Raw genomic sequence first — 57,671 nt, 5'->3', positions numbered from 1 at the left:
TGCCAGGGCCGATGGTGTTGGGTGAAAAATCAGCGCTTAAGGTCGACTGCGCCGTGCTGGTCTGAGCGCAAACAGCGACGAGCAGGCCAATAAAATATTTGGCGATTTTCATAAGATGACTCGCTAGCAAAAGGTGGAAAGACGATTAAGTGTTTACTGCACGGCTTCAAGTTGTGCTTTTAAGGCGTCTAACTGCGATTGCTGCTGAATCGTATACAGCGTTAGCTCTTCAACTTTTTTTAAGAGCTGTACCTGCATTTCGGTCATGTTTAAGCCGGTATTGCCGACCTCTGCGGCGGATGGAATGCCTGGCAAGTGGCTGTTGCTGTCCACATATTGATGTAATTCACTTAAAGGCATTAGCGGGTAGTCTTGAGCGAAGACATAGTCCGGGAAGGGGCCTGCGCCTTGGCTGGAGCTAACAGTGCCCGATACATATAAGTTGCCGCTGGTATCAATGGCTGCTCGCTCTACACCACCCACAGCAAAGTGCAGACCATCCTCATTGACAGTGATATCCCACTCAGTGGTAGCGAATCCTTGAGTGCCATCTTGCTCAAGGCGGATGCCCGGAGTATTGCCCGAAATCATATGGAGTTTTTGTTGGGGGCTATCATGTCCTAAGCCAATATTACCTGAGTTGTCGATCACTAGGCTTGATTCGGGGGCGCCGGCCATGAGCGTGAAGTTCTCCCGGCCAGCGGTGGCGTCTTCAATTGAGAAGTGCGAGCGACCACCGTTGACTGTGTCATTGGCAATAAGGCGCCAGTCGTTATTAGGGAAGCTGCTAGTAAGGCTTGTGTCATTAAATAAAATGCGCAAGTTATTCTCTTTTAGCACTACTGAATCAAATGAGAAATTCTCCCCGTCAACGCAATCGTTTCCCACGCACTGGCTGCCATCAATAATCGAGTCGTCGAGGATAACGTTATCGGCAGAGGTGATGGGGGACAAAAGCAGGATGGAGGTGGCAATAAAAAGTGGGTGACGCATGGAGTTTCCCCAATAAAAAGATGTGTTGTAGTTTTAGTTAATTAAATAGTAACCGAAAACTGTGACAGGTTGTGCAAAATATCGCCGTTGTCGTCATTTATTTGGCAGAGGTTGGTTCGTTGCGCCGTGAAAAGAGGGGGGTGACAGTATTCGGTAAGCGGGCGACCAGAGAGGGGATTGGTTTGAGTGTGTTTTAAGTGCTCTGGCCTTTACCTTGTGGGTGTGGAAGTATAAAATGAATGAATGTTCATTATGCGGCGGTTAGGGGTATGACAGACGATAAACGTCGTGCGATTTTAAACGCCACGCTGTGTTTGTTGTCTCAGCGCGGGTTTCACGGATTTTCCATGAAGCAGCTGGCCGAGCGCGCCGGTGTGGCGGCGGGTACTATTTATTTGTATTTCCACGATAAAGAGGACCTGATCCAGCAATTGCACCAAGATATTATCGAGGAGGTGGGGTGTCATTTACTGGCGGATGTGGACGACGATTGGCCAGTGGCGCAGCAGTATCATCAGATTGCCCGCAATTTATGGCAGTTTAGTTTGCAGGCGCCGGAAATTATGCTCAGCAAGGGTCAGTTTGACACCATGCCGCCGGATATTTTATTTGGTGCTAGCTATGAAAGCCCAGAGTTGTTGTTGGCGGCACGCGAGAAAGTGTTTGATCCTGTACGGCCCATCAAAGAGATGTATCAGCGGGGGCGAGATAGCCAACAGTTAAAAAATCTGCCCGAAGATGTTTTGATGGCGCTGAGTATTGAGCCTATTTGCAATTTAGCCCGGGACCACTGCTTGGGCATGATACAACTGGATGAAGCCGGCTTGGGTGCGGTGATAGAGGCCTGTTGGGACGCTATTCGCTATCACCACTAGGTGGAGGGCTTGAGTAAGGCGCTGCACTGGTGTCCATCTATATGTAAACGCGTCCTTACACTTTCAAAGTTTTGTTATTCGACTCACAGTCGACCGAGTTATGCCCCATAATGAACGCTTATTCATTGTGGTGTGCTGAAATTTTACCAGGCAAGCAAAGCCCAAGGGCTAGGAGTATGAGATGTTAACGATTGAAAAACGAGGACGCTGGGCACGGGTTGGGCGAAATACCTTCGCTGGACTGCTGGCGTTGGCGTCATTGGTTGCCTGTGAACAACAAGAGGGCGGGCAGGGGATGGCCGCTGGCGGCCCACCACCCGAGGTGTCGGTTGTCACTCTCACTGAGCAGACCGTTGAGCTAAGCAATGAGCTGCCAGGTCGTACAGTAGCCTTTCGTAAGGCCGAAGTGCGCCCCCAGGTCAGCGGCATTATTGAACAGCGTTTATTCACCGAAGGGGCTCAAGTTGAGCAGGGCCAACAACTGTATCAAATCGATGCCGCGCGCTATCAAGCGGCCGTGGCCAATGCCAAAGCGCAACTTGCTCGGGCACGCGCTACAGTGACCATCACCGAGGCCCGCGAGCAGCGCTATAAAAACCTGTTGGCCGAAAAAGCGGTAAGCCAACAAGAGTACGACGATGCTTTGGGGGCTTACGATCAAGCCAAGGCCGATGTTGCCGTCAGCGAGGCGGCGCTGCGCACCGCGGAGATTGACTTGCGTTACACCGAAGTGAAGGCGCCCATTAATGGCCGTATTGGTATCTCAAGTGTGACCGAAGGGGCACTGGTATCGGCTCAACAGGCCGCTGTACTAACCACGATAACCCAGCTCGATCCCATCTATGTGGATGTTTCACAGTCTGCCAGTCGTACCTTGCAAATGCAGCGCGATGTGCAAAGCGGCAAAACCAGCCGCACCGGGACGCCAAAGGTCAAATTGATTTTGGACGATGGCAGCGAGTACATGCATGAAGGTGAGTTGCAGTTTTCCGATGTGAGTGTCAATGAGAGCACCGGTACTGTTGTGGTACGGGCGTTGTTTCCCAACCCTGAAGGTATGCTAATGCCCGGTATGTTTGTCCGTGCCAACCTGACTGAAGGGGAGCGCCAAAACGCGATACTGGTACCGCAGCGTGCTGTTATTCGCGACCGTGAGGGCAATGCCAGCGTCATGTTGGTCAATGCCGAGAGCGTCATCGAGCCTCGCCCTGTGGTTGCCAATCGAGCGATCGGCAGTGACTGGTTGGTAGAGAGCGGTCTGGCCGCCGGAGATAAAGTGGTCGTCGCCGGGTTACAAAAAATTCGTCCGGGTGCAACTGTAACCACCGTCGAAGCGGGCAGCGCACAAGGGGAGTAATGTATGGCGAAGTTCTTTATTGATCGCCCGGTTTTTGCCTGGGTTATCTCAATTATTATTATGTTGGCCGGGTTGTTGGCAATCAACACCTTGCCAATATCTCAGTACCCCGAGGTAGCGCCACCTTCGGTGGAAATACGCACTTCTTACCCGGGCGCGTCGGCTAAGGTTGTGGAAGACTCGGTGGTGCAGATTATCGAGCAAAACCTAACCGGTATCGATAATGTTCAGTACATGTCTTCTACCAGTGACTCATCAGGGGTAGGGCAGATTACGGTGACCTTTGAGGCCGGAACCGACCCGGATATTGCTCAGGTTCAGGTACAGAATAAACTTCAGGGCGCAATGACGCTATTGCCGCAAGAGGTTCAGCAGCAAGGTATTAGAGTCAACAAGTCGTCGGCCGGTTTTCTGTTGGTGTTGGGGTTTGTTTCTAACGACAACAGCTTAGACAAATACGATATCGCCGATTATGTTGCCGCCAACGTGCGCGAGCCATTAAGCCGTGTCGGCGGGGTGGGGGACATCACCATTTTTGGCTCCCAGTACGCCATGCGTATTTGGCTCAATGCCGATAAGCTCGCGACCTACAAGCTGACTACCGAAGACGTCGTGACCGCGATTAAAGCGCAAAACGTACAAATTGCCGCTGGTGAGTTGGGTGGGGCACCCGCGCTGCCGGGCCAAGATGTGAACGCCAGCATTGTGGTGCAGTCGCGTCTGGAAACCCCCGAACAGTTTCGCAATATATTATTGCGGGTGAATGAGGATGGCTCGCAAATTCGTATTGGCGATATTGCCAAGGTGGAGCTTGGTGGTGAAAACTATCAGTTCCAGACTGAGTATAACGGCCAGTCTGCCACAGGCTTAGCCGTAACCTTGGCTTCTGGGGCCAATGCACTGGAAACCGCAGAAAATGTACGCGAACGTATTGCTGAATTAAAACCTTATTTTCCGAATTCTCTTGAAGTGGCCTATCCCTTCGATACCACGCCCTTTGTGAAGCTTTCTATTGAGGGCGTAGTGCACACCCTGATTGAAGCGGTGGTGTTGGTGTTTTTGGTGATGTATCTATTCTTGCAGAATTTCCGCGCCACATTAATTCCAACCATCGCGATTCCGGTCGTGTTATTGGGGACCTTTGCCATCCTGGAGGCCTTTGGCTTTAGTATTAATACCCTGACCATGTTTGCCATGGTGTTGGCTATCGGTCTGTTGGTGGATGACGCCATTGTGGTGGTGGAAAACGTCGAACGGGTGATGCACGAGGATAAATTACCGCCGCGCGAGGCGACGCGAAAATCCATGGATCAGATTACCGGTGCCCTGATCGGTATTGCCTTGGTTTTGTCCGCGGTGTTTGTACCTATGGCCTTCTTCGGTGGTTCGACCGGGGTGATTTACCGACAGTTCTCGATCACGATTGTGTCGGCTATGGTGCTTTCTGTAGTTGTCGCCCTGACACTGACGCCGGCTTTGTGTGCGGTGATGCTAAAGCCTGGTGGCGAAGGGCACTACGATAAAAAAGGTTTTTTTGGTTGGTTTAACCGTTTCTTTGATCGCTCATCATCGGGCTATCAGGGCAGTGTTAAACATATTCTGGCTCGTAAATCTCGCTTTATGGCCGTATATGTCGTTATTGTCGTTGTGCTCGGGGTTTTGTTTGGCCGCTTGCCGGGTTCGTTCTTACCCGATGAAGACCAAGGCATTATGTTTACCCAAATGAGCTTGCCGGTGAACTCCACCAAAGAGCGCTCCATTGAGGTCATGAACAAGGTCGAAGACTATTATCTTAACCAGGAAGAGGCGGTAGTCGAGTCGGTTTTCTCGGTAATTGGTTTTAGTTTTAGTGGGCGTGGTCAAAACAATGGTATTGCCTTTGTTAAATTGCGCGACTGGGATGAGCGCACTGATGCCGGGCAAGATGTTCAGTCCTTAGCCGGACGCGCCATGGGGTATTTCTTTACTATTAAAGAAGCCATGATCTTTCCGTTTGCGCCGCCACCGATTATTCAGTTGGGCACCGCCTCGGGCTTTAACATGCAGCTGAAAGATTTGGGGGGGCAGGGTCATGAAGCGCTGATGAATGCCCGCAATCAAATGTTGGGTATGGCGTCCCAAGAGTCTGAACTGGTCGGGGTTCGTCCCAACGGGCAGGAAGACACGCCGCAGTTTAAGCTGGACGTTGATCTGGAGAAAGCCTCGGCCCTGGGTATACCTATCAGCCAAATTAACAGTGTGTTCTCCACCGCCTGGGCTGCATCTTATGTTAACGACTTTATTGATAACGGTCGTATTAAGCGGGTGTATGTGCAGGGTGATGCCCCGTATCGCATGATGCCGGAGGATGTCGGCGACTGGTATGTGCGCAATGCAGCGGGTGATATGGTGCCATTCTCAGCCTTCTCAACCGGACGCTGGATCTACGGTTCGCCACGCCTTGAGCGCTATAACGGTGTGTCTTCGGTGAATATTCAGGGGCAGGGCGCACCGGGTGTTAGCTCGGGTCGGGCGATGGAGGTTATGGAATCCCTGGCCACCCAGTTGCCGCCGGGCATTGGCTTTGAGTGGACTGGCATGTCACTGCAGGAAAAAGAGTCTGGTGATCAGGCACCTTTGCTTTACGCACTGTCTATTTTAGTGGTGTTTTTATGTCTGGCCGCTCTTTACGAAAGTTGGACGGTGCCGTTCTCGGTTATGCTCGTCGTGCCTTTGGGTGTGCTAGGGGCTATGCTGTTCGCCATGGGACGAGGGCTATCCAACGACGTTTATTTCCAGGTAGGGCTTTTGACTACCGTGGGGCTGTCGGCTAAAAATGCTATTTTGATTGTGGAGTTTGCCAAAGACTTGTACGAAGAGGGTATGGACTTGGTGAAGGCTACGATGGAAGCGGTGCGTATGCGTTTGCGTCCGATTATTATGACATCGTTGGCGTTTGGTCTTGGCGTAACCCCCTTGGCTATTAGTACCGGTGCGGGTTCAGGCGCGCAAAATGCGATTGGTACCGCGGTATTAGGTGGTATTATTTCTGCGACCTTCCTCGCTATTTTCTTTGTACCATTGTTTTATGTTGTGGTGGTAAAGTTAGGTGAGTGGGTGACCGGGCGCAATAAATCGGCGTCGTAAGCGTAACTGACCACATAAAAAAAGGCGGCCATTGGCCGCCTTTTTTTTTGGTTTGAAACCCGTTAATTGTTAATCGCTTTCTGCAAATCGATGCAAATATTGCGTGAAAACTGTGACTGTCAATTCAGCTTCTTGTAAGAATAATGTGTAGGCCGATTCCAGTTGTGTGTTGTCGTTGTTTTTTGCCGCCTGCTCTAAGTTGTCGGCCGCTTGCTGCAAACGGTGCGCCTTGAGTTGTCCGGCACTGCCTTTAATAGTGTGGGCGTGAAACTCAATAGACTGAGTTTCGTTCTGGGTTTTCGCTTGAGTTATCTCTTGCAAACGTTCCGGCATTTTTTCACAAAACTGTTGGACAAGATTGGCGAGTATATCATCGCGTTTAAACAGGCTAGTGAGTGCGGCCTCCTGATCCCAAATCTGCTCTGCAGCGGGTTTTTTCTCCTGAGGTGCATATTCCGTGTTGTCATCGAGTAGCCATTTTTGCAGGCAGATAAGCAGTTCGGGGACTTGCACTGGTTTGCCCAGGTAATCGTTCATACCTGCTGCTAAACATTTCTCGCGGTCGCCGCTCATAGCATTGGCGGTGAGCGCGACAATGGGAATATTAATGTAAGCGACGCCGGCTTCACCGGCGCGAATACGTCGGGACGCTTCAAACCCGTCCATTTCTGGCATTTGACAGTCCATTAATATTAATGAATAAGGGTAGGCATCCGGTGCTTGTTGTAGCACCTCGAGAGCCTCAGCACCATGGCCAGCAATGGCGGAGCCAAGCCCTAGTTCAGTGAGTATCAACTGAGCAACTTCTTGATTGATGGAATTGTCCTCAACAATAAGTATCCGGCTACTTGCTGGCCAAAGGTAAGAAGAGTCTTGTGCCGATTTAAATTCGTTATTCATTTTAACCTTTTCCACATGTTGTACCGTGGCTTCATTATGAGTGGCATCAAGAATATTCTTTAGTTCGGTATTCGTGGGGGGTTGAAATATTCGCGAGTCAAATCCTGTGGCGGTGTAGGGTTCACTCATTTGGGTGATAGCAATTAGCTTGCGACATAAGCCCTGCTGGCGCAGATTGTGTGCGTTTGTTTTTATAACATCGTCACTATGGGTATCCAATAAAATCGCATCCAGCGGCAATAAATCATTGTGCAGCGTTTGGATGTGGCAAATAGTGGCTCCCCAGTGAGAAAACTGCCGTTCAATAATATTTTGCAGCTCTTTGCTGGGGCTAGCAACCGCAATTTTTATTTCGCGTGGCAAGGCTTGAGGTGGTAGGTATAACGTTTCATTGGCGGCATTTAAATTCACGTAGAAATGAAAGCTTGAGCCCTCGCCAGGTTTACTGGTAACACTAATATTGCCCTGCATTAAATCCGTAAGTTTGCGGCAGATGGCAAGCCCCAGGCCAGAGCCGCCGTATTCGCGAGTGGTGGAGGCGTCCAGTTGCGAGAAGGCTTGAAATAGATGCTCGGCTTTTTTCGGGTTGATGCCGATGCCCGTATCACTGATCGTAGCTTCAAATTTAACTTTGCCGTCGTGATGGCGAGACTTGCAGTGAATTGTAACCTGTCCGTCATGGGTAAATTTAATGGCATTACCCACTAGGTTGGTAAGTATTTGTTGCAGTCGACCCGGGTCGCCCATGACTGAGGCCTCTTCGAGGTCGCAGGTGTCGAGCAGAAGTTCTAGCCCCTTATCTTGCGCGCGCATTGCCTGTGTATGACCCAACGTATCTAACAGTTTGTGTAGGTCGAAAGCAATATTGTCCATCTCAAGTTTTCCGGCATTTACTTTGGAAAAGTCTAGAATGTCATTGATGATTGTAAGCAATGATTCAGCGCTGGTTTTAGCGATGAAGATTTTGTGTAGGTCACTCTCCTCCAATGGCGAGCGTTGCAGCAAGTTCAACATGCCCAGTACACCGTTCATTGGTGTGCGAATTTCGTGGCTCATTACGGCTAAGAATTCACTTTTGGTGGCGTCGGCGGCTTCGGCTTGTTCTTTGGCACTTTGTAATATTTGTTCGGCAAGCTTGCGTTCGTGTATATCTTGGAATGAGCCAAATAAACGTATGCATTGTTGTTGCTGAAAATCTGCTTTACCCGTTGATGCCACCCAGCGCTCGTTGCCTTTGGCGGTGACAATTCTCAGCTCTGTGGTAAAAGGCTCGCCGGTTTTTATGGTGTTTTCTACCAGACGAATAATTTTCTCTCGATCCTCGCCTTCTTTATAAAACTCAATGCCGCCCTCTAGTGTTGGCGTAAAGTTATCATCTACCTCGTGAATTTCACGGGTCATGTCCGACCAGTAAATGGTGCCCTGAGTTAGATTGACTTCCCAGGCGCCAATGCGTCCCAGTTGGCTCATCGCCTGCAGCATTTCTTGTTGGCGTTTTATCTTATCGGCGCTCTGTTGGCGCTCGGTGATGTCGATAGCGGAGGCGTAAAATTTTCCGGTTTGTGGGTCTGGTGAAGTATTCCACAAAAGAGTGCGATAAGAGCCGTCTTTACAGCGTGTTCGATTAGTATAAGAGTTGGTCGGTTTGCCAGAGGCAATATTATGTATTTCTTGCTGCGCATTGACCTGGTCATCGGGGTGGCAAAGATCAGTCGATTGCAACCCTGCCAGCTCTTCTTCGGTATAACCCAGTGCTTGGCAAAAACTCTGATTGATGCGTTCAAAGTATCCCGCAGAGTCGGTAATGCACATAAACGCACTGGCGTTATTAAAAAACTGATTGATCTGCCGTTCTGATTGTTCGAGTTTGAACAGTGCAGATTTATGCTCGCTGATATCGAGATGCGTGCCCACCATGCGGATGGGGTCGCCGCTATCGCCCCACTCTACAACCTGACCGGTTGTTAACACCCATACCCAATGCCCTTCTTTGTGGCGCATGCGTATTTCGCAGGTGTATTGAGTCGTTTCACCTTGCCAGTATGCATTGAGGACTTGGTGGGCTACATCTTGGTCATCTGGGTGTACAAACTTATCCCACGTATTAAAGTTGGTGGGTTGCAGCTCTTCTAAATCATAGCCGATGATTTCCGCCCAGCGCTGATTAAACATGGTGGTGTTTGTGGTAATGTTCCAGTCCCAGATCCCTACACCTGTGCTGTTAATCACCAATTCTAGCTGTCGCTGATGCTCTTTAAGTTGTTTTTCAGCGGCTAATCGGGCACTGATATTTTGAAAGATTGACCAAACGTAGCGATGCCCCTTCCGATCGGTCATTAAAATACCATTCAGTTGTACCGGAATGGTATGGCCATCTTTGTGGGTAAGCTCGTTAACAAACGGGCCGTATCTACCCTTGGTCTTTAATTGCTCGATATGTTTATTTTGTTCGTTACTGCCGGACTGGCTGGAGACATCTTCATAGGTCAATTTGTTAATTTCATCGTGTCCGTAGCCCAGCATTTTTTGCAGAGCAGTATTGTTATCGATAAAGCGGCCACTGTGATACTCGTTTAGTGCTATGCCCAGTGGGGAAAGATCAAATAGGCCCTGCAGTCGCTCTTCGGAGTGTTGCCGTGTTTTTAATAAATGCAACACCCACAGGGCTTTGAATAACACCAGTAAGCACAAGGTTATAGTAAAGGCTCGCAACCAGATCGAGCTGCTGGCGCTGGTGTCCCAGCCAGCATTAGGAATAGCCGCAATGTCCCAGCTTGCACTCGGTAAATAAATTTTGGCGATCACTGGGTTTTGTGTAAACAGTGTACGATTGCCAAAAAAAGGTATGCCTGAGCCATCCGATTCGGGACTGTGGCGCAGAGCTAGGCGCAAGGTGTCAACCTTGTTTAGGCCACTGATACTGAAGTAGTTCTCAAGCTCGATAACCGCCGCTACCATCCCCCAAAACTCGCCTGTTTCGAGGACTACTGGGATGCGTGCGATCAATGCCTGCCCACCTTGAATAAGCTCGATTGGGCCTGCCAGAGACATCTGGCCCGATTCGATAGCGGCCTGAATACCATGGGTTTTTTCATCCAGATCGCGGTAATCCAGCCCCAGAGCAGCCTCGTTACCCTGCAGCGGGTAAATCATGCGAATAACCAGGTCGGGCACGCCGGCAACATGCTTGAGTAGAGGCTGGTTGACGACTAGGTGATCGGCATAACGGCTAAATTCGGTTTGCGTCATAGCCGGGTTGGCTTTAATTGCAGCTACCATGCCCTGTGCGGTTTGCAGGCTGCTGGTGATCTGCCCTTCCAGCTCGGCGCGGATAAACGCGAGTTCGTCGGCGACTTCGTTGCGCTGAGCCTGTATATGGTGCTTGTTATTGGTGGCGTCGACATAAAATCCACCGAGTATCACTGAAATAAGCACAATGGTGGTAATAGCGATGTAAGAGTAACGCGTGCGTTGGGTTTGGTTGCGCTTGTGCGGCTGTAAATCGGATGTGGTTTGGGGATTCATAGGGGACCGGCAGTGTGAGCAGATATACCACAACTATAGCGCAGACTACGCGGGAGGGGGAAACAGCCTGTTAATTCTGTTCGCCGTTAAGCGAACGTGGGGGTGAAAGGGGGGGGTAAAAGCGCTAAGGTGGGCTATAAGGGCCCACCTTAGACTGTATCTCCGGCTAGTCTAACTGTACAAAAACCGCTGTGGTTAAAGCGGGCACGATTAGGCTATTGCCGTCGGCATTTGCCTGTCGTGTGGCGCTGTCGGCGGAGTTTTGTTGTACTGGGTGCAATGTGAAATTCCCCGCCACGGGGGTGTCAAGTTGCAGACTTTGGGCCTGCGGATTGAACACTACCAGCACGGTTTGGTAGGTGCTATCCAGCCCTAAGGTGTCCTGCAGACTCATGACGATAACTCCCGAGGTCTGTTCAGGTCCGGTGTTATGAAAACCCAATACTTGCTGTACGGCACTGGCATCGCGCAGTCGAAACAGTGGCGAGCTGGCACGTATGGCGAGCCACTCTTTGAACAATTCGCGCGCCTTTTCAATATCGGCCGCTGCAGGCGATGTATTGGGGTTGCTGAGAATCGATTGAATCAACGGCCAGTTGGCGCCGTCTTTATCTTCGCGCGGCAGTCCCACATCCCAGTTGTTGCTCTGGCCGGTAAAGTCGACCCGGTTAAACCAGTCACCCGAGTCGTAGCTGTCACGCTGCATGGATTTGGAGCGCAGAAGATCGACCCCCATATGGATAAACGGAATGCCTTGGGCGAGCATGGGCACACTGAGGGAGAAGTTCTGCATGCGCATGCGCTCGTTGGAGGTCATGGCGCTGGGGGCTTTGTATTGCAGATTGTCCCACAGGGTTTGGTTGTCGTGCTTAGAGATATAGTTAATGCTCTCTTGCGGGTCTTCCGTGTAACCGGCATACAGGTCGAAATAGGGCACCTCGCCACCTGTGGTGGTTTGGCCGTTGCGGTCGATCAAAGAGTAGCTTGTTAAGCTGCCGGCTAAATTGACGCGCAGGCGGTCGGTGAGATCATCCAGTGCGTCTCGCTCGTCTGCAGTGCCAGAGTTTAACTCGTTAGGGTAGTGATAAAGGCCGGTGCCGTAACCCTGGTTGCGGCGAATAGCGTCGCCACTGTCGAAGGGCCCGCCGCCGCGTACGGCGTCGCGAATACGGTCATTGAAGCTGCCCACACCGGTGCCAGCCATATTGTTCTGAATGGCATTGATGCCGCGTCGGCTGTTGGCAACCTCGCCAAAGTTCCAGCCTTCGCCGTAAAAATAGGTGTCGGGGTCGACCGCCTGAACGGCAGTGCGTGCGGCCAGAATGTCTTCGCGCATATGGTGCCCCATTAAATCGAAACGAAAGCCATCGATTTTGTAGGCGTCGGCCCAAACGACCAGTGAATCGACCATCAGCTTTTCCATCATTTCGTGTTCGCTGGCGGTATTGTCGCAGCACGATGACATCTCAACCGCGCCGGACAACTCATTGCGCCGGTGGTAATAGCCGGGAACCAGTTTATCCAGCACTGATTTATCTGCCAGGCCCGAGGCGTTGGTGTGGTTATAGACTACATCCATCACAACCCGCAGGTCTAAGGCGTGCAGCGCCTGCACCATTTGTCGGAACTCGACAATGCGGGTAAAGCCTTCACCACTGGTGGCGTAGCTGCCTTCGGGTGTTGTGTAGTGGTAGGGGTCGTAGCCCCAGTTAAACGAATCCAGGCCGCGTATATCGTTCATCAGTGCCTGAGCCTCACCGCTGGTGCTGTCAAAACCGGCGAGAATCGATTCGAGGCTGGCACTGCTATCGGCGGATTGGCAAATTGTGGCGCTGGCGTTCAGTGCGCATAAGTCCCCGACGGTATCGGTAATATCCACGCGTTGACTTTCGTCTTCGTCTACCGTGGCGATATCAAAGGTGGGCAGTAAATGAATGGTGTTCAGGCCCGCCTGTTGTAGCTCGCGCAGATGCTGCACCGGAGCTGTCTCCTGCTCGGTAAAGGCTAAATATTTGCCTCGGTAGGACTCGGTAGTGCTGGCATCGAGCGCCGAGAAGTCGCGAATGTGCACCTCGTAGATAACGGAGTCCTCAGGTGCATCTAGCGGCGGTATGCTGTGACTCGACCAGCCATCGGGCTGTGTGTCGGGTCGGCTGAGATCGACCACTTGCGCGAGGCGACTGTTGCTGGACAAATTTAGGGCGTAGGGGTCAGTGGCGGTAAGCGACTCCACCTGGTCCGTAGCATAGTGGTAGAGGTCAAAACGGTATTGATAGTAAGCGCCGTGCAAGTCGTCACTGAGACTGACGCTCCATACGCCCGCCGGGTCTTGAGTCATCGGATGGCTGGCTTGGGGCTGATCGTCAGTGGCGCTGGCAAAGACTTCCAGTGTCATGTTTCGCGCGGTCGGTGACCACACGGCAAAGTGTGTTTGCTCGCCACTTATCCAACTGCCGAGCTGGGCATCGTTGGCGTAATAGGCGTCGAGCGCGCCGGAGATTTGTACACCGGTGGCCTTGAGTAACTGATCTTCACTGTCGTAGGCCGCGAGTACCAACTCGCCTGCCAGCCAAGCGGCACGGTCTATCTCAGTGGTGTCCACTTTCCAGGCCTGCCAGTCGGCAAGGTGAGGAAATTTCTGTGCGCTAGCGCTACTGACGGTTGAATTGCTTAACGCTATCGAATGGCCGCCGGTCAATTGGTTGTCGGCCACTGTAATGTCGCCGTTACTATCGCTGTGCAGCATCACGCGTGCAGTTTGGGCGGGCGCATTCCACAGCACGGTATCGGTATCCACCCAGTGCGAGCTAAACCCCTCCTGGGTGACTTGTGCCGGGCCTTGATCACCGCCATAGACAATGACATTCGAGCCGTGGTTGGTATAGGCGATATTGCCTTGGCTTAAGTCGAAAACCCCATCGCTGTCGCCCAGTGCCTTTTCATCGCCTTGGTGGACGATAAAGTTAATACAGCCGCCGGGCTCGTTTAAATCGAGTATAAAATAAGCGCCGCGCTCGGCGTCGATGCCTGTGGGCGCCATAGGGGCATCCCAGGTGATACCGTTGATGCTGTTGTCGGCCAGCGCATTACAGCTGCCGCCATTCCAAAGGTGTAGCCCCCAGTTGTCGTAGTCACCATCGGGGCGCGTATAGAAAATCGCCGCCTGTGTATCGCTAAGGGAAAACGGCAGAGATGACTCGCCGCTGTCGTCTTCGGGGTATTCAAGATTGGACAGTCCGTGCTGGGTCAATAAAACCGGGCCGCGGGTTAAATCAAACACTAAGTCCGCTTGTCCCAAGGCTTTGTCGTCGCCCGAGTGAACAATAAAATTAAAACAACCACCATCGGCAACCGGGGCATTTAAATCCAGTATGTAGTAAGCGCCGTTGCTGTCGGTAACGCCACTGGCAGGCAGGGGTGAGTCCCAGGTGATGGCGGCAATGGCGTCAGCATCCAGCGCGCCACAGGCATCGTCATTCCAAAGATGCAGTCCCCAGCCGTCATAAGCCTCATCGGAGCGCTGGTAAAATAAAATGGCCTGATCGTCGGCCAGATCAACCGGTAGCTCCATACCCGGCGCAACGCTGGAGCTTGACGCCTGGGATGAACTGCTGGCTACACTGGATGATGAGCTGGAATGGTTGTCGGAATGGTCATTGCCGCCGCCACAGGCGCTGAGTATGGCCGCGGTAAGCAAACACGTAATTTGCACGGAACGCATGGTGAACCTCTCGAAATATTATGATTATTGGAGTGTTAGCAGGTTGTTGAAAACCTGCTAGAGGTTACGTCAGGAGTTCGAGCGGGAAAATTTGCATACGTATACATTGCAGATGAATACGTATGCAGAGTGTCGATCAGGCTTGAGTGATTTTGTATTAAGGTCGCAGTTTGTAGCCGGTGTGAAAAATCCAGGCAATCAGCGCGCTAAAAATAGCAATAAAGATCGCGATCATTGCCAGACTGATACCTATATGAACGTCGGCCGCGCCGTAAAAACTCCAGCGAAAACCACTGACTAAGTATACCACTGGGTTGAACAGGGTTACTTTCTGCCAAAACTCGGGCAACATTGAAATGGAGTAAAAGCTGCCACCTAAAAAAGTCAGCGGAGTGATGACCATCATGGGAATAATTTGCAGCTGCTCAAAGCTTTTCGCCCAGAGGCCAATTAAAAAACCTAACAAGCTAAATGTGAGACAGGTGAGCATTAAAAATGCCAACATCCACAGCGGATGCGCGATGCTGTAGTCGACAAAACAGCGCGCGGTGACAAGGATGATAAGCCCCAAGATGACTGACTTTGTCGCCGCCGCACCGACATAGCCGATAACAATTTCCAGCGCCGAAACCGGGGCCGATAAAATCTCGTATATGGTGCCGGTAAATTTGGGCATATAAATTCCGAACGAGGCGTTCGATGTGCTCTCGGTTAATATCGTCAGCATAATCAAGCCGGGAATAATAAAGGCGCCATAGTGAATGCCGTCTATTTCCACAATTCGCGAGCCAATGGCCGAGCCGAACACAATAAAGTAGAGCGAGGTCGATAACACTGGTGAGGCGATAGATTGCATCAGTGTGCGCCAGGTCCGGGCCAATTCAAATAAATAGATGGCTTTTATACCGTAGCCGTTCATGGCGTTGCCTCCGCATTGTGCGTGTCGGGTTGGTGGACGAGAGAGACAAAGATCTCTTCCAGGGAGCTCTGTTTGGTCGATAGGTCGTGATAATCGATATTAAGCTCACCGACCTTGGCCAGTAGGGGGGCAACCCCTTCTTTGCGGTCGGCGCTGTTGTATTGGTAGATCAGAGCTCGCCCTTGCTCGCTCAGTTGCAGGTTGTACTCTTGCAGTGCAGCGGGTATTTCAGGCAGAGGCGCGTTGAGGTGCAAGGTCATGGTTTTTTGCCCGAGCTTTTGCATCAAGGCGTGTTTTTCTTCCACCAAAACAATTTTCCCTTTATTAATCACGCCAATGCGGTCGGCCATGTCTTCGGCCTCTTCGATATAATGCGTGGTCAGGATGACAGTAACGCCATTGTGACGCAGCTTGCGAATCATGCTCCACATATCCCGGCGCAGCTCTACGTCTACCCCGGCGGTTGGCTCATCCAAAAATAATACGCTGGGTTCGTGTGCCAAAGCTTTGGCAATCAGTACCCGCCGTTTCATGCCCCCCGACAGCGCCATAATATGGCTATCTTTTTTATCCCACAGCGAAAGATCTTTTAGCAAATTCGATAGATAGTCGTCATTGGGTTTACAGCCAAACAGGCTGCGACTGAAACGGACGGTATCCCACACCGATTCAAACATACTGACGGCCAACTCTTGCGGCACTAAACCAATGCGTTGGCGCACCTGGCGATAGTCGCGCACAATGTCCAGCCCGTCGATGCTGATGCGGCCTGCACTCGGGTTGGCAATGCCGCAGATAATGCTGATTAGGGTGGTTTTCCCCGCGCCATTGGGACCCAGCAGGGCAAATATTTCCCCGCGTTGAATGCTAAGGTCAATCGGTTGCAGTGCCTCTAAGCCTGAGGCGTAGGTTTTGCGGATGCCGGTTATATCAATGATCGGTTGCACAGAGACTCCTGTGATTGAATGTGGTTAGAGCGCGGCGCAGTAGCGATGCACGCGCCTGCGGCAATGGGCTAAAGTGTTGCCGCTGATGCCGGTTTCGTGTTGCTCGATTGTACCTGTGGGCGATGAGATTTGTTGTAATAACTTTTCCACCCGGCTAACAAGGTCCCAATGAATAAAGCACTCGGCGACAATTAAGTTCCAGTCTAGATAGAGTGCATAGCGCTGGGGCAAAAGCTCCGCTCTACTGAGCTCTCGCAGGGCTGCGAGGTGTGGCAAGAATTGCTCCAGTAGGGCGCACAAGCGAAAGCTACCATCTTCGAGCTGATTGGCCAGTACGGGGTCATACTCTCTTAGCGGAGACTCTTGATCTTTGAGTTGAGCTTGTAGAGTGCGAATAAGGTGTGGTTGTAATACGGCGTATTCGACGTGTATTTCGGCGACCGTGTAGCGCTCGGTATCGGCCAGTTGTTCGGCAAAATGCAGCATGGGTTGGCGCCGTTGCTGCGATTGGTCGAGTAAACGGCTGAAAGCAATGTTGAGGCTATTGGGCATAGGGGCATCCTTTTCAAGCAGATAATATCTCCGGTTTAGTCGATTGGGCCGACACAGTTTCGACTGCAAGGCGCAAGATCGGTGTCGGCAGGCCCTAAACTAATTCCGATATGTGTCACTTTCTGACGTATATACTGTTTAAAGTTAAAAAAATGATTCAGGGAGTGTAGCTATGGCGACAACCGCAACTCGTCTTATCCATATGATTATGGCTTTGCAGCGCGAACCAAATTTATCGGCCTCTAAGTTGGCCGATGAATTAGAGGTGTCAGTGCGCACGGTGCAGCGCTATATCGGTATGCTGGAAGAGATGGGGGTGCCAATTTACGCCGAGCGCGGCAGCCACGGTGGCTATTCTTTGGTGCGCGGTTACCGGATGCCACCGCTTATGTTTTCGGCGCAAGAGGCTGTAGCGGTTTGCCTGGGGGCGGAAATGGTGGCTCGCGCCTGGGGCAAATTATTTCGCCCCGCGGCACAAAGCGCCATGACTAAAATAGCCAATGTGCTGCCCGAGGCGCAACTGGCCGATATGAACTGGGCGCGCGAGAGTTTGCTGACTCGGGGTATGCCGCGTATTAACCCCACCATCGACGAGGGAAGATTGCATCAGGTTTATCAAGCGGTGCACGAGCGCACTCAGTTAACGATTGAGTATCGCTCCCGCGGACAAATCCACAGCATCAGTAGAACCATTGATCCCTATGCGTTGGTTTACAGTTGGGGGCAGCAGTACTGCTTGGCCTTTTGCCATTTGCGCGGTGCTTTGCGCTCGTTTCGCGTCGACCGAATTGAGACGGTTGAGGCGTTAAATGTAACCTTTGAACGCCCCGTCAATTTTGATCCGGATGACTATTTTAGCCCCAGTGCACTGGAATCTGAAGCGTTTGAAGTGGTGCTTTTCTTTCCCAAAAACCAGGCTTTGGTGGCAAAAGATCACCCCTGTTGCTGGGACAATTTGGTCAATCACCCCGACGGTTCGGTGACTGCGTCCTTTAAAAGTGCGGAGTTGGATATGGCGGCCTGTCGGGTGATGGGCTTTTTGCCCGGTGCTGAGTTACAAAGCCCGCCCGCGCTTATTGCATTGGTGCGAGATAAAGCCCGGGCGATTGCCGAGAGTTACCAAAGTGCGACAGCACTGCCCACACCTGCCTAAGGATGCCAATAATGCCATTGCCAATTATAAATATTGCCGATTTAACGACTCAACCTATGCCTGAGGGGATGGGGCCTACGGGCGATGCCTGCCAAAAATATGGTGCGCAAATGGCTTTTATCGGGCCGGTACTAGGGGCGAAAAAGTTAGGTTATAACCTGACCGAAGTGGAGCCTGGAAAGAGCGCCTTTCCCTACCACTGTCACCGGGTGAATGAGGAGATGTTTTATATTCTGGAAGGCGAGGGTCGGCTGCGCTTGGGGGAGAATCACCAGCCAATTAAAGCGGGTGATATTATTGCCTGCCCGCCAGGCGGGCCTGAAACGGCTCACCAAATTATCAATACCGGCGCTAACGTTTTGCGCTTTTTGGCCGTCAGTACGCGTCTGACGCCCGAGTTAGCGGAATACCCCGACAGTGGTAAATTTGGCGTGATGGCACAATACAGCGATGCCGACGGTAAACCCGAGATGTTTTTACACGTCGGCAAACGGGAACAGAATCTTCCCTACTGGGATTAACCGACCATTAGGTCGGAAAATCGCAATTGACCATCCACTTAATACCGTACCGATCGGTAAAAGCACCGAAGCGTTCGGCCCAAAACGTTTTTTCCAGCGGCATTTGGATCTCACCGCCTGCACTCAGCGCTGCGTAGAGGTCTTCGGCCTCTTGCGCGGACTCCGCTTGCAGGCAAATGGAAACTCCTTGTGGCTTTTGGTAATTGCCGGGCGGGGCGTCCGAGGCCATTAGAGTCGATGCGCCGATACGCAGGCTGGCGTGCATGACTTTATCGGCATAATCGTCACCGAACGGCGAGCCGTCGGGGGCATCACCGTAGCGCATTAAAGCATCGATGGGGGTGTCCAGTGTTTGACTGTAAAACTCAACGGCTGCTTGGCAGTCGCCGTTGTAAAAAACATAGGGGTTTAGTTCGCGCATTATGGATCTCCTGATTGATTGTGGATGAGGCCTTTTGTTTATCACGACATTGTGGTGTTAACGGCAATATGCATCGGCATTGTTTTGTTTTCCGTTATGCACACTAAGGTTAAAAGCCTCGCATCTATCAGTCGTCTCGAGTTTGTTGATTTCGACAATGCCGAGGTTTTTATTATGTATTGAGTTGCCGTATCGGGCGCACCTCAATACTGCCGACCCGCGCCGGCGGGATATCCTGGGCAATGCGCAGTGCTTCGTTCAGGTCTTTCGCTTCGATCATATAAAACCCCGCTAATTGCTCTTTTGTTTCGGCGAAAGGGCCATCGGTGATCTGTAGGTCACCGGCACGCACACGCACAGTGGTTGCGGTGGCGACCGGTTGCAAGGCCTCGCCCGCTAACAAATGGCCGCTCTGGCTGATCTTTTCGGCGTAGGCGGCGCACTCCTGGTCTTGTGGGCTGTTGGGTAAACCGTGTAGGTCTTGCTCATCGCTATACACTAAACATAAATACTTCATTGTTCGCTCCAGTGTGTTTGAGGTCGTTATAGTCGTCCGCCGGACTGTCTAATCGACAGCGCTACCAATATTTTTTTCATATTGTTCGATGCGCATTTGTAAATAGCGCCTCTCTGCCGCTAAACGGGTCAAGCTTAGGGCATAATGGTAACGCTCGTGGGCTTGGTGGTGGCGACCCGAGCGGCGCAGCAAGTCGGCCCAGGCGGCATGGGCGGGAAAGTAAGAGGCTAAATCGCCATTAGCCAGTTGCTCTATGTGGCTAATGGCAGTATCTATATCCCCCGCCATGGCTTGAGCAACCGCTTGGTTGAGGGCTACCACCGGCGTGGGGGTACGCAAATAAAGTGCTTGGTAGAGTCCCCAGATTTCTTGCCAATCGGTATCTGCCGCGGTTGGGGCTTCGGCGTGTAGAGCGGCAATGGCAGCTTGCAGGGCATAGGAGCCTGTGGCCGGCCCCACAAGAGCGCGGGGCAGCAGGGCGGTGGCCTCAGCAATGGCGTCATGATGCCAGCGTGTTCGGTCCTGATCTTCCAGCAGTATGATATCGCCGTTGGGTTTTGAGCGTGTATCTTGACGGCTGTGCTGTAACAACATAAGCGCCAGTAAGCCATAAACCTCGGATTGTGGCAGTAGGCGGGTCAATAAACGCCCGAGGCGAATGGCCTCGTCGGTCAGGTGTACACGCTGCAGGCTATCCCCACCGCTGGCGTAGTAGCCTTCATTGAAAATCAAGTACACGATTTTCAGTACACCTTGTAAGCGTTCTGGTAACGCTTGTTTGCCCGGCACTTCATAGGGGATACCAGCACTTTGGATTTTGCGTTTGGCGCGAACTATTCGCTGCGCTGTGGTGGAGGCCTTGGTTAAAAACGCACTGGCAATTGCTTCGGTACTGAGGTCACACACCTCTCGCAATGTTAAAGCGATGGCGGCCTCGTGACTGAGACTGGGGTGACAACAGGTAAAGATAAGCCGCAGACGATCATCCTCTAAGTGTAGAGTGTCGGGATCGGGGGCTTGGCAGACGGCGGTGTCTTCACTGACTAAGTCTACCTCACGGCGGTGTTTGCGTAGCTGGTCAATCGCCTTAAATCGCCCGGTAGAGACCAGCCAAGCGGTGGGGTTGTGTGGCACCCCTTCGTCTGGCCACTGCTTTAGTGCACAGGCGAAGGCCTCTTGCAGGGCCTCTTCAGCCAAATCGAAGTCTTTTAATAAGCGGATAAGGGTGGCGAGCACTTGACGCGAGTGTTCGCGGTAAATTCGTTGTACAGTGTGGTGTATAGCGTCGCTCATATCCCTGATACATCGTTTTAAAAAAATAGATCGTATAGTTAAATGAATCTTGTAACAACGTAGGCCTTATCGAGTCTTAAGGATAAGCGATAATACAAACCGTTTCTTTACAGGGGCAGAAATGTTTATTAAACCGTCAAATCGTATCCGTGAGAGTGAGATCACCCCAGAGTCCGTGTACCGCGAGCGGCGCCGTTTTATGCAGCTGACGCTGGGAGCTGGGGCGTTAGCCGCAGCCTCCGGGGCGGGCGCCAAGCCGGGTTTTGTGGCCGATGCGGGCGCAGCGGTAGGCCCCGATTGGCTCAAGCAAAAAATAGCCGATGCTGAACCTTATGGTGAAAAAGTGACAGACAAGCTCACGCCCTATGAGCACGTCACCAGCTACAATAATTTTTACGAGTTCGGCTACGATAAGTCCGACCCCGCTAAACACAGCGGTACATTACAGCCCCACCCCTGGAAGGTAGAGATCGCCGGACACGCGGAAAAAACCGGGGCTTTCAATTTGGAGGATTTGCTGGCCAAGGTCACTCTGCGCGAGCGGGTGTATCGATTGCGCTGTGTCGAGGCCTGGTCCATGGTAATTCCCTGGGTTGGGTTCGAGCTGGGCGAGTTACTCAAGCAATTTAAACCTACCAGCCGTGCTAAATATGTTGCGTTCACCACCTTGTTGGACAGTAAGCAAATGCCCGAGCAAGCGAGTCGCTTCAGTACTATCGACTGGCCTTATCGCGAAGGGTTGCGTATTGATGAGGCGATGAACCCACTGACGCTTTTAGCGGTTGGACTGTACGGCAAGCCTCTACCCAACCAAAATGGTGCTCCGTTACGCCTAGTCGTACCCTGGAAGTACGGCTTTAAAAGTATTAAATCCATCGTCAAAATTGAGTTTACCGAAAAACAACCCGGCACCAGCTGGAATGTGAGAGCACCTAACGAGTATGGTTTTTACGCCAATGTAAACCCTGAGGTCGATCACCCGCGCTGGTCTCAGGCCAGTGAGCGGCGCCTGCCCAGTGGGTTGTTTAGCCCCAATATTATTGATACGCAGATGTTTAATGGCTATGCCGATGAAGTGGCGCACCTGTATAAAGGGATGGATTTGCGTAAGCATTATTGAAGGCAGAAGGCAGAAGGCAGAACGTATGAAAGCAGTAACTTGGCGGCGACTTTTTATTTTTATGGTAGCGCTGGCGCCCTTTGGCTGGATTTTTTATCGAACGATAAGCCAGCAGTTGGGGGCCGACCCGGCAAAAACCATCGTGCTGTTTACCGGTGAGTGGGCGATCTACTTTTTGTTTGCCTCTTTGGCGGTGACACCTTTGGTGCGCTCGGCCAAGTGGCGCTGGTTAATGCCACACCGGCGTATGCTGGGGTTATTTGCTCTGTTCTATGCTCTGTGCCACGTGGCCTCCTATTTAGTGTTTATTTTAGGGTTAGATTTCAGTCGTTTTTTTGCCGAATTGGTTAAGCGCCCTTATATTACCGCCGGGGCTCCGGCGGTGTTGATCCTAATCGCTTTAGGGGCAACTTCAACCAAGGCGATGATGCGTCGCTTGGGTAAACGCTGGCAGTCTTTGCATCGGCTGGTATATGTCGCGCTTGGTTTGGCTTGGGTGCATGTACTTTGGCAGGTGCGCTCCAGTTATTTTGAAGCGGTTATTTATGGCATTCTTGCCGCGCTATTGCTGGGGTATCGGCTGTATTGGCGGCAAAAAATGGCCCGCAAGAAAGCTCTCTAACACCGTATCCCTCAAATCTAATAGCGCTGAGGTAGTTTGGTCGCCTGCTCGTCGTTTTTACAAAAACACACAGTTTTCATTGTTGAACAAGTTAAGCTTACCTCAATCAGTGTAAGGTTTTCTCGTGAATGCCATGGGAGGTGTGAAATGCGGGTATTGGTATTAGGTTTAGTGGCAACGCTGGGGTTGTCAGCCTGTGGTGGGTCTTCAAGCTCGGACACTCCAGGGGGGACTAACCCCAGTGGAAATGGAAGTTCTTCGAGCCTGAGCAGCCTTGGAGGGAGTGACCCCGCTGGAAGTAGCAGCTCTTCGAGTCAGGGAAGCTCTGTAGGAAGCGGCGGCTCAGAGCCTGTCGACTATGAACCCTTAAAGCCCGCCCAGGTCGACTCTAAACCACTGCAACCGATAGCAGGGCAGGATTTAACCCACTACCTAGCCAACGGTTTTCGCCTGCAAACCGGTGGATTTTACCCTGAAAAAGGGGTGGGCGGAGAAGTAGATTTTTCTGCCTCACCAGTCGAAGGCAGTAATGATGGCGCAGGCGATTACTCCGATACCAATGTCCATGTCGCCGGTGTGGATGAGGCCGATGTGGCTAAATACGATGGCGCACATTGGTTTGTCTCCTATGTGCCGGAAAATGCCGCCTCGAATCTGCCCGGTATTCAAGTCTTTGCCACTGATCCCGACACCCCATCGGCGCAATTAGCGGGAAGCTACAGCTTCGCCGAAAGTGATTGGGGGGAGGCGACATCTCTGTATTTACACAAGGAGGCCGACCTTGCCAGCCATGTGATTGCTATTCGCAATCAGTGGGGCAATATTTACCCGCTGATGCCGGGGGGCGCACCTGATATTGTGTTTTCCGCGGATATTTGGCCGGGGCCGGTAAACAGCGAATTTCGGCTGGAGTTTATCGATGTCAGCAACCCCGCCTTGCCCCAGTTGGAGAACAGCATCAGTATTGACGGTGCCTTAATTAATAGTCGGCAGATTGGCGATACCTTGTACTTAGTGTCCCGTTTTGACCCTTGGTTGAATGACTTGCACTTAGAGCACGACCAAGAAAATACGCGAGCCGACAACGAGCAGGTATTGGCTCAGGCGAGTCTTGCCGACATATTACCGGGCTATCGCGTAGGCTCAGTTGAAGCCCCGCTTACCGAGGAATGCTTGGTACAGAGTTCGGTGGATGAGCATACGGGCTATTATTCGGTGGTCAATATCACCGCTATCGACTTGTCCAGCCAGTCGGTATTGGCCAGCCAGTGCTTAAGCACGGCGGTGGATGATATGACCATGAGCACCGATGCGCTTTATATTACTGGGTCAAATTGGTCGGGTGAGGGCGAGACGACCACCTTACATAAATTCAATTTAACCGCTGAGGGGCCAGAGTACGCCGCCACCGGTGCGGTCAGCGGCACCTTGCGTGGTCGTGCGCCTTTTCGGGTGCATCAAGCGCACGACAAGCTCCGAGTGGTAACCAGCCAGTGGCAGGGCGAGTTGACCCACCACTTGTTTGTGTTAGAGCAAAGTGGCCAGAGTTTGGATACGATCGCCGAGTTGCCCAATGCCAACCGGTCCCAAGCCATCGGCAAACCGGGAGAAGATATTTACGCTGTACGTTTCACTCAAGACAAAGCCTACATCGTCACCTTTCGACAGGTTGATCCCTTCTATGTGGTGGACTTGACCAACCCGCTGGACCCTAAAATCAGCGGCGAGCTAGAGGTGCCGGGGTTTGCCACTTATATTCATCCAATCAACGATCAATATATATTTACCCTTGGGCAAAATGTTGACTCCATCTCGGGCTGGACCGACGGAATTAAAGCGCAGTTGATACAGGTGGAGGCGGGTGTACCTACTTTGGCCGGCGAGGTTAATATTGGCCAACAGGGCAGTAGCAGCGAAGCGCTCTACGACTTGCGCGCCCTGAGCTTTTTAGCCGACACCGAAGATAACCTACGGGTAGCTTTTCCGGTAAAAGTACAGGCCCGAGTCGACCAGGCGTACGCCACCTGGCAGTATAGCGGCCTGCAGATGCTGGAGCTGCAGGGATTACAGGGTGATACCGCCACCATGCTGGATAAAGGCACGCTGGTGGCTGAAGCCGTCGGCAGCGAACAGTGGGATAGTGGCGTCGGGCCCCGGCGCGGGTTGTTGCATGATGATGCTGTTTTTTATGCGCATAACAACCAAGTCTGGGCTGCCCAGTGGGGCGATGCCAGCAACCCCTCATTACCAGTTGGCGGTGAGCCGATCGCTTGCACTGAAGAGCTGCGTTACGGTCTTCATGTCAATGTGTGGGCGGAAGAAGCTGATGCCTGTAGCGCCAGTGTTACCGCCACCGATGGTGAATATCAAGAGACATTAACTCAGATAGACTCCTCTTGGGGCAGCTGCTATTTCCAGGGCGCGCAGGAGCGCGCGGGTACCTACGACATTACCGTCGAACTTGCCGGTTATGCTTCGCAAGCACTGGCGGGAATTGTGGTATCGCGCGATCTGTGCCACGTGCAAACCGCTATGTCTCCGCTTACCTGACGCCGGCTGAGCTATAGTGGTTTTGCCGATTACAGCTTTGTGGCGGTGTATTTGATGTATACTCCTTGAGAAATAATCATAGGGTGTCTTTGTAGTATTGAAGGTGCCTACAAGGAGATCGCAATGGAAGACTGGGTAAGTTCGGGTTTGCCTGCTTGGGCGTGGGTGGTAGCAGGTTTTGCTCTGGCCGCGTTAGAGATCATTTTACCCAGCTTTTTTATGTTGTGGTTGGGGGTGAGCGCCATTGTGGTCGGTGTGCTCAGTCTGTTCCTGCCGTTCGATTTGGCCGCCCAGCTGTTCCTGTGGGCGGTTCTGTCCATGTCATGTCTCGTCGCCTGGTTTCGCTGGGTGGCTCCGCGTATGAAAGATAAAACCCGCAGCGGTATGGCCTATGAAAAGCTGCTGGGTCAAACCGCCATCGTCTTGGTTTTTAACGCTTCCACCGGACGCGGTCAGTTGCGCTTTTCGGCACCTATTTTGGGTGAAGATGAGTGGCGCTTTATCTGCTCGGATGATCTCAGTGCGGGAGATCGCGTGGTAGTCAAGGATGTGTCTGGCAACGATCTTGTGGTAACACTTCACCAATAATCAATAGAAAGGATATCAATTATGGACGCACTTATTACCGTTGGTGCCATTGTTTTTTTAACGTTCTTTGTTATTACCCGTGGGGTTAGAATTGTGCCACAAGGGCGCAAAGACGTTGTGCAGCGCTTGGGGCGCTACCACATGACCCTCACCCCAGGGCTCAATCTCATTATTCCATTTTTCGATAGCGTGGCCTATAAAGTCACCACCAAAGATATTGTGTTGGATATCCCTTCGCAGGATGTAATCACCTACGATAATGCGGTAATCATAGCCAACGCCGTGGCTTATATTAATATCGTCAGCCCGGAAAAATCCGTCTACGGCGTAGAAAACTACACCATCGCTATCCAAAACCTGATTCAAACCTCACTGCGTTCGATTATTGGCGAAATGGCGTTGGATTCGGCTCTGTCATCGCGCGATCAAATTAAGGCCAAGTTAAAAGCCTCCATTTCTGATGACATCTCCGATTGGGGCATTATTCTCAAAACCGTTGAGATTCAGGACATTAACCCATCGCCTACCATGCAGCAGGCAATGGAAGAACAGGCCGCTGCCGAGCGTCAAAGGCGCGCCGCGGTAACTCGTGCCGAAGGGGAAAAACAAGCCGCTATTCTCGAGGCCGACGGTCGCCTGGAAGCCTCGCGCCGCGACGCTGAGGCAAAAATTGTGTTGGCCGACGCGTCGGCACAGTCGATTCGAGTAGTAACTGACTCGGTTAAAGGTGGCGATGAACTGCCTGTGATGTATCTGCTGGGGGAAAAATATATTGAGTCCATCGGCGATTTATCAACCTCCGCCAACTCCAAAACCGTGGTTTACCCCGCCGATCTCGCCAACGCCTTTAAAGGTATGTTTGGCAAAAGTTAAACATCTTTTGGGGCCAATAACCATTGGCCCTTTCTCTTCCACACTTTTATTGATGTTAGCCTGCTAAAGCAATACTCCGAGCCGTTAAGGCTGATGGCTACCCGTAAATCTACGCATCTGTTGTCAACTACCGACTAGCCCACGCAGGCTACATACTGGGCATCATTACTGTTCGTGAGCAGGTGGTCACCTTGGTCGAGTGAGATAAAGCTTTTGGGATGGCATGCCGCGTTGTATATAAACGCGGCCTCAGCAATGTTAACGGTTTAAATACGAGAACAGTGTAGCAACTTCTTGCTCGGTTAAACTTTGCATCCGCTCGATGTTACGCTCCGGGACAGACTCGGTATCGGCACCGTTATCAATCGCATTGGTTAAGCTTTGCTCGCGCAGTAAATGCAAAATAGGGTAGGGCGAGCGATTGGTTAAGTTGCTGCGCTCGTCATAGTCGGTGTTAGAAAATTGATAATCGGGGTGAAAGTGAGCTATTTGGTACCGCCCCAGCAGACCTTGCTTGTTTAGCCAGCTTTCGGCTTGCTGCACCGTAATTGTGTAAAAGTAAAAGTCCTCATAACCCTCGGGCAGTATTAGCAGTGTGGTTTCTAATGTGCTGATGTCCGCCTCGTCCAACCGGGCCACCTCGGCGCCGAGTACCTCAAATAGCCCAAACTCGTCGGTTTCATCAAACACGGCAAAACGAATACGCTGGTGTTTGGCTGGTTGATGGGCAAACGGGCATAAATTAAGTCCGAGTACTACGGTTTCGAACCACTGTTTTGTCTCGGCAATAACACTGCTGGTTGCTAGCTTGTTCACACTTACTTTCGCCCTATTTATGGGCCCTGTGCCCTAATAGCAGCACTATAGTCGCTCTGTTGGTTCGAAAGCAATGGCGGCGCTAATGACAGGTTTGACGATGGGCAACGTCCATGGCCAGTAGCATTTCCACCCAAGCATTAACCTCTGTGAGAGGCGAATAAGCAATATCGACAAGCGGCGCTGGCTATGGCGCACTCGGTTACGAATTGTGTTACCCAGTGTTCGATGCGCTCATCGGTTAGTTCAAACGGTTGGTCGTTGTTTGTAGCTTAAAAGCACCTTAATGCAAATAATAACTATTATTAATTAGGTGGTCGGTTTTTTAATCTTATGTCTCATTCGTGAAAGGGCTAAAGCTGCTAAACTCCCCGCATGACTCAAACAGCCCTACAAACACTGCAAAGCACCTTTGGTTACGAGGCCTTTAGAGGCCCGCAAGCCGAGATTATTGAGACCGTTATTGCCGGGCAAGACGCCTTGGTGCTCATGCCCACCGGCGGCGGTAAATCCCTGTGCTACCAAATTCCGGCCTTAGTGCGCGAGGGCGTGGCGATTATCGTCTCGCCGCTGATTGCACTCATGCAAGATCAGGTGAATGCGCTGGCACAGCTGGGTATTAGCGCCGCGTATTTAAACTCCAGCCTCGCGTTTGATGAGGTGCGTGCCATTGAGCAAGGCTTGCGCCAAGGTGAGGTCAAAATCTTATACGTCGCCCCCGAGCGTTTAATTCAACCGCGTACCTTGGAGATGCTGCAGGAGCTGCCGTTGGCGTTGTTCGCCATTGATGAAGCGCATTGCGTGTCGCAGTGGGGGCACGACTTCCGCTCGGATTATTTACAGCTAAGCTTGCTGCATCAGCAGTTTCCTAATGTGCCGCGAGTGGCGTTAACGGCCACTGCCGACGACCGCACTCGCGCCGAGATTATTACTCGTCTGCAATTAGAGGATGCCGCGCAGTTTGTCAGTGGCTTTGACCGGCCCAATATTCAATACCGTATTGAGCAAAAACAAGACGCCCGTCAACAGCTATTGCGTTTTTTACACAACGAGCACCCAGAGGATGCGGGCATTGTTTACTGCTTATCGCGCCGTAAAGTAGACGAAACCGCCGCTTGGTTGAGTAAGCAAGGTTTTACCGCACTGCCTTACCATGCAGGCCTGCCGGCGGCGACTCGCAAAAATCACCAAGAGCGCTTTTTGCGAGAAGAGGGCGTTATCATCGTTGCCACCATTGCCTTTGGTATGGGTATCGACAAACCCGACGTGCGTTTTGTGGCGCACTTGGATTTACCTAAAAGCATCGAGGCTTACTACCAAGAGACCGGCCGCGCTGGCCGCGATGGCCAACCCGCGACTGCGTGGATGGCCTATGGTGTGCAGGATGTTTTAAAACTAAAACAAATGATGAGTCAGTCCCAGGGCTCAGACGCTCACAAACGCACCGAAAACCACAAGCTCGATGCCATGCTCGGCTTGTGTGAAATCACCAGTTGCCGACGCCAGGTGCTGTTGTCGTACTTTGGTGAGCCGGAACACGGCCCCTGCAATAATTGCGATACCTGTTTAATTCCGCCGCAAACCTATGATGCCACCGTGGTCGCGCAAAAAGCACTCAGCGTTTGCTACCGCACCGGTCAGCGTTTTGGTGTTAATCATTTGATAGACGTACTGCTGGGTAAAACACCCGAGAAGGTGACCCAGTTCGGTCACGATAAACTCAGCACTTTCGGCATCGGTGAAGAATTAGATGTGAATCAGTGGCGCTCGGTATTTCGCCAGTTGGTAGCGCGCGGCTTAATGCAGGTGGATGTCGCCGGTTACGGTGGCTTGTTGCTCACCGAAAAATGTCGCCCGCTGTTAAAAGGGGAGCAAAGTATTGAACTGCGTAAAGACACAAAAGTCGACTCTGGGCGCAAGTCGAAAAGCAGCCCAGCGGCCAAGGGTATCACCGGCCCAGATCGCGCGCTGTGGGACAAGCTGCGCGAATTGCGCAAAGCGCTGGCGAGTGAGCAGGACATTGCGCCCTATATGATTTTTCACGATGCGCACCTAATGGAAATGGTCAGCTTACAACCGCAGGATTTAGATGCGTTTGCGCGCATTTCGGGCGTGGGCGCCAGCAAGCTAGAACACTATGGTGATGCGTTTATCACTGCCATTACCGAGCATGTCGAAAGCTTAGCCGATTATGCCGGTAGCGCCGAGAATGTAAAAGCCACCGAGCATGAAACCTTTGCTTTGTTTAAAGCCGGCATGACCATTGAAGACATCGCCCGCCAGCGCGAGTTGACCCCCACCACTGTTTATGGCCATTTGGCCGGATTAATTGAGCAGGGCCAGCTGGATGTGGCTGAGGTGGTGGAGTTGCCCGAGCAAGAGCTGGAAACCATCTTCGATGTTATGCTGGCGCACGACGATGAACCCTTTAAACTCAAGCCGGTCTATGATGCGCTTGATGGAGCTTACGATTATGGTGTGCTGCGCTGTGTACGCGCGGTTATTGTGCGTGAGACGGTGCATTAAGTGCCAGCAAAGCTAAAGTTTTGATTATTGACCGACTGACTAGACTATTAGATAGGCGAAGAAAAATGAATACAACACTCGCGCAGCGAGCGCTCAGCTTAGCCTCTTGCCGCTATTTTTGGCTGGCCGTTGCCGCCGCCATGCTCGCTCTGGAAGGCGGCGCTCTCTATTTTCAGTATGTTGAACACTACTACCCGTGTGAAATGTGTATCTACGTGCGGGTTTGGGTGGCGGCGATTTTTGTAGTGTCAGTTTTGGCGTTGGTATTAAAGCGGTGGTTTTGGGGCCGGGTCATAGCGAGCTTGACGGGCCTTGTTTTAAGCTTGGGTTTAGCGTGGGAAACCTGGGGCTTAGTCAAAGTTGAATATAATATTGGCCACGGCAGTGCCTGCGGCTTTAAAGCCAACTTCCCCGGCTGGGCTCCATTGGATGCTTGGCTGCCGGCTCTGTTTAAAGTGGAAGATTTATGTCAGGCCACGCCACTGGTGCTGGGGCCCATTTCCATGACTCACGGCTTGATAATGATTAGCGCCGGATTGATTGCGACCATGTTATTGGCATTACTAGGCTGCTTTTACTTGCCGAAGCGATAACAACTTTTTACTTCGCTACAGTAGTGCGCTTGACTTTACCTATAGTAAATTTAATTTTTATACGGATTTTATGGGAAAAGCCATGGACTACAGAAAGCACGTGCATCGTCACTTGTTGCGAACATCTCGACTTACACTAGCCTTACTGGCCGCTGGTATGCTGAGCGCCTGCGGCTCAGATTCCGGTGCTGGTGATATGAGCATTCCCTTTACGGCTATCGACTGCCCCGCGGTGTCTGGTTATACCTCCTACGAAGATCCCTATTTTGCGGTGATTGATAACGAGCACGAATACCGAGAAAGGTATCTGGCGACCGATTTAAACAGTCAGGAAGAAGCGCCAGCGGTGGACTTTTCCACACAACAGGTGATTGTGCTGCACGCCGGTATGAAACCTTCAGGCGGGCACTTTATCGATGTGCTGAATATCATTGAAAAAGACGGTGCGTTACAAGTAAATTATCAAGAGGGTGAGCCGCAAACCTGCTCGGCAAACACTGCCATACGTTACCCTTATTGTTTTATCTCAATTGAGGCTACCGATAAGTCGGTAACCTTTGCCGGGGACGTGGTCAACAGTTGCGGCTAACGGCCTGCCATATCTCACCGTAGGTGAGATATGGCAGGCGGGCTTTTGAATTACGCCGAGCTTGTTTCTTGGCTTTGGGTTTGGCCACTTGGGCGCAAAGTTCTGGCTGCAATTGCCATATATCGCAATGCGGGCAGTATCTCATTCCACTGATGGGTTTTTAAGCCGCAGTCAGGGTTTACTCAAAACCGTTTAGCGGGAATGCGTTCGCGCGCTTAGCGCCTATGCGGGGAAGCCTCAAATTATGAGCCTTTGCCATCTTGGCCTCCTAGTCAATAAGGGATCAGTGTCGGCGGTGGTTGATATGATTAAAAATGGTATTATTTCATTGTTTGATGAAGTGTATTCATCTTTTAGTTTGAGATTAAGAGGCAGGGCATGATAGAGCGCAACCATTTGGCTATTTTGCGGGCAGTAGAACAAGATGGCTCCCTGACCGCAGCCGCTGATCGTTTGCACTTGACTCAATCGGCGTTGAGTCATGCCATTAAAAAGCTGGAACAGCAGCTCGGGACGCCAGTTTGGGAGCGTGAAGGCCGCCGCTTGCGGCCGACTCAAGCCGGGCAATATTTGTTAGGGCTCGCCGGGCGCTTGCTGCCACAGTTGGAGCATGCCGAAGATGTGATTGCTCGTATGGCCGCAGGGGAGCGGGGAGTGTTGCGCATCGGCATGGAGTGCCATCCTTGTTATCAGTGGTTACTGAAAATCGTGGGGCCGTATTTAACGGCCTGGCCGGGGGTAGATGTCGACGTTAAACAGCAATTTCAATTCGGTGGCATGGCCGCATTGTTTGGACACGATATTGATTTGCTCGTCACCCCCGATCCGCTGCATAAACCTGGTGTCGAGTTTACCCCTGTGTTCGAATACGAACAGGTGTTGGTGGTGGCCGATAGTCATTCGCTGGCGCAGCAGAGTTTTGTGCGGCCCGAGCAACTGGTGAGCGAGGTATTAATTTCGTATCCGGTACCGGTAGAGCGGTTGGATATTTTCAGTCATTTTATGTTGCCGGCGGGTGTTGCACCGCGCAGCCACAAAACCATAGAGACCACCGATATTTTATTGCACACGGTAGCGGTTGGGCGAGGCGTGGCAGCATTGCCGGGCTGGCTGGTTGAGGAATATGCCGCAAGCTTGCCTATTAAAGCGATAAGTTTGGGCGAGAAAAAATTACATAAACAGATATACGTCGGTGTGCGCAGTGCAGACCGAGCCACCGATTATATTGATGCGTTTATCAGTCAAGCCGCAACACCGTAAAGGTAAATAGACATTATCTATATGTAAATTTGGTGGCATTGCAACTTGGTAAAAATATTTGGAAATACTACAGATTTGTCATACTTTGCAGTGTGTTTTTATCGCAATGGCTCGAAACATTTCAATAATAAAATAGACGCAAGTCACAAAAAGAGGCTGTTATAACTGGGTAAAGCGGCATCTTTATTTTTTAATTACACTTGGCACAGTCCTCGCTTTAATGCTCTCAGATAAACATTTTTATGAATAGGAGAGCACCATGAAACAGCGCAATAAATTTTGGTTGGCTATGACTGCGGCCGCTTCTACAGTCGCTTTAGTCGGTTGCAGCACCACTGATGGCAATGCTAATGCCGAAGCCAATGAAGAGTCTGAATATGAGCTGGTTCATATGAAAACCGATAAAGACGGTCATAATGTGAGTGCAGCTCAGTCGGGCTTTCACGCGGTGAAAAAAGACACCGACACCGATACCAATACACAGGCGGATTCGTCTGATGCTCAAGCTTATGACAACGCCGAACAAACACAATCACCAGAAAAGCCCAATCCGGCTTTGGCGGCTTTCCCTATCGATACCACTGTGCGTTTTGCTTTTGATTCATCGGAGCTGACCGGTAGCGCTCGCAATGAGCTTGCTGAGTTGGTGGAAACCGCTGAAAAGTTTGACGATGTAAGTCTGCGGGCAGAGATAGATGGCTATGCCGATGCCACCGGCCCCGATCAATACAATGAGACCTTATCGGATGAGCGCGCCAGCAGTGTCGCTGATTACTTAAAGTCTGAAGGGGTGCAGGTTACCAATTGGAACGTGGATGGTCATGGTGAGAGTAACCCTGTGGCTGATAACGGTACATCGCAAGGCCGTGAAATGAATCGCCGTGTAGTGGTGAAGTTTAATCTAGAGCAAGAGCGGGGAATGAATATCAGTGCGCGTTAATTGCGACGGCTAAATCAAGCCAATACTGAACGATTGCCCAAACCGGCGAGTTTTTACAAACTCGCCGGTTTGTTTTGCGTAGTGTAGGCGCGTTTTAGTTACCCCACAATGAGCCCAGCATACCCAGCAGATCGCCGCCGCCGTTGTTTCCGATATAACCCATGACGATCGGGGTAAATTGTTGGATTAAGGCCGGATCCATGCCCAGGCCTTCAAAAGCACTCTGCACACCATCCATACTTGTGATCTGATTGACCAGCTGTGAGGTCAGCCCGCCACTGCTACCCGTTGGTATAATATCACCCAGTAATGAGGCGTTATCACCCGATAAGTTATTTGCCGCCATTGCCAAAAGCGCTGAAGTGCCGCCTGCGGCTTGCTCTGAGCTAATATCCAATGAATCGGTCAGGCTCGACAGTAAGCCTGTGGGTAAGCTGCTTTCATTGTTTGAACCTAAAGCCTTATCGACATCACCCAAATCAAAGGCTTGAGCGTTCAGGGCAACAAACAATGATAAAAAAGCAATCAGTAATGGTTTCATTTCTACTCCATAGGGTAGCGAGCGGTTAGTATGCTCGCGGGTCATTAAGGTGGCAGTGCGCGCCACTCGTTCGAGGGGGTATTTTGCGCCCATGTGACCGGCTCTGCAATAATTTCCTTTACTCTCGGAGCCTCTAGAGCTTGCGATAAAGCGCCAGAAATGGCGGATGATTCATGTTAACCTTGCGTTTTTGCCGTTGTCTGGGTGGATAGATGTTGCGTTGTGTTTTTAGTTTGATGGTCTTGTTACTGATGCCCTTGGTGGAAGCCTCAGAGGTACAGTCTCCGCTTCGGTTGGCCTCGGTCAGTGCGGCGGTAAGCCCGCTCGGCAGTGATACCCCAGTATTCGCCAAGCGCGCTGACTGGGTGATGCCTATCGCCTCTGTGACAAAGATTATGACGGCAATGGTAGTACTGGATTCCGGTGCTGATTTAAACGAACGGCTAGAGGTCAGCAAGCGGCATTTTCCCGCTGCGGCCAATGCCTATTCGCGTATTCGTCCCCAGTCTCGCGCCCAACGCAAAGATCTTCTGCATATTGCCGTGATGTCGTCGGAAAACTACGCGGCGTATTTATTGGCACGCCACCACCCCGGAGGCTATGACGCTTTTATTAATGCTATGAATGAAAAAGCTCACAAGCTAGGAATGATGCATACTCATTTTGTCGACTCCAGTGGATTGTCTGAGCAAAATGTATCCACCGCTAATGATTTAATGCTTATGCTCAAGGCGGCTTTTCAGTACGATGTTATTCGTCAAATTAGCACCAGCTCCAAGCATGACGTTTGGTTTACCCAGCCGGGCTATTCGCTCTATTATGCCAATACCAATCCTTTAGTGCGCAGTTCACGCTGGGATGTACTGTTGAGCAAAACTGGTTATTTAAGTGAGGCGGGTCGCTGCTTAGTGATGGTGGCCAATGTTGAGGGCAAGCCCACCGGGTTTGTTTTTCTCGATTCGTTTGGCAAACGCACCCCTCTGGGGGATGCCGGTCGAACTCGTCGCTGGCTCAGTGGCACTGCCAGTGGCCAGGTGGCAACGGCCGCCGCGCGTTACGAGAAGGATAAAGCCGAGCAACTTTCTAAAGTGCAAGTTGCCACACAATAAAATGAGGCTCCTGCGTGGATGAAGTTGAATTAAAGCAGACTCTGCAACGGGCTCAAGCGCTCTATCAATCCGGTGATTGGCGCTTAGCGGGGCAACTGGCTCTGCAAGTATGCCAGCAGGTGCCCGACCAATCCGAGGCTTTACATTTACTGGGTATGTGCAGTTACCAAGTGGCACAGTACACCCAGGCGGCTCAGTGTTTTGCGCGTTTAGCGGCCCTCAACCCGAATAACCACAACGCCCTTTTTCTGGCAGGTATGGCCTTGGCGGCGGCAGGGGATTTAGTGGCGGCCGAACAATATTTAAGCCGCGCCACCGCTCAAAACCCAGAACATGTTGATGGCCACGTACACCTGGCAAAAGTGTTGTCGGGGCAGGGTAAGCACCAAGCGGCGATTGATGTTTTGCAACCGCTTTTCCAACGCCTGCCGACCCTGTTTGAGGTGCAAAGTTTACTGGCCGATTTATGGTTAGAGCTGGGTGATATCAACCGGGCCGAGACTCACTACTTACAGGTGTTAACAACAAGCCCCGAGTACGAATCGGCACTGGCCGGGCAGGCGCGGGTTTTACTGCGCCGCAATAACCCGCAGGCCGCGCAGGATCTGCTCGCCCACTGGCAAGATAATTTCGAGGAATTGTCGGCATCAAGTGTCTTGGTATTGGCTGAGGTGTGGGAAAAAAATGCTCAGGCCGAGCGTGCCATTGAGTGTTTAGAACGCCTGTGTCAAAGCGATAGGCTGCAAGGCGCAGACCGAGCTTTGGGTTTATTTACTCTGGGCAAAATACTGGACAAGCAGGCGGATTACGACCGAGCTTTTGCGGTGTATCGACAGGCCAACCGGGCGGCGGCTATTGGCTATCGCGCCGATGCAACGCAAACGTTTTTTGCTGCACTGCAAGCGGCGCTCGACGGTGCCGATTGTTTTCCGGCCAAACGTGAGCATGACACATTGAGTGTCGTGCCTGTTTTTGTGGTCGGGATGCCGCGCTCGGGCACCAGTTTAACCGAGCAGATTTTGGCCAGCCACCCGCAGGTGGAAGGCGCCGGTGAAACTCAAGGGGTAGCTCATCTTATTCAGTTTATGCAGGCGCAGGGCTATGGCTATCCGGAGGGTGTTGCACAACTAACCGCGCCTGATATCGCTCAAATGCGAGCGATTTATCAAACACATCTGCCCAATTCTACTGGGCAAAAAGTTTCAGTGATGATTGATAAAATGCCGGACAACTTTAAACATTTACTGTTGATTAGTCGGGTCTTTCCCGAGGCAAAAATCATACACGTCACGCGCAATCCTGTGGATACATGTCTGTCTTGTTATTTTCAGTACTTTTCCGGTGCCCACGATTACGCTTACGATTTGGCCAGCTTGGCGGATTATTACCAGCGTTATCAGGCGTGGATGCAGGCGCTGAAAACGGCGAATGTCGTGGCGTTACACACCCTGCAATACGAAACACTGGTGCAAGATTTTAAGCCTGTGGTGGCCGCGGCTTTAAATTTTTGTAACTTGGCGTGGGATGAGCGATGTGAAGATTTCTATCGCACCGGGCGGGCGGTAGCCACCGCCAGTTACGACCAAGCATCGCGCCCGCTCTATCAGGGTTCAATCGAGCGTTGGCGACATTATGATTCACACCTGGCAGAGCTTAAACCGCTGCTGGCATAAAGAGCCGAAGTTTGATTGTGTGCGGGGAGGCAGATGGATGCTTTAAATAACCTGCGGAACCAGCATTTTGCTTTGGCGTTGATACTCTGCATAGGGCTGGCCAAAAAAAGCCAAGCTTTCTTGCTCTTCGGTTTTCGCCGCCAGCCACACAAACACACAAACCCCGGTCAGTAAGCCTCCGGTTAACGGTGTTATGCCGTGTAGCAACAGACCAATCCCCAGCAGAATCAAAGACGCGTACATTGGGTGGCGTATATAGGCGTATATGCCCCAGGTAACCACTTGTTGGGTGTTTTCAAACGGAAAGTTTTCCGGCTGGTGGCGGTCGGTTACGCCGGCTTTTTGCAGCGCTTTATAGCCGAGAAAGGCCACCATCAAAGAAGCTAGGGTAAACCCGCCGGCAATGGTGCCAAGGGGTGAGAAGAAGTCCATCTCAGTGGGGTGAATATTGACTACGGCCAGAACCAGTAACAGCTCAAAAGCAAAGAAACGGTAAAATCCGTGGCATTTGGGATTGCGCAATTGGCGTCGACACAGCCAAGTGAGCGCCAAGCTGGTTACCACAAATATCCATAGGTAAGGGCTATCTGCCATGATGTTTATCCTTTATGACTGGCAACCAGTGCTGAGGGTAAAAGCGGCGAACTTTAGCAGATTGTGTACCGATGATTCAAGAAAATCAGCCAGTGCGGCTTAAGTGTTGTTTCAGGGAAAGGCAATATTGGCAGCCTCATCGCCTGTGTTAGAATAGAGTGATAAGTATTGTTTAGGCAGAGGCCGGAGAGAATATGTCAAAGAAATCACCGCTGGTGGTGGCTAACTGGAAGTTAAATGGCGGTACCGATCTGATCGCAGCGTCGGTTGCGTCCATTCGCAATCAAAACTTTAATGCCCGCATTGGTATTGCTCCACCTTATGTGTACATCAGTGGCTTGGTCAATGTACTGCGCAATTCCTCCATTATGGTTGGCAGCCAAAATATCAGTAAATTTGAATCTGGCGCGTTTACCGGCGAAACCTCCGCGCAAATGCTCAAAGAGGTGGGGTGTGATTTTTGTTTGATTGGCCACTCCGAGCGCCGCCAGGTTTTTTTGGAAAATAACCAGTCCTGTCGCACCAAGGTCGAGCGGGCGCTGGTGGCGGGTGTGATGCCTATTGTGTGTATTGGTGAAAACCTGCAGCAATACGAATTGGGGTTAACCCGCGATATTCTCTACCGTCAGTTGCACCAAACCCTCGATGGATTGGATTTGACCGGTGAAACTTTGTGTATTGCTTATGAACCGGTATGGGCTATCGGTACCGGTAAAGCGGCCAGCCCTGAGGTGGTGGCAGAGGTGCACGAATTTATTTACCAAGAGCTCGACGCTATTTTGGGCTCGGCCGCTAATGAGGTCAACATTCTCTATGGTGGCAGTGTTAAAAAAGACAATGCCGCCGAGCTGTTGGCGATTAATCATGTGGACGGTTTATTGGTAGGGGGCGCCAGCCTCGACCCGGAACATTTCGCGCAAATTTGTGCCGCGGCTAATCAGGTTGAAAGTTGACGGCGCGGTTAAAACTCATCGCGCAGTAACCGAATGGACTTAAACACCGCAAAGGGCGTGTCGCAAGGCATGCCTTTTTGTTTAAGTGCTTGATGGATTTCGGGATTATCCAGTAAAAAATAGGGGCTGTGCTGGCGCTGCTCAGCAATGTTTAACAGCGGGCGTTGCTCCGGGGTTAGGGATTCTAAATGCGCAAGCTTATCGTGCAGCTCGGTTTTATGGGGTTGTAGTGACAGCGCAAAGCGCAAGCCGATTAGATCGTAATCGTGAGCGGTCAGATAAACCGTTTCGCCGGGCAGCTCTGCCAACCATTGAATCGATTCGTACATTTTCTGATGTTGTCCCTGGCGCACCTTACCGATACCGTAATTGAACAGCATATCCCCCGATATCAGCAGGTTTTGCTCCGCGCTATAAAAAACATGGTGATGTGGGGTATGACCTTGCAAGTGTTTGATGCTAAAGCTCTGCCCGGCAAAGTGCAGTGTGTCGCTCCCGTTAAAACTCTGTGCGCTTTGCATTAAATGCGAAAAGGCTTTAGGCGCCCAAAGGGGAATGTTTAATTGGGCACTCACCTCATCGGCGCCACCGATATGGTCGAGGTCTTCGTGGGTGATCCAAATCGCCTCGGCAGTTAGGTTTTGGTTTTTGAGGTACTCCAGCGTTAAAGCCGCATCGGTGGGGTCGATGATCAAGGCGCGGTTGTGTTCGTCCAACAGGAAATAGTTGTAATTACGCAGAGGGTTATCGAGAAAGAATCGCGCGATACGGAGCATAAAAGCAGCCTTTGGGTCAGAGGCGTTGGTGTGATAAGGGCTGAGTCTACGCGCTAAAAAAGCGGCTGGCCAGCCTCGTTGAGCAGGCTGGTTGATGCGAGTGAGAGCAAATAAAGCTTGCCAGTAGCGAGTAAGTGCTTTAAATAGCACTACCCCGGCTGCGAGTGTGCAATGCCGTTAATGGCCGCGATAATGTGGCCCGCCTGAGGCACTGCCATGAACACCAGTTTTGCCACCGATATCGGTCAAACCAGCGAGCAAAGTGCCGCTTTGTTTGCCAAGGTGGCCTGTGATATACGCGAACGCGGTTACAGTATTTTACCCGAGGCCTTGCCTGAACCCTTAACCCGGCAATTATTACAGCAGGTGAGTAACCTCGATGAGACCGAGTTTGTCGCGGCCGGTATTGGGCGGCAGAGTGACTTTGTCCATGAGCAGAGAATTCGCAGTGACGAAATTGTCTGGATAACCGGAGATACTCCACCGGGCGCCCTGTGGTGCCAATGGACAGATCAGCTGCGCCTTATCCTCAATCGCCAGTTACTGCTGGGTTTGTTCTCGTTTGAAAGCCATTATTCCCACTATGCCCCCGGCGCCTACTACGCGCGCCACCTGGATGCCTTTAAAGGCGAGCGCAACCGGGTGTTATCCGTGGTGGCCTATCTAAACCCCGAGTGGGGCGATAACGATGGCGGTGAGCTGGTGCTCTACGCCAACCAAGAGGATGCAACCGGGGTGAAAGTGCGCCCGCAGCGAGGCACATTGGTGGTGTTTTTGAGCGAAGATTTTCCCCACCAGGTGCTACCGGCTCAACGCGATCGATATGCTATTGCCGGCTGGTTTCGCACCAATACCAGCACCGCGACACGTATTGACCCGCCGCGCTAAGAAATCAGAGTTTGCCTACTGAGACTTGGAAATTACGCACTGAACTGGCTTCTTTCCCGTCGTGTTATAAACTGGTGGTAAGCGTGGTATTTGACCATACTCATCAACGCGTCTAGAGGCGAGTATTTCACGGTTATGGCAAAGCAGTTAAACCCTTGGGTAGTCATGGTGTTGGCTCTCGTATTACTGGGCGGCCAGCCCAGCTGGGCCCAGGGCGTCAACCGAATGGTGCGTATTGCCGCTGAGGACAGCTGGCTCCCCTTTTCTGGCCCGCAAGGGCGGGGGTTGTCGCATCAAATCGCCGCCGAGGCCTTTGCGACTCAAAGGTACCAGCTGTTAATCCATGCGGCTCCCTACGCCCGTGCCTTGCGCATGGTAGAGCAGGGGCAGGTGGACGCCTGCTGGAATGTCACCCGACAGGCCAACACCGAGGCTCGCTTCCATTTTGGTACCGAACCGCTGTTACACGCCGGTGTTTCTTTTATTTATCGTGCCGACAATGTGCACCCTTATACCCAAATTGCCGATATACCCAATGGTACAAAAATTGGCGTCATTCTCGGATTTGAATACGGCGATGTCTTCGAAAGACACAAACATCGGTTTAAGATCCAGGCCGTACCCACACAAAAAAGCTTGTTATTGATGCTTGAGGCGCAGCGCTTCGATTTGGTCTTGATGTTTGATGAGGTGTTTGCTTTTAACCTAGATGCCTTGGAGTTAGACCCAGCCGCCTTTATCAAAGGCCGCAGTTTCTATCGCAGTGATATTTTTATTGCTTTTGATGCCTCTTCGCCTCGCTCTGTTGTTTTGAGTGATGCTCTGGATAAAGGGCTCAAGCACCTGCGCCAAACAGGGCGCTATGCCGAGATTATGAACGCTGCCGGTCGACCGGCCCTTCCCAGCCCCCTATAACATAGGGTGGGATAGGGTTTTGAGAGAGCCATAATACGGTGTGTTTTTTAGACCGAGCAAGATTAAGCGTAGACGGGGCGGCCGCACTTTGCTGTAATGGCACGTAAGTTCACATAATGCTACAGGAGTGCGTCCTTGAGCTTAAATACACGCTTTTTGGGGTTGGCCACTGCTTTAATTCTTTGTGCCGGTGGCGCCTCTTGGTGGGCCTACCAAACCCTTAGTCAGTCCATCATTGAGCGCTGGGGGCGGCAGGTCACTGAAATACAGGTGCGCTACGACAGCGCACGCCTGCTCAGCTCACTGGAGCGAGAAATTGGCTTGGCTAAACAGCTGGCTCGTACTCCTGTGCTTAAACAGTGGGCTCTTGAGCCTGATAACTCAGATCTTAAAACCCAGGCCATTCGCGAGCTCGAGAACTTCCGCGCCGGTTTTGGCGCTAAAAGCTATTTTATTGCCCTGACCGAAAATCGTCATTACTACTTTAACAATGCGCAAAATGATTACGCCGATGATCAATTTCGCTATATTTTAGACCCCGCCTCCGGCGACGACGCCTGGTTTTTTCAATTGGTAGAAGAGGGGCGAGATTTTCACCTTAACGTCAACCCAGATACTCAGCTCGGTGTTACCAAGCTGTGGATTGATGTGCTGGTGCGCTCAGAGGCGGGTGAGGTGGTGGCCATGGTGGGCACCGGCTTGAATCTGGACGCTTTCTTGCAAGATATCGTCGATATTGGTCAAGAAGGCATTACCACTCTGTTTGCCGATTATAACGGCGCAATTCAGTTGTATCGTGACCGTAACTACATCGATTTTGCCAGTATTATCAAACCCGAAGGGCAAAAGAAAACCGTGGATCTTTTATTCGAGCACTCTCAAGACAAACAAAAAATGTTGGGAATGCTGGCGCTGTTAAAAAAGCGTGGCGATGCACCGGGTTCAGTGGAAAGTGGCTTTGTGGTGATCGATGGCAAAAAGCATCTGGTGGGCGTGGCTTATCTGCCCTCTATTGGTTGGTTTGAAATCACCCTGTTAGATTTGAGCGTGCTGGTACCTAAAAGTTATTTTTGGCCGTTGGGGTTGGTATTTCTGGCAACACTGATAGTTACATTGACGGTATTTCACTGGGTTATTCGCTCGCGCGTACTCAAACCCGTGGTAAGTCTGGAAGCGGCAGTGCATCGGGTGCGGGAGGGCAACTATGACTTGCCGTATTTACCCAAGCCAGATAATGAAATTGGTCGTTTGGCCGATCATTTCGAGAAAATGACTGATCGCGTACGGCGCAATACCGAAGAGTTGGAAGCGCGGGTGGAACACCGCACCGAGCAGCTGCATAGGCAAGCACGCACCGATCCATTAACGGATTTAAAAAACCGGCGCGGTCTGGATGATATTTTAAATGAAATGATCGTGCGCGCCGAGCGCGAACAAGTGAACTTCGGCATTCTGTGGATTGATGTCGATCACTTTAAAAGCATCAATGATGAGCACGGCCATCAGTTTGGCGACGAGATTCTGCGCCGTGTGGCGCTTTGGTTGCGCGCCTCTATTCGGCCCTATGATCAAGTAGGGCGTTGGGGCGGCGATGAATTTGTCGTCGTGATGGGCCCCTGTGAGCACGCGGTCGTGATGCAAGCGGCCGAGCGAATCCGAGCGATGGTTGCCGAAGAAAGCGTGCGTACGGGCACCCCTTTAACGCTTAGTGTTGGTGCTCACTGGGGCTTGCCCGGGGAAAGTATCGACACCCTGCTGCATCATGCTGATATCGCTTTGTATCGCGCCAAAGGTAATGGCCGTAACAAAGTCGTGATTGATTAACAGCTGATCTTAGGTAAGTCTTGCCAGCAGGTGGTGTAGCTCGGCGAGCGGTAACTCTGGCGCATGGCCCATTTTTTACGCACGCCTTCCGCTGCGGTGTGTACGGTGCTACTGCCGTACTTGGTGTTAATACTGTCCATGACCTGCATTAAGGCGTTGGCTTTTGCCGGCTGGGCCGGAGTGAACATATCCGCCTGCAGGTAAGTTTTATCAACAATGTCCACCAGCCCCACGCCGGATTTTAAAAACTGATAACCCTCCTTAAACAAATGCGCTGCACCGCGCTGCGCCGCCGCGACAATTAAGCGAGTATCGTCAGTGGGGTAAGGTAATTGTAGTGTGCAGCTGCGGGCGTAGTGGTGCTGATCAAACGGGGAGGTTTGTAAAAACACGTGGAGTGTTTTGACCAAGTGCTGTTGGCGGCGCAGTTTTTCTGCGGCGCGGGTGGCATAGAGTGCTGTGGCCTGTAAAACTGGTGCTAATGTCGTGGCTTTTGCCCCAAAAGATCGGGTGCAGTAAATTTGTTTTTTTGCCGGCGGGACTTCATCCAAGGTCAAGCAGCTAATGCCGTTGAGCTCTTCAATGGTTCGCTCCAGACAAACCGAAAACCGTTGGCGCAGCCATTTTACATTGACTCTGGATAGCGCCCACGCATTGTGAATGCCCAAATGCCGCAGCTGCTTACCTAAGCGGCGGCCCACCCCCCAAATATCTTCGATATCCGCCCGTTGCAGCAGCCACTGCCGCTGTAAATCGTTGCTCACGACACAAACGTGTTCTAACGCCGGTATTTTCTTAGCAGCTCGATTGGCCAATTTAGCCAGAGTCTTACTACTGGCCATGCCCACACCCACCGGAATGCGCACATCGCGCCAAATAGCGGTTTTCATGGTATGCCCCAGCGCCTTTAGATCGCCATCGGCCGCCCAAGGGCGCACAAACACCTCATCGATGCTGTACACCTCCAGCTCGGCCGCATGGTGGCGCAAAGTAGTCACCACCCGGCTGGATAAATCGCCGTACAGGGGATAGTTGCTGCTAAATACCGTTATCTTATGCTGGCGCAGCAAATGCTCAACCTTCCAGACCGGTTCTAAATCCGGTATGCCCAGAGCTTTGGCCTCTTTGCTGCGGGCAACTATAAAGCCGTCATTATTGCTCAACACCACCACTGGGTGACCGCGCAGATCGGGGCGGAACACCTGCTCGCAACTGGCGTAGAAAGCGTTGCAATCAACCAGAGCAAACACGGTGATACCTAATGGATGCAATCACCACCCCCTCTATCACCAGCTCGTTATCGCCGGTGCAGGCAATGGGGGGGAAATCATCGTTGCCGGACAGTAGGCGCCCATAGCGTTTGTCCAGTACCTTGCAGGTTAGCTCGCCATTGAGTGCCGCAATCACCACATCGCCGTGGCTAGGCTCCAGCGAACGGTCTACCACCAAGAGGTCGCCATCGTAAATGCCCAGTTGTAACATAGAGTCTCCTTGGGCACGGGCGTAGTAGGTGGCAGCTGGGTGGCGTATTAAATGTTCATTTAAATCCAGAGGCTGCTCAATGTAATCATCCGCGGGGCTGGGGAAGCCTGCCCGCACCCGATGGGTGAATAGGTTAAGTGGTAGGTGGCTTAAGGGTTCGCTAACGGGTATCATTTTCATATTGTCCAATACTGTAAATATATACAGTATAGTGGCAAAGACTCAGAGAGCGTCAAGAGGTTTTACATGTGCGGTCGAATATTTGTGGATCAGACGTCGGGCGCGACTGACGTGCTCAAGCTGGTCGGTTTGGAGCATTACCAGTTGCCCACTCACCACAATCTGGCGCCCACCGAGCCGGTTCCGGTGATATTCACCCATGAGGGCGGCGTTGACCTGGCCCCGATGCGTTGGTGGCTACACCCCGCTTGGTCCCCCGAGCCGCCCAACCAGAAATTCGCTATGTTTAATGCGCGTATAGAAACGCTCTTGACCAGTCGTGCCTACAAGGGCCCCAGCCAGTATCGGCGAGGTATTGTGCCCGCTGCGGGGTTTGTCGAGTGGCAGAAAACCCCCGCCGGTAAACAGCCGTACTACATCACCGGTGAGGAGGATGTGTTGCGTTTAGCGGCGGTGTGGGAGTGTTGGCAAGAGCAGGTGTGGAGTTGCTCGATCATCACCCAGCCGGCCAGCGCTGAATTCGAGCCCATCCACAATCGAATGCCGCTGAGTTTGAATAACGAGCAAATGCTGCAGTGGCTGGATCATCGCCAAAACCCGCAGGCACTGGTAAACGATTTATACGGGGTAAGCTCGCCGCTGACTGCGCGTAGAATTGATAGAAGCGTAAACAATGCCCGGCATAAAGAGCCAGTTCACTATGTGCCGAATGGCTAGAGAAGAAACTAGGCGTCGGGGAGAAAGCCCCTCTGGCTATTTGCCCATTCGCCAGAGGGGAAAAGCTTAACCGGCTGCTGAGGCACAGAGATCCTGCTGCGCACTGGCTGACAGGGCAAAGCCGTGGCCGGGCTTGTCTGTCAGCACAATGTAACCTTGTTCGACGGCGAGTGGCTGCTCGACAATACGGTCCATGTTGAGCATAGAGTGCTCGGTGTAAACCACCTCGGGCAGAGCCGAGGCAATATGAGCGCCCAGCTCCATCGGCGTGTTGCCCAGCGAAATAGGCACGCCGTGTTCTGCGCACAGCCAGCCGATGTTCAAAGCGGCCGAGATATCACCGTGAATATTGATAATGTCGCCCGCGTTATGATCAACCAAGTTGCGTTTGCCGCTAAGGTCTAAGTACTCGCCGACATTTAAGTGGCTGTCGGTCAGCGCTTGCTTAACCTCGATTAAGCCGGGAATATCGTGGCGCAAAATAGGGTCTTCCACCCAGTAGATCGGGAAGCCCGCCTCTTCATAACGGCGAATGCGGCGAATAGCCTCTTTCGCTGACCAGGCCTCATTGGCATCGATCATCAGTCGTGTCTGGCTGCCTACCGCATCGCGCACCAGCGCCAAGCGATCCAGATCTTGCTCCACCGTATCAAAGCCCACCTTAACCTTATAGGCATCGAAACCGTGCTTAACCGCGCCGGTATAAAAGTCAGATACCTCGTTATCACTCATATGAAAGCACACGCCGCTGCCGTAGCTTTTGACCTTATTGCTGCTGCCGCCGAGAAATTGATACAGCGGCAGGTTGGCGTGTTTGGCGGCCAAATCCCACAGGGCTTGATCAATGGCCTGATCTAAGGAATGGGGCAGTGGGAAGATGTTGCCGCCACGCGGGCGCGACACTTTGTGAATTAAGGCCTCTGGCGGGCGGTTCAGCATGCTGGGTAAGCGCAGGCGTTCTACCAGTGCCTTGATTTCGCGGGCCTCGGGTAGGGGCGTGTGCAGTGATTGGAAAAAGCCCAACCCTATATTGCCTGAACTATCAATCAGCTCCAGGGTGCCGGCCCAAACGTGGGTCGAGGCGAACTGAGAATCACCGATAACGCGGTCGCGCGGGTAATCAAAACAATGAATTCTTATATTTTCTATGGTTGCAGTCATAGTTGATCCGTTTACATCAATAGTGCGTTGCAGTGAGCGGGGGACTGCAGCGCTGTGGTGCCGTCAGGGGGCTATGAAACTATTTAAGCATTGGTGATATTATTGGTCAATATAAATATTTTAAAATCTTTATGTAAAATATCATATCGTAGTATTGAAATATGCAGTGATGAGTGTAATATAGTTTTCAGCTTGAGCTAGTAGCCAAATATACAACTTCTAAAATTTTTCTAATAATTGTAGGAAGGGTCCGAAAATGACTAAGTTTAAGAAAAAACACCTTTGTGCCATTGTTCCAATGCTCATCAGTGCAGGTTTTGTCGATGCCCAGGCGCAAGAGTCGAGCGGCGAGGCATTAGAAGAAGTGGTGGTAATGGGTATTCGTCAAAGTATTCAAGCCGCTCAGGATGTTAAGCGCGACGCCACAGGCGTGGTGGATGTTGTGACTTCTGAAGATCTGGGTAAATTTACCGATGATAATATTGGCGCAGCCATTGGTCGGATCCCCGGCGTGCAAATTCAACGTAATGACAACGGCATTGGGGGTGATCGCGCCTCCATTCGTGGCATGGGCCCGCTGTTTGTCAATACTAGCGTGAATGGCCGCACACCTCTGTCACACGGTGACGAAGGTATTGGCAATATTCGTCAGTTCAACCTCGATGTTATTCCCGCGGAAATTGTCAGTGGTGTGGTGGTGCGTAAAATGCCCACGGCGGAAACCATTGAAGGCGGTATTGGCGGTTCGGTAGAGCTGAAAACGTTAAAGCCACTGAGTGCTGAAGGCCTTTATAAGAACAGTGATGTTGTCGGTGGTGTTGTTTCGATTTCGGGTGTTAACGATAGCTTAACCGAAGAGTGGTCACCTAAGTTCTCTGGCGTGCTGGGTTTGCGCAATGCCGATAATACTGTGGCGGGCTATTTGTCAGTGGTGCTTTCCGATTCTGATTACGCAGTAGACGAAGCCTACACTCGCGCGCAAGAGCGAGACATTCAAATTGATACCAACGGCGACGGTATTGCTGATCGCACAGAAGAAGATGTTATCTCCCACAGCCGTATTACCATGAACGCCATTCGCGGTGAAAAAGAGCGCGAATCATTCTCTTACGGTATCGAGTGGCAAGCCACCGACGATTTAAAATTCGGGGTAGATGGTTATAACTCAACCTACAATGTTTACTCGCAGCGACCCACCGTCGATTTGTTCTTTGATTACAACGGTGTGTTTGATGAAGATGCTATTAGTATTGAAAACAATTTTGTACAACAGATTGATGGCTCTGGCGTCACCAACCCCGGTGGTGACTTTAAAATAGAAAACTTTGATCTGTTGTTTGATAACTTATCGGAAAACTCGGTTATTGGCTTTAATACTGTATACGGTGAAGATACCGCCTTTACCGTGAGTGCAGATGTTTCTTACTCAAAAGTTGAGTTTGAGCAAGACCTGCGTCTGGGTATTATGGGTGCCTATGGGCTGGATCCGGCTGATTTCCGCTATGACGGTACGGGCGATGTGCCATCGTTTACCTACGGTGAAGAAGTTAACGATGTTGACTCTTACCTGAGTGTTGGTTTTTTTGGTCGTGATCGCCGCGGTAATAACGAGCAGTTGGCGTTCCGTATGGACTTTGACCTGGAGGTCAACGAAGGCCTTAACATTAAAGCCGGTGTGCGCCACGCCAACACTGAAATTGATGTGCGTGAAACCGGCCGTTTTACCCTGCTTTGGGATGATGCCGATCTGGGTGCCGCCTCATTTGATGGCTCGTTAACCGAAGAGTTGTTCCCTGGTCACGATATTGGTTTTAACCAGTTCTTGGTGACCGATTACGACGCGCAAGCAGCAGTTTATCCTGAAATTTTCAATGAGCGAGCCAGTGCATCGACTATTAATGATGCATTCTTTGCCATTGATGACAGCACCGGTTTGCCACTCGATAAAGCCAACTCATTCTTGGTTGAAGAAGAGACTCTGGCTTTCTATGTGCAGGCTGATTTAGAAGGTGAAATTGGTGATCGTCGCTATACCGCCAATGCCGGTGTTCGCACGGTCAGTACCGATCGCAATGTGAAAGGCTTTCAGACAACGCGCATTGTCAATCCATTAAACGCGATTGTTGAAGAGCTGGGCTATATTGATACCGAAACCGACAGCGATGACTTCCAAGTGTTGCCAAGCGCTAACTTTATGCTGGAAGTGTCCGAGAGTTTGCAGTGGCGTGTGGGTGTGGCCAAAACCATGTCTCAGCCCGAGTACACGGACCTAAAAGTGAACGGTTCGGTTAACATTCAAGATGTGAATGATCCCGGTTACGACTCCACCATTAATTCAACCGCCGAGATTGGTAATCCTGACCTGGAGCCTTACACGGCTTGGTCGTTCGATACCACCTTCGAGTACTACTTAGACTCGGGCGGTGCCGTCTTTGCCAGTGTATTCTATAAAGATGTGTCTAACTTTGTATTGCGCGAAGCGCGTACCGACGTCACTATCGATGGCTACGATCAATTGTTTGATACCACTCAGCCCATTAATGTCGCGAAAGGTGATGTGAAAGGTTTCGAGCTGGGCACCAATATCCCCTTTGGCGACTTTGGTATTCAAGCAAACTACACCTATGTCGATTCGAAGTTTGAGAATCCAGACAACAACCCATTGTTGGATAATGGTTTCCCAGGTTCGTCTAAACATAACTTCAACGCCATTGGTTACTATGAGATTGAAGCTTTCTCGGCGCGTATGGCCTATATCTACCGCGATGATTACTTCCAGGCCTTGGGCGGTGGTTTCGATCGCGCTAACCAGCCCGCTTTCGCGGAAGGCTCTGGCCAGTTAGACATTAACCTGTCTTATAATGTAATGGAAAATGTGCAGCTGACGCTGGATATCAGCAACGTAACCGAGGAAGATGCTCGCAACTACATCAACGACAGCAGTAATTTCCGTGATTACGTCACACGGCCAAGAACTGCAGTAGTAGGTGTACGCGCTTCTTTCTAACCTTTACAGGGTAGTTTAGAGCAATGAGCCCACACCACTGGTATGTGTTTTCCGGTCGTGTGGGTTCTTACCTGAATATTGAATAACAGGATAAATACTCTGTGCTCCATTCGATTGATTACTTCGTTATCGCGTTCTATGTGATTGCCATTATGGCAGTCGGTTTGTTCGTAGCCTCAAAGCAAAAGAAAGGCGCCAGCCTTTTTCTTGGCGACAAAAGTGTGGGGTTTGCCAGTATCGGCATGTCCATCTGGGGTACTAATATTGGCCCGTCGTTCCTGGTCGCAAGTTTTGGTGCTGCCTATGGTTCGGGTATGCTGGTGGCGAATTTCGAATGGATGGCCTGGATCTTTTTATTATTATTGGCCATGGTGTTCTCCCCGTATTACTTGGGGTTGAACGTACCGACAATACCGCAAATTATTAAACGCCGATTTGGCGATACCATGTATCGCTTACTGACGATCTACTCGCTCTGCACCATTGTCGTGGTGTGGCTTGGGGGAGGGTTATACGTCGGTGGTTTATTGTTTACCCAATTTATGGGTTGGGATCTGACACTTTCCATATTGTTTTTATTAGTCATCGCGACCAGTTTTACAGTGGTCGGTGGCTTAGCGGCCGTTATTGTAACGGATGCCTTTCAGACCATACTGATGATTGTTGGTATGGCAGCGTTAACACTGATCGGGCTCTATGAGCTGGGTGGTGTCGGTGTTTTGATCGAAAAAACCCCGGCCTCATACTGGACTTTGATTGACCCGGATTCTCCCGATGTGCCCTGGTATTCCTTCCTGTTGGGCTTTCCGGTGATGGCCGTTTGGTTTTGGTGTACGGACCAGACTATTGTGCAGCGTGTGTTTGCCGCCAAGGATTTACCCACCGCGCAAAAAGGTGTGTTTTTAGCCGCAGCGCTGAAAATCCTACCGCCTTTTATCTTTATTTTGCCAGGTATTATCTTTTTTTGCTTGAACCCAAGTGTTGCCAATTCTGACCAAGCCTTTATTGCTATGGTGAGTGAATATATGCCCATTGGCTTTCGTGGCCTGATGATTGCGGTACTGATTGCCGCGCTTATTAGTACTCTGGATTCCGGGCTTAACTCGTTCAGCACGATCTTTACCTTAGATTTTTATCAGCCTGTTATTCACAAGGGTAAAGAGGTCTCTAATAAAGAAATTCGCTTTGTCGGGCAAATGGTTACGTTGGCCGCCAGTGTATTGGCCTTTTTCTGGGCTGTTGCTATGGGCAGCGTTTCGGCCAACTTATTCGAGCTGCTACAAAGTTTGATTGCCTTTTTGGCTCCCCCCTTAAGTACGTTGTTTTTGGTGGGCTTGTTCTGGCGCCGGGTGACTGCCATCGGTGCGACCTATGGTTTTGCCCTGTCTTGCGTACTTTGTGTAACCGTGGGTTTTTTCAGTGTTAACGAAAAAACCTTTGGATTGTTTGAGGCGTGGCCGCACTTTCTCACCACTACTTTTATTTTATTTGTAATTTCGGTGGCACTTACCGTTGTTCTGTCACTGTTGACTAAGCCCTCACCCGATGAGCAGTGGTTGCCAACCTTTAAGCAAATGGCGACGCAAAATGGCTCAAATTCCAAACCCATTTGGATCGCCTGGGGTGTGTTGGCGCTGGTAATGGTTTCACTGTACGGCGGTTTCCAGTATCTGGCCTCGGGTGATGGTGAGTCATCCGCGGCGCCGATATCGGCGCAAGCAACTGAGACGACTAAGCCACAGGTGTCGGTATACCGTGGTGAATCGCCAAACTTTGATGGCTGGGTGAACCCTGAAGAATATCGCGATGCTACCAAGCTTGACGGCATCGATGCTTGGGTGCCACAGTTCTCGCCAGTGCACGATAAAGCCGATTTATCGGGTCATGTTTATATTAAACACGATACTGAATACCTCTACTTTGCTTTTGATATTACCGATGATGTTCTGTATGGCATCGACACCGAACGCTGGCTGCCCGATGAAAATCCGCGCGCGCACGAGCTGACTCGCGAAGGTTTCCCCTGGTTTGGTGATGGGGTAGAGGTGCTTATTAATGCTGAAAACAAAGCCGGTGAGCAAGACGGCGAACTCAATAAAGGTAATGGCCACAGCTGGCAAATGGTAGTCAGTACCCACAAGTCACGCTTGGGCGGACTGCAAAAGGGCGGTTTGCTGGAGGGGGAAGAGCGCTCGCTCAAATCGGCCTGGGACACATATCAGGCGTGGATTCTATCCGGCGCCATGCAGGCGAAGGTGCGTATTAAACCGGATTTATCTGGCTACACACTGGAGTGGCGCATTAAGCCTAACCCAACCCTAGAGATAGCGCCGGGGGTGTTCTGGTCAGCTGAAATGCCAGTCACCGAAATGGGGTTAAACCTTGCCGTGGGTGATTTGGATAAACCCAAACAAGAAAACTGGGGCGGCTTCCATCACGAAAACTGGTGGTCGGGCGAGCGCGATAAGCGCACCTGGTTAAAGCACTGGGGCACCATGCGTTTGTACGGTGATTACCGGTCAGAGTACAACCCTTAATGAATGGCAGGGCCACGTGTGAATAATTTTATCGACAATCGTTACCCCACGGTTAACGACCTTAGAGCGAAAGCTAAAAAACGTATTCCTAAGTTTGCTTTTGATTATTTAGAAGGCGGCTGCATGGATGAGTTGGGCTTGCAGCGCAACCGCGACGGCATTGAGTCGGTGCAGTTACGCAGTGAATTGCTTAAGCCCTATGCCGGCTGCGATTTAAGTGTTGAGCTTTTTGGTCATACCTATGCCTCACCGTTTGGTATTGCCCCGATTGGTTTGCAGGGGCTTATGTGGCCCAAAGCACCGGAAATTCTCGCTGCAGCCGCACTTGCGAAAAATATTCCGTATATTCTCAGTACTGTTTCGTCCAGTGGGCTGGAGCGTATTGCTGAAATTTCTGAGGGCAATGCCTGGTACCAGTTTTACAATCCCACCGATGATGCTATTCGCAAAGACTTACTGCAACGTGTTAGCAGTGCGGGTTATAAAGTGTTGGTGGTTACCGTTGATGTTCAAACTTTTGGCTATCGCCCGCGCGATATTAAAAACGGTTTGTCCATGCCACCCAAAATGACCCTGCGCAATATTATGCAAATGTTGTCGTGCCCCAACTGGTTTATCGAAACCGCCTTAGCCGGCAAGCCCGAAATGCAAACCCTCAAACCCTATATGCCCAAAGGCATGCCGGTGGATCAACTGGCGGAGTTTATGAATAAAACCGTTATGGGGCGAGTGGATATCGACGGTCTCAAACCCATCCGTGATGCCTGGCAAGGCCCGCTGGTGATAAAAGGGTTAATTAACGAGCGCGATGTCGAGGCCGCCATTCAAATCGGTGCCGATGGTGTGATTATGTCCAATCACGGTGGGCGTCAACTGGATGCCGGCGAATCCCCGGTGGAGCCTTTGCAGCGTGTCGCTAAAAAATACGGCGATCAAATTAAAATCCTGATGGACAGTGGCCTGCGTTCCGGCACCAATATCGCCTCGGCGCTGGCTTGCGGCGCTGAATTTACGTTTCTTGGGCGGCCATTTGTTTACGGTTTAGGCGCGCTGGGTAAAAAGGGTGGCGTGCACACGATTAACTGTTTGCACAAACAGATGGAACAAATTATGAATCAGCTGGGCTGCGAGCGAGTTGATCAATTGCCCCGATTTTTAGTGTCAAATGACGCTCACTAACGAGACTTTTTAGGTTATGAATAACACCGTCATCCCCAAACGCGAAATCGCCAATACCGGTTTACAAGTGGATGAGCTGGGCTTTGGCTGTGCGCCTTTAGGCAACTTGTATCAGCCAGTCTCCGATACCGAGGCGGCCGACACGCTGGCCGCTGCCTGGCAGCTGGGGTTTCGCCATTTCGATACCGCGCCTCACTATGGCCAAGGATTAAGCGAGAGGCGCACCGGGGACGCTTTACGCCATCTGCAAGGGCGCGATTACGTGTTGTCGAGCAAAGTTGGCCGACTGTTAAAACCGGCCGGTTACCGCGCCGAGCGCCACGGGTTTGTCTCGCCCATGCCGTTTGATTTTTCTTACGACTATAGCTACGACGGTGTAATGCGCTCCTATGAAGACAGCATTATGCGCTTGGGGCTTGATCGTATCGATATTCTTTATATACACGATATCGGCCGCATGACCCACGGCGATGCCAACGATGAGCTGTTTAAAACGGCCATGACGGGCGGCTATAAAGCGCTGGATGAGTTGCGCTCGCAAGGGCTGGTGAAAGCCATTGGCCTTGGGGTTAACGAAAGCGAAGTGTGTGAAGCGGCGCTGGAGCATGGTAACTGGGATTGCTTTTTATTGGCCGGGCGCTACACCCTGCTCGAACAAGCCTCGCTCGCCACGCTTTTGCCTAAGTGCGAACAAAGCAATACCTCCGTTGTAGTGGGCGGCCCGTACAACTCCGGTATTTTGGCCACCGGCGTCAATAATGTCAGCAAGCCTATGTATAACTATATGCCGGCCACACCGGACATTATTGAGAAAGTGGCACGCATTGAAGCGACGTGTCAGGAGTTTAACGTCACCTTGGCGGCAGCGGCTTTGCAATTTCCACTGGCCCACCCAAGCGTAGTATCGGTGATACCGGGGCTGGGTAGTGTGCGCCGTATTGAGCAAACCATAGAGTTATTTAAGCAAACCATTCCCAGCGAGTTTTGGCAGGCATTGCAAACCCAGGGCCTGATCGACAAGGCGGCGCCATTGCCCAGCGCTAAAGTGGCGGAGTAGGGGAATGATGAAAAGCGAGTATGAGTCGTTGTTTTGTATCGATAGCCACCAGCATTTTTGGCGGCGATCGCGCGGCGATTACACTTGGTTAACGCCCGATTTGGGCGCAATCTATGCTGACTTTATGCCCGAACAACTACGCGATACTCTGTCGCGCAATGGCATTGATCAGACCGTTTTGGTGCAAGCCGCCGAAACCGATTCCGAAACCGATTTTATGTTGTCCATTGCCGATGCAACTCCATTTGTGGCCGGCGTGGTCGGTTGGGTTGCGCTTGAGCAGGTATCTGCCAAACAACGTTTACTCGACTTGTCGAAGCGGCCCAAGTTTAAAGGCATTCGTCCCATGCTGCAGGCCATTGATAATGTGGATTGGATGCTTCTGCCTGAATTAGATTGCCACTATAAAGTGTTAACAGAGCTTGGGCTTTGCTTCGATGCGTTAATTACACCGGTCCACTTACCCAATGTAAAAATTTTGGCCGAGCGTTACCCCGAGTTAAAAATCGTGATTGATCACGCGGCTAAACCCGATTTAACGCAAACCGATTTAACTCAGTGGCAGCGTGACTTGGCTGCGGTGGCCAAGTGCAGCAATGTTTATTGCAAGCTCTCGGGGCTACTGAATGAGGCCGGTTCGCAGCCGAGGTTTTCCTCAGTGGTGCCCGCCATTGACCATGTCTTGCAATGCTTTGGCCCCAAGCGGGTTATGTGGGGTAGCGACTGGCCGGTTATTCGTTTGGCGGGGCATTATGACTCTTGGGTAAGAGATTCCCGCTCTTATTTGTCGAGCTTAAGTGTCGATGATCAAGCGTGGGTGTGGGGCCGTAGCGCGCAACAGTTTTACAGCCTTTAACGCGCAGTGAATATAGATGTCCAGAGTTTAAGGTAAATTGATATGAGTAAAAAATTAACAGGTAAAACAGTTTTAGTGACCGGTGGCGGTAGCGGCATCGGTCAAAGTATTTGTCTGCGAATGGCGCAAGACGGTGCGCGGGTCATTATTCTCGATTTAACGCAAGAGTCCGCCGCCGCCACCGCCGAGCAAGTGCAAGCGTTAGGCGCTGAGTGCGAAGTCTACGCCTGTGATGTGGCCAACTCGCAGCAAGTGGCGCAGGTGCTGGGTGAGATAACGCAAAAATACCCAATTAATATCCTGATTAACAACGCCGGCATTGCCCATGTGGGCAATATCGAAAACACCCGTGAAGAAGATTTAGACCGATTGTACGCGGTTAATGTTAAAGGCCTCTACAACACCACCTTGGGCGTAATTGCATCGATGAAGGCGCAGGGCTCGGGCATTATTATCAATATGGCTTCTATCGCCTCTTCGGTGGGCTTGGCCGACCGCTTTGCCTATTCAATGTCCAAAGGCGCGGTGCTCAGCATGACCTTGTCGGTGGCAAAAGATTATCTTAACGATGGTATTCGGTGTAACTGTATTTCTCCCGGTCGTGTGCACACCCCATTTGTGGACAATTTTATCGCCAAAAATTACCCAGACAACGGCGAAGAAATGTTTGAAAAGCTTTCCAAGTCGCAACCCATTGGGCGCATGGCCCAGCCGGAGGAAGTCGCCGGCTTAGTGGCGTATTTGTGCTCGGAAGAAGCCGCATTTATTACCGGGTCTAATTTTCCGATTGATGGTGGTTTTATCACCCTCAATAGCTAAACGGCTAGAGCAAAATTTTAACCGACACACTTAGAACACATACACTTAGATAGAAAGGCAGTTTTTATGAAATTATTACGCTACGGCCCCAAAGGCCAAGAAAAGCCAGGCATTGTTGATGCCCAAGGCACCATTCGCAGTTTGGCCGGTGTGGTCGGCGACATCAGTGGCGCCGATATTTCACCCGAGTCTCTGAGTAAAATTGCCGCGCTCGATCTGTCTACCTTACCTGAGGTTAGCGCATCGGAGCGTTTGGGCCCCTGTGTGGGCGATGTGGGTAAGTTCCTATGCATCGGCCTAAACTACGCTGATCACGCAGCAGAGTCGGGTGCCCAAGTTCCATCGGAGCCCGAGATGTTCACCAAGGCCACCAGTTCTATCACCGGGCCTAACGACGATATTACTATCCCTAAAAACAGCAGCAAAACCGACTGGGAAGTGGAGCTGGCGATCGTGATTGGCCGTGAGGCTCGCTATATTTCTGAGGCTGACGCCGACGACTATATTGCCGGTTACTGTGTGTGTAACGACGTGTCCGAGCGCGAGTTTCAGTTGGAGCGCGGCGTACAGTGGGATAAAGGCAAAGGCTGCGACACCTTCGGCCCGATAGGCCCATGGCTGGTTACCAAAGATGAAGTGGGTGACCCTACCAACTTGTCAATGTGGCTAGAGGTAAACGGCCATCGCTACCAAAACGGCAATACCAACACCATGGTGTTTAAACCAGCCGCCATTGTTAGCTACTTAAGTCAGTTTATGAGCTTGCAGCCCGGCGATGTTATCTCAACCGGTACACCACCTGGCGTGGGACTGGGTCAAAAGCCGCCAGTGTATTTAAAGCATGGCGATAAAGTAGAGTTGGGAATCGAAGGCTTAGGGCAGCAAAGCCAAACATTTGTCGATTACCAGTAAGCCTCTTAATCACCAGTGTCCGCTAAAGGGCACTGGTGATGAGTGTTAAGCGAAGCCATGCGCATAATGCAGGCAGGCTTAACCTGGGTATCTTTGCTAGTGCAAGTCGATGCTGTATTTTCACAGGTGCCTTAAAATATCAGTTGCCGCTCGCGATATGATAAACTTTAACCCTACTGCTGTCGCAATGTTATAAATGCGTATGGCAGTGAACGATCGAGGCAAGAATCATGGGAGCGGCACAAAAAGTGGCAAGAAAGCGTAAAGAGACCGTTGTAGGTAAAAATGGGGCAGTTACCGAGGTGGCCGATGAGAAAACCAGCTCATTAAGTCAGGCTGCTTACAATAAAATCCTACAGTGGGTATTTGAGAAAAAGCTCACGCCCGGCGCTTTTATGTCCCAGAGCGAGCTGTCCAAGCTCATGAACATCCCCATGCAGCCACTGCGCGATGCATTAAAGGTGCTGGAAGGCGAAAATATGCTGACCATTCACCCGCGCTCGGGTATTCAGTTTCGCAAGCCCGATTTAGAATTCCTACGCGATACCTACCAATTCAGAACCATTATCGAAACCGCTGCGGCGCGCAACTTTGCCCAGTTTGGTGACGATAAGCTGATCCAGACTTTGATTGACGAGCACAAAGAGCTTATTAAGCTGGTGGACGAAAAAGGCGTCACCGAAGAGGTGTTAGCCCTGATCGAGCAAAACGAGCAGCGTTTTCACGGCGCCCTAATTGCTAGCTTGCGCAACGAATTTGTCGAAGTGACAGCCACTAAGCTGAAATACTACATCAAGTTAATTCAGCTGGAGCACTTTTTTACCCCACCCCTGGTTAAGCAAACCTTAGGCGAACATATCGAAATATTAGAAGCCTGTGCCCGGCGCGATGAAGATGCCGCGGTAAATGCTCTGACGGTGCACTTTAAAGAGGCTATGCACCGGCATTTAAGAATGTTTTAAACGCACACGTTTAAAACACTACCTTATTTCCCCTTTCTTGTCGCCGAATGGCTTCCGCCATTTGGCCAACACCAAATAAAATTTCCCATAATCCCATAATCCCATAATCCCATAATCCCATAATCCCATTAGGCTGAATAAATGGCCTTGTTTATGGATGTCAACGTGAGTTTTTTGAGCTAAGCAACGCTGCAAAAAAAGGCGCATTCCTCCTCATTTATGGCGCAGGGTT

At 51.3% G+C, this 57,671-nt stretch carries 47 protein-coding genes and 1 pseudogene (1 of these 48 only partly in view); 30 read left to right on the top strand and 18 right to left on the bottom strand.

Features of this window, described 5'->3' with window-relative positions; translation table 11 throughout:
* Positions 1-112, bottom strand: the 5' portion of a protein-coding gene (locus Q4526_RS14790; protein WP_215977869.1) for a choice-of-anchor U domain-containing protein. Its footprint begins 3,476 nt before the window's first position; only the first 112 of its 3,588 coding nucleotides appear in the window; its start codon is at positions 110-112; the stop codon falls past the left edge of the window.
* A gap of 41 nt (positions 113-153) precedes the next feature.
* Positions 154-993, bottom strand: coding sequence for a hypothetical protein (locus Q4526_RS14785; RefSeq protein ID WP_215977868.1), 840 nt, complete (start codon positions 991-993; stop codon positions 154-156).
* Between the two features lie 269 nt (positions 994-1,262).
* Between Q4526_RS14785 and Q4526_RS14780 the strand changes: the two genes are divergently transcribed.
* The 3 genes from Q4526_RS14780 to Q4526_RS14770 all read left to right on the top strand — a co-directional run bounded on the left by Q4526_RS14780 (position 1,263) and on the right by Q4526_RS14770 (position 6,351).
* Positions 1,263-1,868 carry a TetR/AcrR family transcriptional regulator gene (locus tag Q4526_RS14780; protein WP_215977867.1) on the top strand — a complete coding sequence of 202 codons (606 nt, stop codon included), beginning with the start codon at positions 1,263-1,265 and terminating at the stop codon, positions 1,866-1,868.
* 181 nt (positions 1,869-2,049) lie between these two features.
* The gene (locus Q4526_RS14775; protein ID WP_215977866.1) at positions 2,050-3,225 is read left to right on the top strand and encodes an efflux RND transporter periplasmic adaptor subunit; all 1,176 of its coding nucleotides are present in this window, start codon (positions 2,050-2,052) and stop codon (positions 3,223-3,225) included.
* Between the two features lie 3 nt (positions 3,226-3,228).
* A complete protein-coding gene (locus Q4526_RS14770) occupies positions 3,229-6,351 on the top strand; it encodes an efflux RND transporter permease subunit (protein ID WP_215977865.1) in 3,123 nt (1,040 codons plus the stop codon).
* Between the two features lie 69 nt (positions 6,352-6,420).
* Here Q4526_RS14770 and Q4526_RS14765 read toward each other — a convergent pair whose 3' ends face one another.
* The 5 genes from Q4526_RS14765 to Q4526_RS14745 form a co-directional block, all read right to left on the bottom strand.
* Positions 6,421-10,776: a PAS domain S-box protein gene (locus Q4526_RS14765; RefSeq protein WP_215977864.1), complete on the bottom strand. Its 4,356-nt coding sequence runs from the start codon at positions 10,774-10,776 to the stop codon at positions 6,421-6,423.
* A gap of 166 nt (positions 10,777-10,942) precedes the next feature.
* The gene (gene pulA, locus Q4526_RS14760; protein WP_303609679.1) at positions 10,943-14,497 is read right to left on the bottom strand and encodes a pullulanase-type alpha-1,6-glucosidase; all 3,555 of its coding nucleotides are present in this window, start codon (positions 14,495-14,497) and stop codon (positions 10,943-10,945) included.
* Positions 14,498-14,654: 157 nt separating this feature from the next.
* The gene (locus Q4526_RS14755) at positions 14,655-15,416 is read right to left on the bottom strand and encodes an ABC transporter permease (RefSeq protein WP_215977863.1); all 762 of its coding nucleotides are present in this window, start codon (positions 15,414-15,416) and stop codon (positions 14,655-14,657) included.
* Positions 15,413-16,363 carry an ABC transporter ATP-binding protein gene (locus Q4526_RS14750; RefSeq protein WP_215977862.1) on the bottom strand — a complete coding sequence of 317 codons (951 nt, stop codon included), beginning with the start codon at positions 16,361-16,363 and terminating at the stop codon, positions 15,413-15,415. The genes Q4526_RS14755 and Q4526_RS14750 overlap by 4 nt, the downstream gene beginning before the upstream one ends.
* 24 nt (positions 16,364-16,387) lie before the next feature.
* A complete protein-coding gene (locus tag Q4526_RS14745; protein WP_215977861.1) occupies positions 16,388-16,915 on the bottom strand; it encodes a hypothetical protein in 528 nt (175 codons plus the stop codon).
* Positions 16,916-17,087: 172 nt separating this feature from the next.
* On the opposite strand from Q4526_RS14745, the gene Q4526_RS14740 reads away from it, so the two are divergent.
* Positions 17,088-18,068 (top strand): YafY family protein, encoded by a 981-nt coding sequence (locus tag Q4526_RS14740; RefSeq protein WP_215977860.1) that lies wholly within the window; start codon positions 17,088-17,090, stop codon positions 18,066-18,068.
* An 11-nt stretch (positions 18,069-18,079) separates the two neighbouring features.
* Positions 18,080-18,589, top strand: a complete 510-nt coding sequence (locus Q4526_RS14735; protein ID WP_215977859.1) for a cupin domain-containing protein — start codon at positions 18,080-18,082, stop codon at positions 18,587-18,589.
* Positions 18,590-18,596: 7 nt separating this feature from the next.
* Here Q4526_RS14735 and Q4526_RS14730 read toward each other — a convergent pair whose 3' ends face one another.
* The 3 genes from Q4526_RS14730 to Q4526_RS14720 all read right to left on the bottom strand — a co-directional run bounded on the left by Q4526_RS14730 (position 18,597) and on the right by Q4526_RS14720 (position 20,820).
* A complete protein-coding gene (locus tag Q4526_RS14730) occupies positions 18,597-19,010 on the bottom strand; it encodes a VOC family protein (protein WP_215977858.1) in 414 nt (137 codons plus the stop codon).
* A 172-nt stretch (positions 19,011-19,182) separates the two neighbouring features.
* Positions 19,183-19,527: a YciI family protein gene (locus tag Q4526_RS14725; RefSeq protein ID WP_215977857.1), complete on the bottom strand. Its 345-nt coding sequence runs from the start codon at positions 19,525-19,527 to the stop codon at positions 19,183-19,185.
* Positions 19,528-19,575: 48 nt separating this feature from the next.
* Positions 19,576-20,820 carry an RNA polymerase sigma factor gene (locus tag Q4526_RS14720; protein WP_215977856.1) on the bottom strand — a complete coding sequence of 415 codons (1,245 nt, stop codon included), beginning with the start codon at positions 20,818-20,820 and terminating at the stop codon, positions 19,576-19,578.
* 121 nt (positions 20,821-20,941) lie between these two features.
* Here Q4526_RS14720 and msrP point away from each other — a divergent pair, with 121 nt between their 5' ends.
* The 5 genes from msrP to Q4526_RS14695 all read left to right on the top strand — a co-directional run bounded on the left by msrP (position 20,942) and on the right by Q4526_RS14695 (position 26,573).
* Complete coding sequence (msrP, locus tag Q4526_RS14715) at positions 20,942-21,940, top strand: protein-methionine-sulfoxide reductase catalytic subunit MsrP (RefSeq protein ID WP_215977855.1); 999 nt, start codon at positions 20,942-20,944, stop codon at positions 21,938-21,940.
* A gap of 25 nt (positions 21,941-21,965) precedes the next feature.
* A complete protein-coding gene (locus Q4526_RS14710) occupies positions 21,966-22,562 on the top strand; it encodes a sulfite oxidase heme-binding subunit YedZ (RefSeq protein ID WP_215977854.1) in 597 nt (198 codons plus the stop codon).
* Positions 22,563-22,709: 147 nt separating this feature from the next.
* Positions 22,710-25,112 carry a beta-propeller domain-containing protein gene (locus Q4526_RS14705; RefSeq protein ID WP_215977853.1) on the top strand — a complete coding sequence of 801 codons (2,403 nt, stop codon included), beginning with the start codon at positions 22,710-22,712 and terminating at the stop codon, positions 25,110-25,112.
* Positions 25,113-25,235: 123 nt separating this feature from the next.
* Entirely contained in the window at positions 25,236-25,700 is a 465-nt protein-coding gene (locus tag Q4526_RS14700; protein ID WP_215977852.1) for an NfeD family protein, read from the top strand.
* A 21-nt stretch (positions 25,701-25,721) separates the two neighbouring features.
* Complete coding sequence (locus tag Q4526_RS14695; RefSeq protein ID WP_303603932.1) at positions 25,722-26,573, top strand: SPFH domain-containing protein; 852 nt, start codon at positions 25,722-25,724, stop codon at positions 26,571-26,573.
* Between the two features lie 258 nt (positions 26,574-26,831).
* Here Q4526_RS14695 and Q4526_RS14690 read toward each other — a convergent pair whose 3' ends face one another.
* Positions 26,832-27,389: a DUF1415 domain-containing protein gene (locus tag Q4526_RS14690; RefSeq protein WP_215977851.1), complete on the bottom strand. Its 558-nt coding sequence runs from the start codon at positions 27,387-27,389 to the stop codon at positions 26,832-26,834.
* Positions 27,390-27,764: 375 nt separating this feature from the next.
* On the opposite strand from Q4526_RS14690, the gene recQ reads away from it, so the two are divergent.
* From recQ to Q4526_RS14675, 3 genes are all read left to right on the top strand, one after another.
* On the top strand, positions 27,765-29,915 hold the full coding sequence (gene recQ / locus Q4526_RS14685) for a DNA helicase RecQ (RefSeq protein ID WP_215977850.1): 2,151 nt from the start codon (positions 27,765-27,767) through the stop codon (positions 29,913-29,915).
* A 65-nt stretch (positions 29,916-29,980) separates the two neighbouring features.
* On the top strand, positions 29,981-30,508 hold the full coding sequence (locus tag Q4526_RS14680) for a disulfide bond formation protein B (RefSeq protein WP_215977849.1): 528 nt from the start codon (positions 29,981-29,983) through the stop codon (positions 30,506-30,508).
* An 82-nt stretch (positions 30,509-30,590) separates the two neighbouring features.
* Positions 30,591-31,097 (top strand): protease complex subunit PrcB family protein, encoded by a 507-nt coding sequence (locus Q4526_RS14675; RefSeq protein WP_215977848.1) that lies wholly within the window; start codon positions 30,591-30,593, stop codon positions 31,095-31,097.
* A 50-nt stretch (positions 31,098-31,147) separates the two neighbouring features.
* On the opposite strand, the pseudogene Q4526_RS14670 reads toward Q4526_RS14675, so the two are convergent.
* Positions 31,148-31,267 (bottom strand): annotated as a pseudogene (locus Q4526_RS14670) (hypothetical protein); the annotation flags it as partial.
* A 208-nt stretch (positions 31,268-31,475) separates the two neighbouring features.
* Between Q4526_RS14670 and Q4526_RS14665 the strand changes: the two are divergent.
* The gene (locus Q4526_RS14665; RefSeq protein ID WP_215977847.1) at positions 31,476-32,357 is read left to right on the top strand and encodes a LysR family transcriptional regulator; all 882 of its coding nucleotides are present in this window, start codon (positions 31,476-31,478) and stop codon (positions 32,355-32,357) included.
* A gap of 259 nt (positions 32,358-32,616) precedes the next feature.
* Positions 32,617-33,297: an OmpA family protein gene (locus Q4526_RS14660; protein ID WP_215977846.1), complete on the top strand. Its 681-nt coding sequence runs from the start codon at positions 32,617-32,619 to the stop codon at positions 33,295-33,297.
* A gap of 94 nt (positions 33,298-33,391) precedes the next feature.
* Here the strand turns inward: Q4526_RS14660 and Q4526_RS14655 are convergent, their stop codons facing one another.
* Entirely contained in the window at positions 33,392-33,931 is a 540-nt protein-coding gene (locus Q4526_RS14655) for a DUF2780 domain-containing protein (protein ID WP_215977845.1), read from the bottom strand.
* 119 nt (positions 33,932-34,050) lie between these two features.
* Between Q4526_RS14655 and pbpG the strand changes: the two genes are divergently transcribed.
* A complete protein-coding gene (gene pbpG, locus Q4526_RS14650) occupies positions 34,051-34,947 on the top strand; it encodes a D-alanyl-D-alanine endopeptidase (RefSeq protein ID WP_215977844.1) in 897 nt (298 codons plus the stop codon).
* A gap of 14 nt (positions 34,948-34,961) precedes the next feature.
* Positions 34,962-36,620, top strand: a complete 1,659-nt coding sequence (locus tag Q4526_RS14645; protein ID WP_215977843.1) for a tetratricopeptide repeat-containing sulfotransferase family protein — start codon at positions 34,962-34,964, stop codon at positions 36,618-36,620.
* Between the two features lie 42 nt (positions 36,621-36,662).
* On the opposite strand, the gene Q4526_RS14640 is transcribed toward Q4526_RS14645, so the two are convergent.
* Positions 36,663-37,214, bottom strand: a complete 552-nt coding sequence (locus tag Q4526_RS14640; protein WP_215977842.1) for an isoprenylcysteine carboxylmethyltransferase family protein — start codon at positions 37,212-37,214, stop codon at positions 36,663-36,665.
* A 194-nt stretch (positions 37,215-37,408) separates the two neighbouring features.
* Here Q4526_RS14640 and tpiA point away from each other — a divergent pair, with 194 nt between their 5' ends.
* Positions 37,409-38,167 (top strand): triose-phosphate isomerase, encoded by a 759-nt coding sequence (gene tpiA, locus Q4526_RS14635; RefSeq protein ID WP_215977841.1) that lies wholly within the window; start codon positions 37,409-37,411, stop codon positions 38,165-38,167.
* 8 nt (positions 38,168-38,175) lie between these two features.
* Here the strand turns inward: tpiA and Q4526_RS14630 are convergent, their stop codons facing one another.
* Positions 38,176-38,943, bottom strand: a complete 768-nt coding sequence (locus tag Q4526_RS14630; RefSeq protein ID WP_303603928.1) for an MBL fold metallo-hydrolase — start codon at positions 38,941-38,943, stop codon at positions 38,176-38,178.
* A 216-nt stretch (positions 38,944-39,159) separates the two neighbouring features.
* Between Q4526_RS14630 and Q4526_RS14625 the strand changes: the two genes are divergently transcribed.
* The 3 genes from Q4526_RS14625 (at position 39,160) to Q4526_RS14615 (ending at position 42,570) form a co-directional block, all read left to right on the top strand.
* Positions 39,160-39,831 (top strand): 2OG-Fe(II) oxygenase, encoded by a 672-nt coding sequence (locus tag Q4526_RS14625; protein ID WP_215977839.1) that lies wholly within the window; start codon positions 39,160-39,162, stop codon positions 39,829-39,831.
* Positions 39,832-39,966: 135 nt separating this feature from the next.
* Positions 39,967-40,746 carry an ABC transporter substrate-binding protein gene (locus tag Q4526_RS14620; protein ID WP_215977838.1) on the top strand — a complete coding sequence of 260 codons (780 nt, stop codon included), beginning with the start codon at positions 39,967-39,969 and terminating at the stop codon, positions 40,744-40,746.
* Positions 40,747-40,881: 135 nt separating this feature from the next.
* The gene (locus Q4526_RS14615) at positions 40,882-42,570 is read left to right on the top strand and encodes a GGDEF domain-containing protein (protein ID WP_215977837.1); all 1,689 of its coding nucleotides are present in this window, start codon (positions 40,882-40,884) and stop codon (positions 42,568-42,570) included.
* On the opposite strand, the gene Q4526_RS14610 is transcribed toward Q4526_RS14615, so the two are convergent.
* The gene (locus Q4526_RS14610) at positions 42,567-43,841 is read right to left on the bottom strand and encodes a Y-family DNA polymerase (RefSeq protein ID WP_303609678.1); all 1,275 of its coding nucleotides are present in this window, start codon (positions 43,839-43,841) and stop codon (positions 42,567-42,569) included. The two genes, Q4526_RS14615 and Q4526_RS14610, sit on opposite strands and share 4 nt — an antisense overlap.
* On the bottom strand, positions 43,804-44,232 hold the full coding sequence (locus Q4526_RS14605; protein WP_336623029.1) for a translesion error-prone DNA polymerase V autoproteolytic subunit: 429 nt from the start codon (positions 44,230-44,232) through the stop codon (positions 43,804-43,806). The genes Q4526_RS14610 and Q4526_RS14605 overlap by 38 nt, the downstream gene beginning before the upstream one ends.
* 66 nt (positions 44,233-44,298) lie before the next feature.
* Between Q4526_RS14605 and Q4526_RS14600 the strand changes: the two genes are divergently transcribed.
* Positions 44,299-44,949: an SOS response-associated peptidase gene (locus Q4526_RS14600; protein ID WP_215977836.1), complete on the top strand. Its 651-nt coding sequence runs from the start codon at positions 44,299-44,301 to the stop codon at positions 44,947-44,949.
* Positions 44,950-45,015: 66 nt separating this feature from the next.
* On the opposite strand, the gene Q4526_RS14595 is transcribed toward Q4526_RS14600, so the two are convergent.
* On the bottom strand, positions 45,016-46,110 hold the full coding sequence (locus Q4526_RS14595; protein ID WP_215977835.1) for a mandelate racemase/muconate lactonizing enzyme family protein: 1,095 nt from the start codon (positions 46,108-46,110) through the stop codon (positions 45,016-45,018).
* A 256-nt stretch (positions 46,111-46,366) separates the two neighbouring features.
* On the opposite strand from Q4526_RS14595, the gene Q4526_RS14590 reads away from it, so the two are divergent.
* The 8 genes from Q4526_RS14590 to Q4526_RS14555 all read left to right on the top strand — a co-directional run bounded on the left by Q4526_RS14590 (position 46,367) and on the right by Q4526_RS14555 (position 57,439).
* Positions 46,367-49,117: a TonB-dependent receptor gene (locus tag Q4526_RS14590; RefSeq protein WP_215977834.1), complete on the top strand. Its 2,751-nt coding sequence runs from the start codon at positions 46,367-46,369 to the stop codon at positions 49,115-49,117.
* A 101-nt stretch (positions 49,118-49,218) separates the two neighbouring features.
* On the top strand, positions 49,219-51,654 hold the full coding sequence (locus Q4526_RS14585; RefSeq protein ID WP_215977833.1) for a sodium/solute symporter: 2,436 nt from the start codon (positions 49,219-49,221) through the stop codon (positions 51,652-51,654).
* 18 nt (positions 51,655-51,672) lie between these two features.
* Entirely contained in the window at positions 51,673-52,833 is a 1,161-nt protein-coding gene (locus Q4526_RS14580) for an alpha-hydroxy acid oxidase (RefSeq protein ID WP_215977832.1), read from the top strand.
* 16 nt (positions 52,834-52,849) lie between these two features.
* Positions 52,850-53,890, top strand: a complete 1,041-nt coding sequence (locus Q4526_RS14575) for an aldo/keto reductase (RefSeq protein ID WP_215977831.1) — start codon at positions 52,850-52,852, stop codon at positions 53,888-53,890.
* Between the two features lie 4 nt (positions 53,891-53,894).
* Complete coding sequence (locus Q4526_RS14570) at positions 53,895-54,746, top strand: amidohydrolase (RefSeq protein ID WP_215977830.1); 852 nt, start codon at positions 53,895-53,897, stop codon at positions 54,744-54,746.
* Between the two features lie 42 nt (positions 54,747-54,788).
* Entirely contained in the window at positions 54,789-55,565 is a 777-nt protein-coding gene (locus Q4526_RS14565; RefSeq protein ID WP_215977829.1) for an SDR family NAD(P)-dependent oxidoreductase, read from the top strand.
* Positions 55,566-55,631: 66 nt separating this feature from the next.
* Entirely contained in the window at positions 55,632-56,477 is an 846-nt protein-coding gene (locus tag Q4526_RS14560) for a fumarylacetoacetate hydrolase family protein (protein ID WP_215977828.1), read from the top strand.
* 230 nt (positions 56,478-56,707) lie between these two features.
* Positions 56,708-57,439: a GntR family transcriptional regulator gene (locus tag Q4526_RS14555; protein WP_215977827.1), complete on the top strand. Its 732-nt coding sequence runs from the start codon at positions 56,708-56,710 to the stop codon at positions 57,437-57,439.
* The last annotated feature ends 232 nt before the right edge of the window (positions 57,440-57,671 follow it).

Source organism: Gilvimarinus sp. 2_MG-2023, assembly GCF_030547685.1.
Taxonomy (GTDB): Bacteria; Pseudomonadota; Gammaproteobacteria; order Pseudomonadales; family Cellvibrionaceae; genus Gilvimarinus.
The sequence above is the reverse complement of the archived record's forward strand: the minus strand, read 5'-3'. Positions and strand labels throughout refer to the sequence as shown.

Excerpts from the sequence above, each read along its gene's own strand:
- Q4526_RS14785 (WP_215977868.1), bottom strand. The coding sequence starts at position 993 with ATGCGTCACCCACTTTTTATTGCCACCTCCATCCTGCTTTTGTCCCCC.
- Q4526_RS14780 (WP_215977867.1), top strand. The coding sequence starts at position 1,263 with ATGACAGACGATAAACGTCGTGCGATTTTAAACGCCACGCTGTGTTTG.
- Q4526_RS14775 (WP_215977866.1), top strand. The coding sequence starts at position 2,050 with ATGTTAACGATTGAAAAACGAGGACGCTGGGCACGGGTTGGGCGAAAT.
- Q4526_RS14770 (WP_215977865.1), top strand. The coding sequence starts at position 3,229 with ATGGCGAAGTTCTTTATTGATCGCCCGGTTTTTGCCTGGGTTATCTCA.
- Q4526_RS14765 (WP_215977864.1), bottom strand. The coding sequence starts at position 10,776 with ATGAATCCCCAAACCACATCCGATTTACAGCCGCACAAGCGCAACCAA.
- pulA (WP_303609679.1), bottom strand. The coding sequence starts at position 14,497 with ATGCGTTCCGTGCAAATTACGTGTTTGCTTACCGCGGCCATACTCAGC.
- Q4526_RS14755 (WP_215977863.1), bottom strand. The coding sequence starts at position 15,416 with ATGAACGGCTACGGTATAAAAGCCATCTATTTATTTGAATTGGCCCGG.
- Q4526_RS14745 (WP_215977861.1), bottom strand. The coding sequence starts at position 16,915 with ATGCCCAATAGCCTCAACATTGCTTTCAGCCGTTTACTCGACCAATCG.
- Q4526_RS14740 (WP_215977860.1), top strand. The coding sequence starts at position 17,088 with ATGGCGACAACCGCAACTCGTCTTATCCATATGATTATGGCTTTGCAG.
- Q4526_RS14735 (WP_215977859.1), top strand. The coding sequence starts at position 18,080 with ATGCCATTGCCAATTATAAATATTGCCGATTTAACGACTCAACCTATG.
- Q4526_RS14730 (WP_215977858.1), bottom strand. The coding sequence starts at position 19,010 with ATGCGCGAACTAAACCCCTATGTTTTTTACAACGGCGACTGCCAAGCA.
- Q4526_RS14725 (WP_215977857.1), bottom strand. The coding sequence starts at position 19,527 with ATGAAGTATTTATGTTTAGTGTATAGCGATGAGCAAGACCTACACGGT.
- Q4526_RS14720 (WP_215977856.1), bottom strand. The coding sequence starts at position 20,820 with ATGAGCGACGCTATACACCACACTGTACAACGAATTTACCGCGAACAC.
- msrP (WP_215977855.1), top strand. The coding sequence starts at position 20,942 with ATGTTTATTAAACCGTCAAATCGTATCCGTGAGAGTGAGATCACCCCA.
- Q4526_RS14710 (WP_215977854.1), top strand. The coding sequence starts at position 21,966 with ATGAAAGCAGTAACTTGGCGGCGACTTTTTATTTTTATGGTAGCGCTG.
- Q4526_RS14705 (WP_215977853.1), top strand. The coding sequence starts at position 22,710 with ATGCGGGTATTGGTATTAGGTTTAGTGGCAACGCTGGGGTTGTCAGCC.
- Q4526_RS14700 (WP_215977852.1), top strand. The coding sequence starts at position 25,236 with ATGGAAGACTGGGTAAGTTCGGGTTTGCCTGCTTGGGCGTGGGTGGTA.
- Q4526_RS14695 (WP_303603932.1), top strand. The coding sequence starts at position 25,722 with ATGGACGCACTTATTACCGTTGGTGCCATTGTTTTTTTAACGTTCTTT.
- recQ (WP_215977850.1), top strand. The coding sequence starts at position 27,765 with ATGACTCAAACAGCCCTACAAACACTGCAAAGCACCTTTGGTTACGAG.
- Q4526_RS14680 (WP_215977849.1), top strand. The coding sequence starts at position 29,981 with ATGAATACAACACTCGCGCAGCGAGCGCTCAGCTTAGCCTCTTGCCGC.
- Q4526_RS14675 (WP_215977848.1), top strand. The coding sequence starts at position 30,591 with ATGGACTACAGAAAGCACGTGCATCGTCACTTGTTGCGAACATCTCGA.
- Q4526_RS14665 (WP_215977847.1), top strand. The coding sequence starts at position 31,476 with ATGATAGAGCGCAACCATTTGGCTATTTTGCGGGCAGTAGAACAAGAT.
- Q4526_RS14660 (WP_215977846.1), top strand. The coding sequence starts at position 32,617 with ATGAAACAGCGCAATAAATTTTGGTTGGCTATGACTGCGGCCGCTTCT.
- Q4526_RS14655 (WP_215977845.1), bottom strand. The coding sequence starts at position 33,931 with ATGGGCGCAAAATACCCCCTCGAACGAGTGGCGCGCACTGCCACCTTA.
- pbpG (WP_215977844.1), top strand. The coding sequence starts at position 34,051 with ATGTTGCGTTGTGTTTTTAGTTTGATGGTCTTGTTACTGATGCCCTTG.
- Q4526_RS14640 (WP_215977842.1), bottom strand. The coding sequence starts at position 37,214 with ATGGCAGATAGCCCTTACCTATGGATATTTGTGGTAACCAGCTTGGCG.
- tpiA (WP_215977841.1), top strand. The coding sequence starts at position 37,409 with ATGTCAAAGAAATCACCGCTGGTGGTGGCTAACTGGAAGTTAAATGGC.
- Q4526_RS14630 (WP_303603928.1), bottom strand. The coding sequence starts at position 38,943 with ATGCTCCGTATCGCGCGATTCTTTCTCGATAACCCTCTGCGTAATTAC.
- Q4526_RS14625 (WP_215977839.1), top strand. The coding sequence starts at position 39,160 with ATGAACACCAGTTTTGCCACCGATATCGGTCAAACCAGCGAGCAAAGT.
- Q4526_RS14620 (WP_215977838.1), top strand. The coding sequence starts at position 39,967 with ATGGCAAAGCAGTTAAACCCTTGGGTAGTCATGGTGTTGGCTCTCGTA.
- Q4526_RS14605 (WP_336623029.1), bottom strand. The coding sequence starts at position 44,232 with ATGAAAATGATACCCGTTAGCGAACCCTTAAGCCACCTACCACTTAAC.
- Q4526_RS14600 (WP_215977836.1), top strand. The coding sequence starts at position 44,299 with ATGTGCGGTCGAATATTTGTGGATCAGACGTCGGGCGCGACTGACGTG.
- Q4526_RS14595 (WP_215977835.1), bottom strand. The coding sequence starts at position 46,110 with ATGACTGCAACCATAGAAAATATAAGAATTCATTGTTTTGATTACCCG.
- Q4526_RS14590 (WP_215977834.1), top strand. The coding sequence starts at position 46,367 with ATGACTAAGTTTAAGAAAAAACACCTTTGTGCCATTGTTCCAATGCTC.
- Q4526_RS14575 (WP_215977831.1), top strand. The coding sequence starts at position 52,850 with ATGAATAACACCGTCATCCCCAAACGCGAAATCGCCAATACCGGTTTA.
- Q4526_RS14570 (WP_215977830.1), top strand. The coding sequence starts at position 53,895 with ATGATGAAAAGCGAGTATGAGTCGTTGTTTTGTATCGATAGCCACCAG.
- Q4526_RS14565 (WP_215977829.1), top strand. The coding sequence starts at position 54,789 with ATGAGTAAAAAATTAACAGGTAAAACAGTTTTAGTGACCGGTGGCGGT.
- Q4526_RS14560 (WP_215977828.1), top strand. The coding sequence starts at position 55,632 with ATGAAATTATTACGCTACGGCCCCAAAGGCCAAGAAAAGCCAGGCATT.
- Q4526_RS14555 (WP_215977827.1), top strand. The coding sequence starts at position 56,708 with ATGGGAGCGGCACAAAAAGTGGCAAGAAAGCGTAAAGAGACCGTTGTA.